Origin of the sequence: Streptomyces sp. NPDC053367, assembly GCF_044545925.1 — a bacterium.
Lineage (GTDB): Bacteria > Actinomycetota > Actinomycetes > Streptomycetales > Streptomycetaceae > Streptomyces.
Genome location: NZ_JBITYN010000016.1, coordinates 1 through 56314, shown reverse-complemented (window position 1 = coordinate 56314; position 56314 = coordinate 1). Strand labels below are relative to the sequence as shown.

The 56314-nt window shown below is 73.5% G+C and carries 49 protein-coding genes and 2 pseudogenes (1 of these 51 cut by a window edge); 27 read left to right on the top strand and 24 right to left on the bottom strand.

Annotated elements, in window-relative coordinates:
• The 3 genes in view from ACIGXJ_RS35310 to ACIGXJ_RS35300 are tightly spaced (at most 10 nt apart) and all read right to left on the bottom strand, a layout consistent with a single transcriptional unit that may run on beyond the window.
• Nucleotides 1–152, bottom strand: partial view of a response regulator gene (locus tag ACIGXJ_RS35310; RefSeq protein WP_399654420.1) — the 5' end (the start) only. It extends 514 nt beyond the left edge of the window; the window shows 152 of its 666 coding nt (coding positions 1–152); it begins with the start codon at nt 150–152; its stop codon lies off the left edge, out of view.
• Complete coding sequence (locus tag ACIGXJ_RS35305; RefSeq protein ID WP_399654417.1) at nt 149–1519, bottom strand: sensor histidine kinase; 1371 nt, start codon at nt 1517–1519, stop codon at nt 149–151. Before ACIGXJ_RS35305 ends, ACIGXJ_RS35310 begins: the two co-directional genes overlap by 4 nt.
• Nucleotides 1520–1529: 10 nt before the next feature.
• A complete protein-coding gene (locus tag ACIGXJ_RS35300) occupies nt 1530–2804 on the bottom strand; it encodes an iron-containing alcohol dehydrogenase (RefSeq protein WP_399654415.1) in 1275 nt (424 codons plus the stop codon).
• A gap of 224 nt (nt 2805–3028) precedes the next feature.
• On the opposite strand from ACIGXJ_RS35300, the gene ACIGXJ_RS35295 reads away from it, so the two are divergent.
• From ACIGXJ_RS35295 to ACIGXJ_RS35280, 4 genes are all read left to right on the top strand, one after another.
• Complete coding sequence (locus tag ACIGXJ_RS35295) at nt 3029–4276, top strand: transcriptional regulator (RefSeq protein ID WP_399654413.1); 1248 nt, start codon at nt 3029–3031, stop codon at nt 4274–4276.
• A gap of 117 nt (nt 4277–4393) precedes the next feature.
• Nucleotides 4394–5911 carry an aldehyde dehydrogenase gene (gene adh / locus ACIGXJ_RS35290; RefSeq protein WP_399654409.1) on the top strand — a complete coding sequence of 506 codons (1518 nt, stop codon included), beginning with the start codon at nt 4394–4396 and terminating at the stop codon, nt 5909–5911.
• A complete protein-coding gene (locus tag ACIGXJ_RS35285; protein WP_399654406.1) occupies nt 5911–6309 on the top strand; it encodes a DUF779 domain-containing protein in 399 nt (132 codons plus the stop codon). The genes adh and ACIGXJ_RS35285 overlap by 1 nt, the downstream gene beginning before the upstream one ends.
• Nucleotides 6310–6532: 223 nt before the next feature.
• Nucleotides 6533–7078 carry an ATP-binding protein gene (locus ACIGXJ_RS35280; protein ID WP_399654403.1) on the top strand — a complete coding sequence of 182 codons (546 nt, stop codon included), beginning with the start codon at nt 6533–6535 and terminating at the stop codon, nt 7076–7078.
• 10 nt (nt 7079–7088) lie between these two features.
• Here the strand turns inward: ACIGXJ_RS35280 and ACIGXJ_RS35275 are convergent, their stop codons facing one another.
• The gene (locus ACIGXJ_RS35275; protein ID WP_399654400.1) at nt 7089–7901 is read right to left on the bottom strand and encodes an SDR family NAD(P)-dependent oxidoreductase; all 813 of its coding nucleotides are present in this window, start codon (nt 7899–7901) and stop codon (nt 7089–7091) included.
• A 282-nt stretch (nt 7902–8183) separates the two neighbouring features.
• On the opposite strand from ACIGXJ_RS35275, the gene ACIGXJ_RS35270 reads away from it, so the two are divergent.
• The 6 genes from ACIGXJ_RS35270 (at nt 8184) to ACIGXJ_RS35245 (ending at nt 15033) form a co-directional block, all read left to right on the top strand.
• Entirely contained in the window at nt 8184–8972 is a 789-nt protein-coding gene (locus tag ACIGXJ_RS35270; RefSeq protein WP_399654398.1) for a GntR family transcriptional regulator, read from the top strand.
• Between the two features lie 68 nt (nt 8973–9040).
• A complete protein-coding gene (locus tag ACIGXJ_RS35265; RefSeq protein ID WP_399654396.1) occupies nt 9041–9268 on the top strand; it encodes a ferredoxin family protein in 228 nt (75 codons plus the stop codon).
• Nucleotides 9269–9283: 15 nt separating this feature from the next.
• Nucleotides 9284–10627 (top strand): ABC transporter substrate-binding protein, encoded by a 1344-nt coding sequence (locus ACIGXJ_RS35260; RefSeq protein WP_399654394.1) that lies wholly within the window; start codon nt 9284–9286, stop codon nt 10625–10627.
• A complete protein-coding gene (locus tag ACIGXJ_RS35255; protein WP_399654392.1) occupies nt 10624–11499 on the top strand; it encodes an ABC transporter permease in 876 nt (291 codons plus the stop codon). The genes ACIGXJ_RS35260 and ACIGXJ_RS35255 overlap by 4 nt, the downstream gene beginning before the upstream one ends.
• Entirely contained in the window at nt 11483–12271 is a 789-nt protein-coding gene (locus ACIGXJ_RS35250; RefSeq protein WP_399654390.1) for an ABC transporter ATP-binding protein, read from the top strand. Before ACIGXJ_RS35255 ends, ACIGXJ_RS35250 begins: the two co-directional genes overlap by 17 nt.
• 11 nt (nt 12272–12282) lie before the next feature.
• Entirely contained in the window at nt 12283–15033 is a 2751-nt protein-coding gene (locus ACIGXJ_RS35245) for a fumarate reductase/succinate dehydrogenase flavoprotein subunit (protein ID WP_399654388.1), read from the top strand.
• 42 nt (nt 15034–15075) lie between these two features.
• On the opposite strand, the gene ACIGXJ_RS35240 is transcribed toward ACIGXJ_RS35245, so the two are convergent.
• The 6 genes from ACIGXJ_RS35240 to ACIGXJ_RS35215 all read right to left on the bottom strand — a co-directional run bounded on the left by ACIGXJ_RS35240 (nt 15076) and on the right by ACIGXJ_RS35215 (nt 20833).
• Nucleotides 15076–15558, bottom strand: a complete 483-nt coding sequence (locus ACIGXJ_RS35240) for a hypothetical protein (RefSeq protein WP_399654385.1) — start codon at nt 15556–15558, stop codon at nt 15076–15078.
• Between the two features lie 34 nt (nt 15559–15592).
• Nucleotides 15593–16651: a hypothetical protein gene (locus tag ACIGXJ_RS35235; protein ID WP_399654382.1), complete on the bottom strand. Its 1059-nt coding sequence runs from the start codon at nt 16649–16651 to the stop codon at nt 15593–15595.
• Nucleotides 16648–16785, bottom strand: a complete 138-nt coding sequence (locus ACIGXJ_RS35230; RefSeq protein WP_399654379.1) for a hypothetical protein — start codon at nt 16783–16785, stop codon at nt 16648–16650. The genes ACIGXJ_RS35235 and ACIGXJ_RS35230 overlap by 4 nt, the downstream gene beginning before the upstream one ends.
• Before the next feature lie 21 nt (nt 16786–16806).
• Nucleotides 16807–18174, bottom strand: coding sequence for a pyridoxal phosphate-dependent decarboxylase family protein (locus tag ACIGXJ_RS35225; protein WP_399654376.1), 1368 nt, complete (start codon nt 18172–18174; stop codon nt 16807–16809).
• A gap of 408 nt (nt 18175–18582) precedes the next feature.
• Nucleotides 18583–19773: a hypothetical protein gene (locus tag ACIGXJ_RS35220; protein WP_399654374.1), complete on the bottom strand. Its 1191-nt coding sequence runs from the start codon at nt 19771–19773 to the stop codon at nt 18583–18585.
• 265 nt (nt 19774–20038) lie between these two features.
• Nucleotides 20039–20833: an MBL fold metallo-hydrolase gene (locus ACIGXJ_RS35215; RefSeq protein ID WP_399654370.1), complete on the bottom strand. Its 795-nt coding sequence runs from the start codon at nt 20831–20833 to the stop codon at nt 20039–20041.
• Nucleotides 20834–20909: 76 nt separating this feature from the next.
• Here ACIGXJ_RS35215 and ACIGXJ_RS35210 point away from each other — a divergent pair, with 76 nt between their 5' ends.
• Entirely contained in the window at nt 20910–21515 is a 606-nt protein-coding gene (locus ACIGXJ_RS35210; RefSeq protein ID WP_399654367.1) for a TetR/AcrR family transcriptional regulator, read from the top strand.
• A gap of 77 nt (nt 21516–21592) precedes the next feature.
• Here the strand turns inward: ACIGXJ_RS35210 and ACIGXJ_RS35205 are convergent.
• A pseudogene (locus ACIGXJ_RS35205) lies at nt 21593–22204 on the bottom strand (dihydrofolate reductase family protein); the annotation flags it as partial.
• Nucleotides 22205–22594: 390 nt separating this feature from the next.
• Between ACIGXJ_RS35205 and ACIGXJ_RS35200 the strand changes: the two are divergent.
• The 3 genes from ACIGXJ_RS35200 (at nt 22595) to ACIGXJ_RS35190 (ending at nt 24580) form a co-directional block, all read left to right on the top strand.
• Complete coding sequence (locus tag ACIGXJ_RS35200; protein WP_399654364.1) at nt 22595–23335, top strand: class I SAM-dependent DNA methyltransferase; 741 nt, start codon at nt 22595–22597, stop codon at nt 23333–23335.
• A gap of 135 nt (nt 23336–23470) precedes the next feature.
• The gene (locus ACIGXJ_RS35195) at nt 23471–24115 is read left to right on the top strand and encodes a hypothetical protein (protein ID WP_399654361.1); all 645 of its coding nucleotides are present in this window, start codon (nt 23471–23473) and stop codon (nt 24113–24115) included.
• Nucleotides 24116–24256: 141 nt separating this feature from the next.
• A complete protein-coding gene (locus tag ACIGXJ_RS35190; protein ID WP_399654359.1) occupies nt 24257–24580 on the top strand; it encodes an antibiotic biosynthesis monooxygenase in 324 nt (107 codons plus the stop codon).
• Between the two features lie 60 nt (nt 24581–24640).
• Here the strand turns inward: ACIGXJ_RS35190 and ACIGXJ_RS35185 are convergent, their stop codons facing one another.
• Both ACIGXJ_RS35185 and ACIGXJ_RS35180 read right to left on the bottom strand, forming a co-directional pair.
• Entirely contained in the window at nt 24641–24781 is a 141-nt protein-coding gene (locus ACIGXJ_RS35185) for a hypothetical protein (RefSeq protein WP_399654356.1), read from the bottom strand.
• 244 nt (nt 24782–25025) lie between these two features.
• Entirely contained in the window at nt 25026–25865 is an 840-nt protein-coding gene (locus ACIGXJ_RS35180) for a dienelactone hydrolase family protein (RefSeq protein ID WP_399654353.1), read from the bottom strand.
• Nucleotides 25866–25962: 97 nt separating this feature from the next.
• Here ACIGXJ_RS35180 and ACIGXJ_RS35175 point away from each other — a divergent pair, with 97 nt between their 5' ends.
• A complete protein-coding gene (locus tag ACIGXJ_RS35175; protein WP_399654351.1) occupies nt 25963–26946 on the top strand; it encodes a GlxA family transcriptional regulator in 984 nt (327 codons plus the stop codon).
• Between the two features lie 43 nt (nt 26947–26989).
• Here ACIGXJ_RS35175 and ACIGXJ_RS35170 read toward each other — a convergent pair whose 3' ends face one another.
• The gene (locus ACIGXJ_RS35170; protein WP_399654348.1) at nt 26990–27889 is read right to left on the bottom strand and encodes an ADP-ribosylglycohydrolase family protein; all 900 of its coding nucleotides are present in this window, start codon (nt 27887–27889) and stop codon (nt 26990–26992) included.
• Between the two features lie 190 nt (nt 27890–28079).
• On the opposite strand from ACIGXJ_RS35170, the gene ACIGXJ_RS35165 reads away from it, so the two are divergent.
• Nucleotides 28080–28730: a DUF4360 domain-containing protein gene (locus tag ACIGXJ_RS35165; RefSeq protein WP_399654346.1), complete on the top strand. Its 651-nt coding sequence runs from the start codon at nt 28080–28082 to the stop codon at nt 28728–28730.
• Between the two features lie 404 nt (nt 28731–29134).
• A complete protein-coding gene (locus tag ACIGXJ_RS35160) occupies nt 29135–30226 on the top strand; it encodes a hypothetical protein (protein ID WP_399654343.1) in 1092 nt (363 codons plus the stop codon).
• Nucleotides 30227–30515: 289 nt separating this feature from the next.
• On the opposite strand, the gene ACIGXJ_RS35155 is transcribed toward ACIGXJ_RS35160, so the two are convergent.
• Entirely contained in the window at nt 30516–30869 is a 354-nt protein-coding gene (locus ACIGXJ_RS35155) for a nitronate monooxygenase (RefSeq protein WP_399654341.1), read from the bottom strand.
• A 126-nt stretch (nt 30870–30995) separates the two neighbouring features.
• Here ACIGXJ_RS35155 and ACIGXJ_RS35150 point away from each other — a divergent pair, with 126 nt between their 5' ends.
• Nucleotides 30996–31700, top strand: coding sequence for a GNAT family N-acetyltransferase (locus ACIGXJ_RS35150; protein ID WP_399654337.1), 705 nt, complete (start codon nt 30996–30998; stop codon nt 31698–31700).
• Between the two features lie 14 nt (nt 31701–31714).
• Here the strand turns inward: ACIGXJ_RS35150 and ACIGXJ_RS35145 are convergent, their stop codons facing one another.
• Entirely contained in the window at nt 31715–33466 is a 1752-nt protein-coding gene (locus tag ACIGXJ_RS35145) for a SpoIIE family protein phosphatase (RefSeq protein ID WP_399654335.1), read from the bottom strand.
• A gap of 139 nt (nt 33467–33605) precedes the next feature.
• Between ACIGXJ_RS35145 and ACIGXJ_RS35140 the strand changes: the two genes are divergently transcribed.
• The 3 genes from ACIGXJ_RS35140 (at nt 33606) to ACIGXJ_RS35130 (ending at nt 38297) form a co-directional block, all read left to right on the top strand.
• A complete protein-coding gene (locus tag ACIGXJ_RS35140; RefSeq protein WP_399654333.1) occupies nt 33606–33836 on the top strand; it encodes a hypothetical protein in 231 nt (76 codons plus the stop codon).
• A gap of 453 nt (nt 33837–34289) precedes the next feature.
• Nucleotides 34290–35948 (top strand): SpoIIE family protein phosphatase, encoded by a 1659-nt coding sequence (locus ACIGXJ_RS35135; protein ID WP_399654569.1) that lies wholly within the window; start codon nt 34290–34292, stop codon nt 35946–35948.
• Between the two features lie 243 nt (nt 35949–36191).
• Entirely contained in the window at nt 36192–38297 is a 2106-nt protein-coding gene (locus ACIGXJ_RS35130; RefSeq protein ID WP_399654330.1) for a SpoIIE family protein phosphatase, read from the top strand.
• Between the two features lie 96 nt (nt 38298–38393).
• On the opposite strand, the gene ACIGXJ_RS35125 is transcribed toward ACIGXJ_RS35130, so the two are convergent.
• Nucleotides 38394–38984, bottom strand: coding sequence for a phosphatase PAP2 family protein (locus ACIGXJ_RS35125; RefSeq protein ID WP_399654327.1), 591 nt, complete (start codon nt 38982–38984; stop codon nt 38394–38396).
• A 54-nt stretch (nt 38985–39038) separates the two neighbouring features.
• On the bottom strand, nt 39039–40106 hold the full coding sequence (locus tag ACIGXJ_RS35120) for a YihY/virulence factor BrkB family protein (protein ID WP_399654324.1): 1068 nt from the start codon (nt 40104–40106) through the stop codon (nt 39039–39041).
• Nucleotides 40107–40393: 287 nt separating this feature from the next.
• Between ACIGXJ_RS35120 and ACIGXJ_RS35115 the strand changes: the two genes are divergently transcribed.
• From ACIGXJ_RS35115 to ACIGXJ_RS35095, 5 genes are all read left to right on the top strand, one after another.
• Nucleotides 40394–44674: a HAMP domain-containing protein gene (locus tag ACIGXJ_RS35115; protein ID WP_399654321.1), complete on the top strand. Its 4281-nt coding sequence runs from the start codon at nt 40394–40396 to the stop codon at nt 44672–44674.
• Between the two features lie 115 nt (nt 44675–44789).
• On the top strand, nt 44790–47216 hold the full coding sequence (locus tag ACIGXJ_RS35110; RefSeq protein ID WP_399654566.1) for a SpoIIE family protein phosphatase: 2427 nt from the start codon (nt 44790–44792) through the stop codon (nt 47214–47216).
• A gap of 129 nt (nt 47217–47345) precedes the next feature.
• Nucleotides 47346–47843: an SRPBCC family protein gene (locus ACIGXJ_RS35105; protein WP_399654318.1), complete on the top strand. Its 498-nt coding sequence runs from the start codon at nt 47346–47348 to the stop codon at nt 47841–47843.
• Nucleotides 47836–49464 carry a phytoene desaturase family protein gene (locus tag ACIGXJ_RS35100; RefSeq protein WP_399654315.1) on the top strand — a complete coding sequence of 543 codons (1629 nt, stop codon included), beginning with the start codon at nt 47836–47838 and terminating at the stop codon, nt 49462–49464. The genes ACIGXJ_RS35105 and ACIGXJ_RS35100 overlap by 8 nt, the downstream gene beginning before the upstream one ends.
• A 98-nt stretch (nt 49465–49562) precedes the next feature.
• On the top strand, nt 49563–50444 hold the full coding sequence (locus ACIGXJ_RS35095; protein ID WP_399654313.1) for an SDR family oxidoreductase: 882 nt from the start codon (nt 49563–49565) through the stop codon (nt 50442–50444).
• A gap of 7 nt (nt 50445–50451) precedes the next feature.
• Here the strand turns inward: ACIGXJ_RS35095 and ACIGXJ_RS35090 are convergent, their stop codons facing one another.
• The 6 genes from ACIGXJ_RS35090 to ACIGXJ_RS35065 form a co-directional block, all read right to left on the bottom strand.
• Nucleotides 50452–52155, bottom strand: a complete 1704-nt coding sequence (locus tag ACIGXJ_RS35090) for a PP2C family protein-serine/threonine phosphatase (protein ID WP_399654310.1) — start codon at nt 52153–52155, stop codon at nt 50452–50454.
• Nucleotides 52152–53213 (bottom strand): SpoIIE family protein phosphatase, encoded by a 1062-nt coding sequence (locus ACIGXJ_RS35085; protein ID WP_399654562.1) that lies wholly within the window; start codon nt 53211–53213, stop codon nt 52152–52154. The genes ACIGXJ_RS35090 and ACIGXJ_RS35085 overlap by 4 nt, the downstream gene beginning before the upstream one ends.
• Nucleotides 53213–53656, bottom strand: coding sequence for an anti-sigma regulatory factor (locus ACIGXJ_RS35080; protein WP_399654307.1), 444 nt, complete (start codon nt 53654–53656; stop codon nt 53213–53215). Before ACIGXJ_RS35080 ends, ACIGXJ_RS35085 begins: the two co-directional genes overlap by 1 nt.
• Nucleotides 53653–54075 (bottom strand): STAS domain-containing protein, encoded by a 423-nt coding sequence (locus ACIGXJ_RS35075; protein ID WP_399654304.1) that lies wholly within the window; start codon nt 54073–54075, stop codon nt 53653–53655. The genes ACIGXJ_RS35080 and ACIGXJ_RS35075 overlap by 4 nt, the downstream gene beginning before the upstream one ends.
• Nucleotides 54072–54971 carry an STAS domain-containing protein gene (locus ACIGXJ_RS35070; RefSeq protein ID WP_399654301.1) on the bottom strand — a complete coding sequence of 300 codons (900 nt, stop codon included), beginning with the start codon at nt 54969–54971 and terminating at the stop codon, nt 54072–54074. The genes ACIGXJ_RS35075 and ACIGXJ_RS35070 overlap by 4 nt, the downstream gene beginning before the upstream one ends.
• A gap of 150 nt (nt 54972–55121) precedes the next feature.
• Nucleotides 55122–55481 (bottom strand): STAS domain-containing protein, encoded by a 360-nt coding sequence (locus tag ACIGXJ_RS35065; protein ID WP_399654299.1) that lies wholly within the window; start codon nt 55479–55481, stop codon nt 55122–55124.
• A gap of 526 nt (nt 55482–56007) precedes the next feature.
• Between ACIGXJ_RS35065 and ACIGXJ_RS35060 the strand changes: the two are divergent.
• Nucleotides 56008–56314: pseudogene (locus ACIGXJ_RS35060) on the top strand (B/F/G family RNA polymerase sigma-70 factor); the annotation flags it as partial.

The window sequence follows — 56314 nt, the reverse complement described above, 5'->3', positions numbered from 1 at the left end:
GCCTCGGCAGCCGTGCTGGCCTCGCCGACCACCTCCAGGTCGCTCTCGCGTTCCAGGATGGACCGCAGCCCGTGCCGGACGATCGCGTGGTCGTCGACCAGCACGATCCGCAGCGCCTCGGTGGGCGCCTTCGCCCGCTGTTCGGTGGTCATTCCGCCGCCTCCTGAGCACGCTTCACCGGCAGCGGGACGTCGACCCGCAGCAGGACGCCTCCCATCCCCGACCGGCGGATGGACAGTCGGCCGCCGAGTTCCTCCGCCCGGGCGACCATGTTCGCCAGACCGCGGTGGCGGCCGGCCAGGTCGGTGGCCCTGGACAGGCGCAGGGCACGCCGCAGCTGGGCCGGATCGCCGCCGCCGTCGTCGGAGACGGTCAGCGCGATCGCGTCGGGCAGATAGCGCAGCCGGACCAGGGCCCGGCCTGCCTTGCCGTGGGTCGCGGAGTTGAACAGGGCCTCGCCGGTCAGCCGTAGGATGGACTGCTCGGCCTCGGGCCGCAGCGGCACCGGCCGGCCCGCCACCTGCACCCGTACGTCCAGGTCCGTCGGCAGGTGCACCGTGGACAGCCGCTCCAGCATCACCGGCAGCGGCCCGACGGGCTCCTGGGAGGTCCGGTTGAGGGCGTAGATCGCGGCGCGCAGCCGCTCCACGGCCTGCCGGTTGAGGTCCTTGGCGCCGGCCAGCCGGTCGGCGATCTCCGCGGCCTGCCCGCCCAGGGCCGCCAGCTCGGCCCGGCACACCTCGACGGTCATGCCGGCGCTGAGCACGTACTGCGAGACGCTGTCGTGCAGTTCGCGCGCGATGCGGCGCCGCTCGTCGTCGAGTGCCTGGCGCTGCATGGCGTCCAGCAGCCGTGCCTGGGTCGCGGCGAGTTCGGCGCTGCGCGCGGCGAGGTCGCGGGCCTGCTGCTCGGCGGCCTCGGACAGTTCGTCGGCCCGGCCGCGCAGGGTGGTCGCAGCGTGGAACAGGAAGGTGTGGTGCAGCGCGACGGCCGCCTGGTTGGCGAGCACCCGCAGGATGGCCAGGTCGGTGTCGGCGACCTCCACCCCGGCGCCCGGCTGGGCGGCGATCCCGCCGACCGGTTCGTCGTCGAGGGTCATCGGCGCGCGCACCCAGTCGCGGCCCTGGCCGGCCCCCTGCGCCTCCCAGGGACGGGTGCGCAGCAGCTGCAGATGCTGCCGGGCCTCGGCGGGTATCCGGGTCTCGTCGTCGATGAACACGTCGTCCGTGTACAGCAGGAACCGGGGCCTGGCGGCCCGCAGGGCCCCGTCCGCGACGGCCAGCAGGAGCCAGCGGGCGCGCAGATGCTCGGCGGCGGTCCGTACGACGGTCTCGACCAGGGCGCGCGGGCCCTCCGCGGTGCGCACCAGGGCGCGGGAGATGCCGTCGAGCGCCTCGACCGTGCGCTCCAGCCGCTCGGTGGAGCGGACGTAGGCGGGGTAGAACGAGCGCTTGCCGGACCGCAGTCCGGTGAGCACTCCCAGGTCGGCGGTCTGCGGGGACCGTTCGGGGTCGCTCACCGCGATCGCCTCACAGCGCTTCGCGGAACAGTGTCTCCACGTCCCGCAGTCCGACGATCCGGGGGTTGGTGGCCATGCAGGCGTCCTTCAGTGTCGTACGGGCCAGCACCGGCACATCGCGCTCGGCGACGCCGAGGCTCGCCAGGCCCTTCGGCACGCCGACGTCGTCCGCGAGCGCCCGCACCAGGTCCGCGAGCCGGGCCGCCACCTCGTGCGGCGGCACTCCCTCGGTCGGCAGACCGGCCGCCGCGCCCAGCGCGACGAAACGATCCGGCCAGGCCTCGGCGTTGAACCGGATGACATGGGGCAGGAGCACCCCGTTGACCACGCCGTGCGGCGCGTCCAGCAGGCCGCCCACCTGGTGGCTCATGGCGTGTGTCGCGCCCAGGATGGCGTTGGTGAAGGCCATCCCGGCCTCCAGCGCGGCCTGCGCCATGGCGAGGCGGGCACCGAAGTCCTTGGGGTCGATCTGGGTGCGCACCAGGTTTGCCGTGATCAGCTCGACCGCGTGCAGGGCGTGGATGTCGGTGAGCGGGTTGTGCGCTCGGGACACGAACGCCTCGATGGCGTGCGTCAGCGCGTCCAGGCCGGTGGCCGCGTTGAGCCAGTCCGGCATGGTGGTCAGCAGCCGCGGGTCGATCACCGAGATGTCGGGCACGAGCGTACGGCTCACGATGGTGATCTTGATGTGTGCGGTGGTGTCGGTGATCACCGCGAACTGAGAGACGTCCGCCCCGGTGCCGGAGGTGGAGGGCACCATCACGGTCGGCGGGATCGGCTGGATCACCTGGTCCACGCCCTCGTAGTCGAGGATGCGCCCGCCGTTGCCCGACAGGATCGCCACGCCCTTGGCCGCGTCGACGACCGAGCCGCCGCCGACGCCGACGATCACGTCGCAGCCGCTCTCCGTGTACCGCTCGAACCCGGCCTGTACCTCGTGGTCCTTCGGATTGGGGGTCACGTCGGACCACACCACGGGCCGCAGTCCGGCCCGCTTCAGATGGGCCACCGCCTCGTCCGCCCAGCCCGCCGCGATCAGCCCTGGGTCGGTGACCAGGAAGGGGCGGCGGCCGCCCAGGCGCAGCGCGCAGTGACCCAGCTCGGCGAGCGAGCCGGGCCCGAACACGATCTCGGGGACATGGAACTTGGCCAGCCGCGCCGACTGCCGGACGGCGTCCGTGCTCGTCTCCTGCGGTCCCAGGAGCTCGCACCGGCACTCGTCGCGGCTCCAGTCGGCGCTCGGGTCGTTCCCGCCCGTCACCATGGCTTCGGACGTGAGCGGCATGCGACCTCCCAAGGGCGTGAAGCCCGCAACGCAGACGCAATCTTGATTTTACCGCCGGGGTGGCTGATAACACTGGCGTCTGACTCAAGACCACGCTAGGCGCGCACTGCGGCCTGCGGCACCTGTCCGATCGGACAGGGTCGACGGACCGGCCGGACAGGTGCGCCGGCGCGGTCACAGCGGACAATAGTCGGTTGTTCCCGTACTACGGCAGGGAAAAGCACATGTCACAGCGCAGTGACCTGCGGCGGCGCAGGGTCAGGCTGGAGAGCGAGTGGTCCCGCTGGGTGCCGCGGATGAAAGCCGCCGGATCGAAGCCGGTCGGTGTCGAGGCGTTGCGCAACGACGTGACCGAGTCCTGGATGCGCTCGCTCAGCAGTGTGGACCCGGCCCGCGACAGCGCGCCGGTCAGCGACGGTGGAGCGGTGCACCACCGCTGGGACGGCTCGCCGCTGCGCCGGCCGGTCGACGGCCTCGCCGGCGAGCTGCGCGGCATCGCGGAGGACGCCGGGTTCGTCACCGCCGTCACCGACGCGTCCGGCACCATCCTGTGGACCTGCGGCGGGCCGACCATGCGCCGCCGGGCCGAGCGCGTCAACTTCGCGCCCGGCGGTCGCTGGGACGAGCAGGCCATGGGCACCAACGCCCTGTCCCTCGCCCTGCGCACCGGCCGCCCCGCCTCCGTGTTCTCCGCCGAGCACCTGGTCACCGCCCTGCACGGCTGGGTCTGTTACTGCGCGCCCGTGCACGGCCCGGACGGGCGGATCCTCGGCGTGCTGGACATGTCGACCACCTGGGACCGCTCCAACCCCCTGGCCATGGCCACCGTGCGCACGCTCGTCGCCACCATCGAGTCCCGGCTGCGCACCGAGCTGCCGCGCCAGGCCCGGCCCCACCCCGAGCACACCGGCCCCGTGAGCCTCACCTGCCTCGGCAGCGAACAGGCGCGGCGTGACGGCGTCCCGCTAGCCCTGCGGCCTCGCCAGGTGGAGATCCTCACCCTGCTCGCTCTGGAGCCGGACGGCTTCTCGCCCGAACGGCTCCGTGAGGCCCTCTACGGCGACCGGGCCGTCACCGCGTCCACGTTCAAGGCGGAGATCTCCCATCTTCGCCGGGCCCTGGACGGCGGCATCGCCACCCGCCGCTACGCGCTCACCGTCCCCGTCTCCTGCGACGCGGCCGAAGTGCTGCGCGCCCTGGCACAGGGCGACACCGAGACCGCGCTGCGCCTGTACCGCGGCCCGCTGCTGCCCCGCTCCGAGGCGCCGGGCATCGAGGAGTGGCGCACCCACCTCGAAGTGTCCGTGCGTGAGGCCGTCATGGCGAGCGACAGCCCCGAACACGCGCTGCGCTACGGCGAGCGGGCCCCGTACGACACCGAGGTCCACGAGCACGCGCTGCGCCTGCTCGACGCCCGGGACCCGCGCCGCGCCCTGGCGGCCGGCCGGCTCGCCACGGCCCTGCGGGACTGACCTCCGGACCCGCGGGCGGCACCAACCTCGCGCCAACCTGGTGGTCGCACAGTGCGGTGCAGCACGACGGCACCGGCCGTCGGAGCACCGCACTCGTAGCCACCGAGGAGAGCCGCCATGGTGTACGCGCAGCCGGGAACGGACGGCAGCATCGTCAGCTTCGCCCCGCGATACGACAACTTCATCGGTGGTGACTGGGTCGCCCCGGTCGAGGGCCGGTACTTCGCCAACACGACGCCGGTGACAGGCAAGACGTTCTGCGAGGTCGCCCGCTCCTCCGCCGCCGACGTCGAACTCGCCCTGGACGCCGCCCACGCGGCCGCGCCGCGCTGGGGCCGCACCTCCACGACGGAGCGGGCGAACATCCTGAACAAGATCGCCGACCGCCTGGAGGAGAACCTCCAGAAGATCGCGGTCGCGGAGACCTGGGAGAACGGCAAGCCGGTGCGCGAGACGCTGGCCGCCGACATCCCGCTGGCGATCGACCACTTCCGCTATTTCGCCGGGGTGGTCCGCGCCCAGGAGGGCAGCATCGCCGAGATCGACGACGACACCGTCGCCTACCACTTCCACGAGCCGCTGGGCGTCGTCGGCCAGATCATCCCGTGGAACTTCCCCATCCTGATGGCCGCCTGGAAGCTGGCGCCCGCGCTGGCCGCCGGCAACTGCGTGGTCATCAAGCCGGCCGAGCAGACCCCGGTCAGCCTGCTGTACGTCATCGAGCTGATCGCCGACCTGCTCCCGCCGGGCGTCCTGAACGTCGTCAACGGCTTCGGTGTAGAGGCGGGCAAGCCGCTCGCGTCCAGCCCGCGCGTCGCCAAGGTCGCCTTCACCGGCGAGACCACGACCGGCCGCCTGATCATGCAGTACGCCAGCGAGAACATCATCCCCGTCACGCTGGAGCTGGGCGGCAAGAGCCCCAACATCTTCCTGCCCGACGTGCTGGCCGCCGACGACGACTTCCTGGACAAGGCCGTCGAGGGCTTCGTGATGTTCGCGCTGAACCAGGGCGAGGTGTGCACCTGCCCGTCCCGTGCGCTCGTGCACTCCTCGATCTACGACGAGTTCATGTCCCGCTGCGTCGAGCGTACGAAGGCGATCGTCAGCGGCGACCCGCTGGACCCGGCGACCATGATCGGCGCCCAGGCCAGCAACGACCAGTACGAGAAGATCCTTTCCTACATCGACATCGGCCGGCAGGAGGGCGCCGAACTCCTCACCGGTGGCAACCCGAGGTCCGTTCCCGGTCTGGAGGGCGGCTACTACATCGAGCCGACGATCTTCCGCGGCACCAACGACATGCGGATCTTCCAGGAGGAGATCTTCGGCCCGGTCGTCTCGGTCACCACGTACGACTCCGTCGACGAGGCCCTGAAGATCGCCAACGACACGCTGTACGGCCTCGGCGCCGGCGTGTGGACCCGCGACGGCAACACCGCCTACCGCCTGGGCCGCGGCATCAAGGCCGGCCGCGTGTGGACGAACTGCTACCACGCCTACCCGGCGCACGCGGCGTTCGGCGGCTACAAGAAGTCCGGCATCGGCCGCGAGACCCACAAGATGATGCTGCACCACTACCAGCAGACGAAGAACCTGCTGGTCAGCTACTCCGGCCAGAAGCTCGGGTTCTTCTGATGGCCGCCCGCACCAGGCGCGTCGAGCTGACACCGGCCGCCGAGGACCTGGTGCGGCGGCTCGCCGCGGCGCACGGGCCCGTGATGTTCCATCAGTCGGGCGGCTGCTGCGACGGCAGCGCACCCATGTGCTACCCGCGCGGCGAGTTTCAGGTCGGCGCCGCGGACGTACTGCTCGGCCACATCGCCGGCGACACCCCGTTCTGGATGAGTGCCGACCAGTACGCGTACTGGCGGCACACCCACCTGACCGTCGACGTGGTCCCGGGGCGCGGGAGCGGCTTCTCCCTCGAAGCACCCGAGGGCGTGCGCTTCCTGATCCGCTCCCGGGTCCTCACCGACGAGGAGTGGGCACGCCTCGCCGCGGAACCCCCGCTCCCGACCGGGGCGGACACCTGACGACCACCGCGCCGGCGCAGGCGGTGGCACGGGGGGCCGGACACCTGGGTGTCCGGCCCCGCGCCGTTCCGTTCCCCCTTCATCCGGACAGGGTGGATGCGCCCCGTAGTCCAGCTACGGAGCACCGGACATCTGCGTAGCGTCAGAAGTGGCCCGGTGGGCCCGGAGGTCCCCCACCGACAGGCCCGCTCCGACCCCCTTCCTGCCAGCTTTGGGGCCGACCATGTACACCACGCTCCTCGACGAGACGGGAAGGCCGCCGGCCACCGCTCGTACGCTCCGGCGACCCACCGCTCCGCCGCCCCCGCGCTCCGACCACCCGGCATCGGCACCGGCCGCTGCCCCCGCCGACGACCGTACGAACGCGGGCCGCGAGGCCGTGCTGGCCCTGCCCGCGGAGGTCCGGTGGGTTCCGGTGGTCCGACGCTGTGTCGTGGCCGTCCTGGCCCAGTGGCGTTTTCCGTCCGCCGCCCGCGAGTCCGCCGAGCTCATCGTCGGCGAACTCGCCGCGAACGCCGCCGAGCACGGCCGCCACGACATGACCGTCCGCCTCTCCCTGCACGCCGGAGTCCTGTGGATCTCGGTGACGGACTCGGGAGCCCCCGCCACCTCCGAGGTGCCCCGCGAGGCCGACCTGGAGGAACACGGACGAGGACTTTTCATCGTGGAGTACCTCGCCGCCACGCTCCGGGTCCACCAGGGCCCGTGGGGCCGCACGGTCGACGCGGCGCTCCCCGTGGCGGCCGTGCCGACCCGCGACGTGGCCTGAACCGCACGCCCTACTCGCCGCGCGGCACCACCCGGAAATCGAAGGGAACCGTCCCGGGATCCAGCGCCGTCGCGCCTCCGTCCACGGTCAGCACGGCGCCGTTGACGAAGGACGCGGCCGGCGAGAGCAGCCAGGCGATGGCCTCGGCCACCTCACGGGGGTCGCCGGGGCGGCGGGCCGGCAGCAGCCTGGTGGCCTCCTCGTACGCCTCGTCCACCCCGCCGGGTCCCAGTCCGGCGTCCTCGGCGAACCGTGTCATCCGGCGATCGGCCATCTCGGTGCGCACCCAGCTGGGACACACGGTGTTGGCGCGCAGACCGCGCGGCCCGTAGTCCACCGAGAGGGACCGGCACAACTGCAGCAGTGCCGCCTTGGACGTGGCGTACGCGGCATTGCCCACCCCGTTGCGCAGCGCGGACACGGAGGCGACGGCCACGACGGAGCCCCGGGCTCGCAGCAGGTGCGGCAGCGCCGCGCGCATCAGGAGGAACGGGCCGGTGAGGTTGGTGCGGAGCACCAACTCCCAGTCCTCGTCGGTCAGTTCCCCGACGCCGCCGCTTCTCCCCACGCCCGCGTTGACGACCAGCCCGTCGAGTCGGCCGAAGCGCGCGACGGCGGTGTCGACCAGCCGGCGCACATCGTCCGGGTCGGTGGTGTCGGCCGGGCAGGCCAGCGCCCCGGTCTCCTCCGCGACGAGGCGCAGCGGCTCCGGCCGCCGGCCCGAGACGACGACCTCGTGTCCGGCCGCGCGGAGCAGACGCGCGGTCGCCGCACCGATCCCCGTTCCCCCGCCGGTCACCACCACAACACGCCGCTCGTCCATGCGCGTCGGCCTCCTGTCACTCGGGCGATCCGGGACATGATCCTATGCGCATGCATGGTTCCGGTACGACAGCTCCGGCCGACGCGGCGGCCGAGGCCCGGGTCTCCGCCCCGCGCGGCGCTCCCTGAGGCAGCCCGAGCCCCGGCCGCCCCGCCTCCGGCCCTGGCAGATCTCCCCGCCCGCCGACCGAAAGTGCAGGTGAATGGCGTATCCGGCGGCGTGTCAGGTGGCGCAACACTTCCGCAACACCACTATCCCTACCGGATAGCTATGGTTCGGACCATGCCTCCCACCGACCGCATCCGAGACCACGCCGGCCAGGGCGCGCCCACCGTGGCCGCCCAGCGCACCCGGCGTCGGCTGCGCGCGGACCAGGCACGCCAGCTGGCCGACCTGCTGCGGCGCGAGCTCCTCGGCGGGGCCTTCCCGGCCGGCGCCCTGCCGCACGAGTCGACCCTCGCCGCGGACTACCGGGCGTCCCGCAACACCGTCCGTCAGGCTCTCGACCTGCTGCGCGCCGAGGGCCTCGTGGAGCGCCTTCCCGGCGTGGGCACGGTCGTCGTGGGCCAGAAGTACCCGCACGGGCTCGACCGGCTCATGGGCCTCGCGGAGACCCTGCGCGAGCACGGCCGCGTCACCAACGAGGTCCGCACCATGGGCCCTGCGCCCGCACCCGTCCCCGTGGCCGAACGCCTCCGGGTCCCTCCCGGCAGCGACGTCCTCTGCATCGAACGGCTGCGCCGCCTCAACGGCCTTCCCCTGTCCCTCGACCTCACCTACATCCCGCTCGACATCGGCACCGCCCTGCTCGGCGCCGACCTGGAGAACACCGACGTCTTCCGCCTGCTGGAGGCCGTCACCGGCCACCGGCTCGGCCACGCCGAGATCACCCTGGAGGCGGTGAACGCGGACGCCCACTCCGCCGCCGTCCTCGAAGCACCGCGCGGCGCGGCGGTCCTGATGCTGGAGCGGCTCACGCACCTCGCGGACGGCCGCCCGGTCGACCTGGAGTTCATCCGCTTCCGCGGCGACCGCATCACGATGAGCGGTCTGCTGCACCGCTCCCGGTGACAGCCCCGCTCACCGACAGCCCCGCTCACCGTAGAAACCCCCGCTCACGCACCTTCCCGGAGACCGCCATGCCCCTCGTGCCCCAGCGTGCCGACGTGCCCGTGACCATCGACGAGTCGAAGTGCATCGACGGCTGCACGCTCTGTGTGGACATGTGCCCGCTGGACTCCCTCGCCATCGACGAGACCGACGGCAAGGCGTACATGCACGTCGACGAGTGCTGGTACTGCGGCCCGTGCGCGGCCCGGTGTCCCACCGGAGCCGTCACGGTCAACATGCCCTATCTGCTCCGCTGAAAGGCCCGAACTCCCATGAAACGCACGGCAGTCGCCTTCGCCGCGTCCGTTCTGCTGCTCCCCCTGTCCGCGTGCGGCGGCAGCGCCGAGGCCGGCGACGGCTCCACGGTCACCGTCACCGTCGGATACCAGTCGAAGACCATCAACACCGTCACGGCCGGCACCCTCCTGCGCTCCCTCGGCTACTTCGAGAAGCAGCTGAACGCCCTGGGCGACGGGAAGACCTACAAGGTCGACTGGCAGGACTACGCCACCGGCGCGCCCATCACCGCGCAGATGACCGCGGGGAAGATCGACATCGGGTCGATGGGCGACTTCCCGCTGCTCATCAACGCGGCACGCGGCAAGCAGCTGAACCAGCCCACCCACCTGGTCTCGGTGACCGGCTACAACCTCAGGGGCGGCCTCAACACGGTCGTCGTCGCACCGGACTCCGAGCTCGCCTCGCTGAAGGACCTGAAGGGCAAGAAGGTCTCCACGAGCGTCGGCTCGGCGGCCGACGGCACCCTCGTACGGGCCCTGCAGCGGGCCGGCATCGACCCGGTCGAGGGCGTCGAGAAGCTGAACCAGCAGCCCGCGGTGGGTGCCTCGGCGCTGTCGGCGGGCAGCGCGGACGCCCTGTCGCAGTTCGTCGCCTGGCCGGGCCTGCTCGCCTACCAGGGCAAGGCCAAGGCCCTGTACGACGGCGCCCGGCTGAACCTGCCGACGTTCCACGGCGTCACCGCCCGCGAGGACTTCGCCGAGCGGCGCCCCGCCGTACTGGAGGCGTTCCTGAAGGCCCAGGCGGAGGCGACCGAGTACCTCAGGGCGCATCCCGTCCAGGCCGCCGAGAAGGTCGCGCAGGCCACCGGTCTGCCCGCCGAGGTCGTCTACCTCTACAACGGCGCCCACGGCATCTCCACCTTCGACCCGGCCGTCAAGCCGCAGCTCGTCGCCGCGCTGAAGGAGGACGTGGCCGTCCTGAAGGCGGCCGAGCTGACCGGCGACATCGACGTGGACTCCTTCGTCGACGACCGGTACGTCAGGAAGGCCCTCGGCGCCGGCTACGCCCGGCAGCTCGCCGCGGTCCCGCCCGCCGCCGCGAGCGAGGTCTGGCCCGAGGGCGCCGCCGAGACCAGGACCTTCCCCTCCCCCGCGAAGCTCCTCGCCCACGTCGCCGGGCATCAGGACGGCATCCGCGCGGCGTACGTCCCCGACGCGACCACCGGCACGCTGTGGTTCGCCGACAAGGCCGTCTGGGTCGCGGACGGCAAGGAGCTGCTGCCCTTCGTCGCCCCGGAGACCGCGCAGGACTATCTCGCCGGTCACCGCGGCGCCCGGGTGATCACGTACGCGGACGCCCTGGGACGGGCCTCGTGAGCCGGTACCCCCGGCGGTCGGGCCGGCTCGCGCTGCGGGCCGGTTCGCTGGCCGCAGCGCTCGGCCTGTGGCAGCTGCTGACCGCCTACGACGTGGACCTGTGGGTGCGGTTCTCGCAGTTCCCGACGGTGACCGACGTGGCCCGCACCTTCAGCGACCGGCTGTCCGGACCCGACTACTGGACCGACCTCACCGACAGCCTCACCCGGATCCTGACCGGCTTCCTGCTCGCCGCACTCCTGGGCGTGGCCACCGGCGTGCTCGTGGCCCGCTCGCGGCTCGCCGAGGATCTGCTCGGCCCGGTCCTGGAGGTGGTGCGGCCCGTCCCCGCGATCGCCATGGTCCCGGTGGCGATCCTGCTGTTCCCCTCCAACGAACAGGGCATCGTCTTCATCACCTTCACCGCCGCCTTCTTCCCGGTCCTGGTCTCCACCCGGCACGCGGTGCGTGCGCTCACCCCCGTGTGGGAGGAGGCGGTGCGCACCATGGGTGGCGGCCGGTGGCGGATCCTCGGCTCGGTCGTCCTGCCGGGCGCGCTGCCCGGCATCTTCGGCGGCCTCTCGGTCGGCATCGGCGTGTCCTGGATCTGTGTGATCTCCGCCGAGATGATCTCCGGCCAGTACGGCGTCGGCTACCGCACCTGGCAGGACTACACGATCGTCGACTACCCGGGCGTCTTCGTCGGCATGGTCACCATCGGCCTGCTGGGCTGGCTGACCTCCACCGCCGTCGAGCTGGCCGGCCGCCGGCTGACCCACTGGCTGCCGCGCACGTCCTACGTCCCCGGCGCCCGGCCCCGGCCCGCACGGAACCCGGCGTCCACGACCGTACCGGCCAAGGCCGAGGAGGCACGCGATGAGCACCTCGTCTGAGACCCGGCCGACCGGGGCCCGCACCGCCCCGGCGGCCCCGCGCGGCACCCGCCTCACCCTGCGCGGCGCCATGCTCGGCCGGCCGGACGCCCCGGCCGTGGCGGGCGTCGACCTCGACGTCGCGCCGGGCGAGATCCTCACCGTCGTCGGCCCCTCCGGCTGCGGCAAGTCGACGCTGCTGCGCACCTTCGCCGGTCTGCTGCCCCCGCTGGACGGGGCGGTGGAGCAGGACGGCCGGACGGTGACCGGCCCCGGCGCGGACCGGGCGCTGGTCTTCCAGGAGGACGCCCTGCTGCCCTGGCGCACCCTGCGCGCCAACGTCGAACTGCCCCTCGCCGTCCAGGGCCTGCCGCGCGCCCGCCGCAGGGAGCAGGCCGATGCCTGGCTGGCCCGGGTCGGACTGGCGGACCATGCACGGCAGTTGCCGCACCGCGTCTCCGGCGGGCAGCGACAGCGCGCCCAGCTGGCCCGCGCCCTGGCCGGCCGGCCGCGCGCCGTCCTCATGGACGAGCCCTTCGGCGCGCTCGACGCCCAGACCCGCGCCGGTATGCAGGACCTGCTGGTGGAGGTGCTGCACGGCACCGGTGCGACCGTCGTCTTCGTCACCCACGACGTCGACGAGGCCCTGTTCCTCGGCGACCGGGTGGCCCTGCTCGGCGCCGGCCGGCTGACCGCCGTACGCGAGGTGCCGCGTCCGCGCGAGCGCGCCGCACACGACGATCCGGCCCGTGTGGCCCTGCGCCGCGAAGTCCTCACCTCGCTCAGTTCCTGAAAGGCACCCTGGTGGACACCCCCCTGCAGATTCCCGCCTTCGGCGACGCGGAGGAGCTGACCTGCGACGTCCTCGTCATCGGCGGCGGCACCGCCGGCACGATGGCGGCCCTGACGGCCGCCGAGCGCGGCGCGGACGTGCTGCTGCTGGAGAAGGCCCACGTCCGTCACTCCGGCGCGCTCGCGATGGGCATGGACGGCGTCAACAACGCGGTCGTGCCCGGCCGTGCCGAGCCCGACGACTACGTCGCCGAGATCACCCGCGCCAACGACGGCATCGTCGACCAGAGCACCGTCCGGCAGACCGCGACCCGCGGTTTCGCGATGGTGCAGCGCCTGGAGTCGTACGGTGTGAAGTTCGAGAAGGACGAGCACGGCGAGTACGCCGTCCGCCAGGTGCACCGCTCGGGCTCGTACGTGCTGCCGATGCCGGAGGGCAAGGACGTCAAGAAGGTCCTGTACCGGCAGCTGCGGCGGCGCGAGATGCGCGAGCGGATCCGCATCGAGAACCGGGTGATGCCGGTACGGGTGCTGACCGCCGAGGGGCGTGCCGTGGGGGCGGCCGGCTTCAACACCCGCACGGGGCGGTTCGTCACCGTCCGCGCGGGCGCGGTGATCCTGGCGACCGGCGCCTGCGGCCGGCTCGGCCTGCCCGCCTCCGGGTACCTGTACGGCACGTACGAGAACCCGACCAACGCCGGCGACGGCTACGCCATGGCGTACCACGCGGGCGCCGAACTCACCGGCATCGAGTGCTTCCAGATCAACCCGCTGATCAAGGACTACAACGGTCCGGCCTGCGCCTATGTCGCCAACCCCTTCGGCGGCTACCAGGTCAACCGGCACGGCCAACGCTTCGTCGACTCCGACTACTGGTCGGGCCAGATGATGGCCGAGTTCGCGGCGGAGGTCGCGGGCGACCGGGGCCCGGTGTACCTGAAGCTGAGCCATCTGCCGGAGGAGTCGGTCTCCGCCCTGGAGACGATCCTGCACTCGACCGAGCGCCCGACGCGCGGCACCTTCCACGCCGGCCGCGGGCACGACTACCGCACCCACGACGTGGAGATGCACATCTCCGAGATCGGCCTGTGCGGCGGCCATTCGGCCTCCGGGGTACGCGTGGACGACCACGCCCGTACGACGGTGCCCCGGCTGTACGCCGCCGGGGACCTGGCCTGCGTCCCCCACAACTACATGATCGGCGCGTTCGTCTTCGGGGACCTCGCGGGCGCGGACGCGGCCCGGTACACGCCGTACGAGGGCGAGTTGCCGGCCGACCAGCTCCAGGAGGCGCACGAACTGGTCTACCGCCCGCTGCGCAACCCCGACGGCCCGCCGCAGCCCCAGGTCGAGTACAAGCTGCGCCGCTTCGTGAACGACTACGTGGCCCCGCCGAAGTCCGGGGCCCGGCTGTCGCTGGCCCTGGAGGCGTTCGAGCGGATGCGCGCGGACATCGCCGCGATGGGCGCACGCACCCCGCACGAGCTGATGCGCTGCGCGGAGGTGAGCTTCATCCGCGACTGCGCCGAGATGGCCGCGCGGGCCTCCCTGGCCCGTACGGAGTCCCGCTGGGGCCTCTACCACGACCGGCTGGACCACCCGCGGCGCGACGACGCCTCCTGGTTCCACCACCTCGACCTGTACAAGTCGCCCTCCGGGGCGATGGAGTTCACGGCCCGTCCCGTGGCTCCCTACCTGGTGCCGGTGGACGGTTTCCCCGCGGTCGGCGGACCCTCCCGCCACCTCGGCGAGGTCCAGCCGGAGCAGGTGGCGACGGCCGGGCCCCGGGAGGCGGCGCCGGTGGCCCTGCGCCAGGAGCCCGCCGTACCCGGCACCACCGCACCGGACGGTGCCGCCGCGGACGCGGACACCCCGGCCACCCCGCGCCTGCTCGGACTGCTCTCCCTCGCGGAGGACGAGCCCGGGCTGTCCGACCTCGCCCCCTACCTCACCGACCCCGACCCGGGCGTACGCCGGACGGCCGTCACCGTCCTGACGGAGACCGTGCCCGCGGGTACCGGACCGGCCCTGGCCGCAGCTCTCGCCGACGCCGACGCCGGTGTCCGATCCGCCGCGGCCGCCTCGCTGCGCGAACTGGTCGAGACGCTCACCCCCGAGCCGGCCCTGCGCGAGGGCCTCGTCGCGGCTCTGTCCGTGGCCGACCCGGTCGCCCGTGCCACCGCGCTGGACGCCCTGCGTGTCCTGCGCCTCGGTGACACCGCGCTGTTCGCGCGGTCCTTGTCGGACTCCGACATCGCCGTCCGCATCGCGGCCGTACGGGCTCTCGTGTCGGTCGACGCCGTCGGGGAACTGTCCCGCGCGGCGGCCGGCGACCCGTCCCGCGAGGTCCGCGTCACCATCGCCAAGGGCCTGGCCAACGTGACCGCGCCCCGGGCCGGCGACACCGCGCCCGCCCTCGCCGGCCTCATCGACGATCCCGACGCCCTGGTCCGTGCGGCGGCCTACGAGGCACTGGGCACCCTCGGCTGCCCGGCCTCGCACGCCGCACGTGCCGAGGCGGCCCTGTCCGAGCCGGCCTGGCAGGTCCGGGCCGGCGCCGCCACCGCCCTGTCGGCCGCCGCCCCCGACCTCGCCGTGCCCGCCCTCGCCAAGGCTCTCGCCGACGCCAACGCCGACGTCCGCAAGGCCGCGGTGAAGGCACTGACCCGCCATCGAGCCGCCGCACAGGCCCGCGAGGCCCTGGCCGACGCGACGACGGACCCGGACGCGGACGTCAGGGCGTACGCGGCACGGGCACTGTGACCCCGACGCCGACGCCGCACCGCACGGCGGCGTCGGCGCCCGTCACCGAGGTACGGAGGCGTCCCCGTCAGCGCGCCGCAGGCCGGGCCACATGTCGCCATACGCGGCGTCCATGAACCGCGCCTGCGGCTCGCGCAGCTCCGACACGTCCGCCGTGTCCCCTCGTGCCGCCGCGGCGAGGCTGAAGGCATAGCGGTAGGCGGCGCCCCGCAAGGACTCGCTCCGGGCCGCGAGGTCGATCTCCGCCTGGGCCAGCCACAGTTCGTCGACGAGTTGGCCGAGGTCGGCGTCGGCCCCGCCGCCCTCGGAGCGGGTGAGCGCCGACTTCTCCAACCGCAGGGCGACGCCCACCAGTCTCAGGACCGCGTCCTTCACCTCCGCGCGGTGAGCGGCCGCCTCCTGCACCTCGACCTGGCGGGCGCTCACCCGCGAGACGAGGTACTGACCGAACAGCGAGCCGCCTGCGCCGAGCACGACTCCCGCGAGGGACAGCAGCGCCGGCCCCAAGGTTCCCCAGGATCCCATGGCCGGATTCTCTCAACTCCGCCTGGAAGGACGGTCATCCGGTCGGCAGGCCCAGCCCGTAGTAGGTGACGTCGTAGCCGTCCACGTACGAGGCCTCGCCGCCGACGATCAGGTCGGTGGGCTCGCTGACGCCCGCCGCCCGGGCCGTCGCCACGAGCATCTCGGCGAGCCGGCGGCCCTCGGGCTCGCCGGGTCCGCCGGCGTCGACGCGCCACACCGGATCGTCATCGCTCCAGACCGACGCCGTGGCCGGGTGCTGGGCGACCGTGCCCCAGCCGAGTGCCGCCGGATCGAGGTCGTCCGGGGCGAAGCAGCCGATCGACAGCCGGTCGCCGCAGGTCACGTCGTAGAGCAGCGGAGCGCCGCGGTCGTTGCGGCCGTAGAACGGCATCCCGATCGTGATGCCGAGGGCCGTGGTCTCGGCAGGCAGCGCGCCGAGGAACGCGTCCAGCGACCGTGTGACGGTCTCCCAGCTGCGGGCCGTCCAGCGGCCCGGGTAGCCGAGGCCGGCGTTGGCGCGGTCACGGGTGCTGCCGAAGAAGCCGCTGATCGAGTACTCCTCTCCGACGCCCTGACGCCAGAACCAGTTCTCCGCGGGGTCGGTGGGCTGCAGCACCAGTTCCGGCCCCGTCCGCCCGGCGCGGAGTTCCAGGGTGTCCGGCCTGCCGCGCCAGCGCACGAACGGCGCTCCCCACAGCGGGCCGCTGCCGTAGAAGGGGCCCATGTCGCCGTGCGAGCCCATGACGGACGGTTTGCCCAGCGCCCCGGTGAGTTCCCGCAGGGCGTCACGGAAGGCGGCGGCCTGCGCGGCGGCGTCCGGTGCGGCCTCGGCCACCGGGACGGCGAGTTCGACGTACGACTCGCCGTCCACGTAACGCTCCTCGAACCGGCCGACCGGACGCAGGCGGGCGTCGCCCGCGGAGCGCCCGGTGACCAGGACGGGATGCGCCGGTGTGTCCGACCAGGCCCAACCGAGCCCGGCCGCCAGGGCCTTGACCCCGTCCGGCGTCCAGCCCCCGCTGTCCGCGGCGACGAGCCGACGCGCGAGTTCCGCCACAGTCTCGGTTTCGGTGCTTCCCCGTTGTGCGTTCACGTGATCATCGTGCCGCACGGCGGCGAGGGCCCTGCGGGCGGGTGCCGGGTGGACGTCCGGCAGTCGTCGCCGTCGCCCATGTCGGCCCGTACGCCGGGTTTCAGGTCGAGGTCGACGGCCCGCACGACGTCCACAAGGGCCGGCCGCTCCCCGGGCTACGCGGCGTGCGCCGCGCGGCGGACGGCGTCGAGGGTGCGCGCGACGTCGTCGTCACCGGTGGACCAGTTGCTGACGGAGATGCGCAGGACGCGGCGGCCCCGCCAGGTGGAGCCGCTGATCCAGGTGGTGCCGTCGTCGAGGAGGCGATGGATGACGCGGTCGGTGCGCGCGTCGTCGTCGAAGGCGGCGCAGACCTGCGTGAACACCACGTCGTTGAGCACGGTCGCGCCGTCGACGGCGGCGATGCCGTCGGCGAAGGCGGCGGCGTGCCGGCACAGCCGTTCGACGAGGTCCGAGACCCCCGACCTGCCCAGCGCCCGCAGGGCGGCCCAGACGGGGAACGCCCTTCCGCGGCGGGAGAGTTCGGGGACCGTGTCGATGGGGTCGCCGCGGGTGTCGTGGATCAGATAGGCGCCCTGGTGGCCCATCGCGGCGCGCAGTGCCGACGCGTCGCGGACCATCGCCAGCCCGCAGTCGTAGGGGACGTTGAGCGTCTTGTGGGCGTCGGTCGCCCAGGAGTCCGCGTCCGGGCACCCCGCGGTCAAGGGGGCGTACCGGGGACTGGCGGCGGCCCAGAGTCCGAAGGCTCCGTCGACGTGCACCCAGGCGTCCGCCTCCCGGGCGGCGTCGATCGCCTCGGGGAAGGGGTCGAAGGCGCCGCTGTGGATGTTGCCCGCCTGCAGGACCACGATCGTGGGTGCCGGCGCGCCCGCGGTCAGCGCCTGCCGCAGTGCCTCGGGCCGGATCCGCCCCTGCTCGTCGGCCGGCACGGGCTCCGGCTCGCCCAGACCGGCGTAGCGCAGGGCCAGGTCGACGGAGATATGACGGTCCTCCCCCACGACGACCCGCACTCGCGGTCCGCCGGCGAGCCCGTCACGCACGGCGCTCCAGCCGGCCCGGTTCAGTACGGCGTCCCGTGCGGCGGCCAGGCAGGTGAAGTTGGCCATCGTGGCACCGGTCGTGAAGCCGGCCCCGCTCTGCGCGGGCAGCCGCAGCAGGTCCAGCAACCAGGCGGCGGCGATGTCCTCCGCGGCCGCGTAGGCGGGGGACGCGGCACGCATCACGCAGTTCTGGTCCCACGCGCTGACCAGCCAGTCCGCGGCGAGCGCGGCGGGGAGGGTGCCGCCGACGACGAAGCCGTGGAAGCGGCCGCTGGGGAAACCCGTGAGCCCCGGCTCACAGGCGGTGGCGAGCAGATCGACGACTTCGTGCGGCGGTGTCGGGCCACCCGGCAGTTCCGTGCCGAGCGCGCGCACGATCTCCTCGGCCGTGGCCCGCGCGGGCACGGGCCGGTCCGGCAGGTCGGCCAGCCAGCGCAGGGCGTGGTGGTAGGCCTGGAAGAGCGCCCTCTCGCGCGCGTCCATACCTCGCACTATGGGACGGGGCCCGTCGGCGGGCAAGCGGAGCGGGCGGCCTCCGCGCGGGCGGGCCGGCCCACCGGGGGACGCCGGACAGCGGCTGGCCGCGGACCCGACGGCGTACGGTCAGGGCTTGGTGCGGCGGGCGTCACGACCCCCGAAGCCGGCCCCGGAGGCCGGCCCCCGAAGCTGGCCCCCGAAGCCGGCCCCGAAGCCGATGAGGACGACGCCCGTGGTCCGGCCGAGCACGCGGGGGCCCGGGGTCTTCGGGGAAGTGCCGGGCCCTGGCGTCTTGGCTTGTCGCACAGTTCCCCGCGCCGCTGGGTGCTGCGGTCAGCCCGCGTGCAAGCGGGGGAGCGACCCGCTCGGGCTGGAAAGGCGCCGGCCGGCCTTCCCCCTATTCGACCGCGATCCTCAGCCGGACTCCCCCAGGTGGCCCAGAGCCTCGCGGAAGTCGTCGAGGGCGGGCCCGAACGCACCGACGGCGGCGTGGAAGGCCGACCGTTCCAGCAGGACCTCGGCCAGCACGGGCGCTCCCTGTGCCGGGTCGTGCCGGTGGAGTCGGCGGGCGAGGTCCACTCCTTCGTCGAACAGCGAACGCGCTCGCTCCCAGAAGAGACGGGTGCGGTGCTCGCAGGAGACGACGGAGCGGACGGTGAGCACCCGCTGGAGCCGGACCAGTTCGGCCAGATGCCGCGGATCCACGGCGGCCCGCGCGGTGAGGGCGTCCACCTCCGCCCGCAGCGCGACGCGGCTGTCGTAGTAGCGCCGCCTGACATCGGGCGACCAGTCCAGGGGCTGGGCCCCTCGGGGCGGACGCGGTTCCCCGGTCGCCGGTCGCTCCCTGTCGGCACCGAAGCAGGAGAGCAGCACCGCCCAGTAGGACTCCCGGTAGCCGCTCCAGGACCTGCCCTCCCCTGTCGCGCCCAGCTTCTTCAGCAGGGCGAGCGCCTCTTGCCGGGCGGCGGCCGCCTGCCGGCCCCTGCCGCGGGTGTCGAGCATCCGCGCGTACCCGATCAGCGAGTGGAACGGGCAGTCCACGGGGCCGCGGTCGTGCGCGGCCTCGTCCCGCTGCATGCCGATGAGCGACTCGAACGCGGCCAGGGCCTCGTCGGTCCGGCCGGCGTCATCGAGGGCGGCGATCCACTCCACGAGCGACCAGGTGAGGCTCCCCCCTTCGAGCCCGCGGGGCAGGAGCGCGGCGACCCACTCCCCCAGCGCGTCGGCGGCCTCGTCGTACCGGCCCTCCTCGGAGCAACCCGCCGCCCACTTGCGCAGCCCCCAGACCACATCACTCCCGGCCGGCTCGGCCCGCGCCCGCCCGACGGAGAGCATCTCCGCCCGCATGGCGAGCCCTTCGGCGCGTCGGCCCACGTCGTACAGCTCTCTCTGACACGCGTCGAGGGCCTCGTACAGAAGGTCGTCACGGGCGGGTTCGGCCGCGTCCACGGTCCGCGCCACGGCGACCGCCTCCTCGCACAGCGCCAGGCTGTCCGGCCGTCTTCGGCCGACGCGGGTGTCGTAGCTCAGGTCCAGCAGCGCCAGGACCAGGCGCGGCAGATAGGAGAGCGGACTGACCTGTGCGAGCACCCGGTAGGCGTCCACCTCCTCCCGCGCAGTGCGGCGTCCCGAAGCGAGCAGTACGTTCCGCGCCCGCAACACGGCATCTTCATCGGCTTTTCCCCCAAGCGTCACAGCGGCGATTCTGAGCCTCGCGGACTACGCCGAACAAGCCTGCGCAGCTGTGCCGTTCGTCCTACGCAAACGGCCTCTGACCTGTCATGATGGGTGTGTCGTGACTACCGTCGGCCTCGATGCCGCGCCTGTCCGCATCCTGTGACCGCCGGCCGGAGTCCCCGGGCGGCCCCCTTCAGATCGTCACCTCCTCACCCAGCCGCGGGGTGAGGACCTCGTACGTCTCACCGGCGGCCGCGTCGAGGAACCGGGACAGCTCGTCCGGCCGGGTGTCGTAGAAGCCGTCGACGTGGAAGCCGTCGTAGTGCATGGGGATGGCGGCCTTCGCGCCCAGCAGCCGGGCGGCGAGCGCCGCGTGCCGGGCGTCGAGAGAGGCGGGGAGGGGGCTCGGGGGTTGGCAGTGGGGGAAGCAGACGGCGGGGCCGTTGATCGGGGTGAGCACCGCGTCGAAGGGGCCGTACCGGTGGGCGGCGCGCCACCAGTAGCCGTGGAACATGCTGTCGCCGAGGTGGATCACACGCTTCCCGCCGGCCTCGACCGCCCAGTGCACCTGGGGGTCTCCGACGGCGTCGACGGCGGGTACGGCGGCGATGGTGAAGGGGCCGATCGTGGTGGTCTCCCAGAGGGCCATCGCCCGCCTGGGCAGCTTGTAGGCGTCGAGTTCCGCGTCGGCCTTGAGCGTCCACAGATTCTCGTGGTCGTCGCCCCCGAACGACTGCGGGTGCAGGACCTCCGCGCCGGGACGCAGGGCCGCGGCCAGCGCACCGGCGTCGGTGTGGTCCCGGTGCAGATGCGTGCAGAGGCCGGCGATGACGTCCCCCTCCGCGCGGGGGCGGGTGACCTTCGGCAGGGGGGCCGAGAGCGGTGTGCCCTCCAGGACTCCCTCGGGGCGGCCGAGGAGGTCGATGACCACGCTCTCGCCCTCGGCCTCGATCTCCATTCCCGCCCAGCCCAGCCAACGGACACGCATCGGCCCACCCACCCTCGATTTAGCGTACGTTCGTTCGCCAAAACTTAGCACACGAGCGTTCGGTAAACTGGTGGGCATGAGGAGATCGGCCGACGAGGCCCAGCGCACCCGAGACCGCATCGTCAGCACCGCCGTCATCCAGGCGTCCGCCGCGGGACTGTCCGGCCTGACCATCGGCTCCCTCGCCGAGGCACTGGGCATGAGCAAGGCCGGAGTGGTGGGTCCCTTCGGTTCCCGGGCGGAGCTGCAGCTCGCCGCACTGGCCAAGGCGGTGGACATGTTCACCGAGGCCGTCGTGACCCCCAGCCTCGCCGCCGAGCCCGGCCTGCCACGCCTGTGCGCGCTGATCGACACATGGTGCGACTACCTCGCCGACAGCCCCTTCCCCAACGGCTGTTTCGTCACGGCCGCCTCCTGCGAACTCGACGGCCGGCCGGGAGAGCTGCGCACCTACCTCCAGGACGTCGTCGTCCGCTGGCGCCGCTTCCTGTACGAGCAGGTCCTGGCCGCGCGGACCGCCGGGCACATCGGCACCGACCTCGACCCGGACGACCTCGTCTCCGGACTCGCCGGCCTCGCCATGTCGGTCAACCAGGAGATCCAGCTGCTCGGCGACGACCGCGCGGCGGCACGCGGGCGACGCCTGATGTACGCCCTCGTCGGCGTGGAGCCACGGCCTTAGGCGACAGGGCCGGCCCGGCCGGAGGCTCCGCCGTGACGGTGCCGCGGCCCGCCCTTCTCCCGGGGCGCAGCCGGTCGGACGACGTCGTACGTCAGGTGGGTGGCGGTCGAGGTCGCGGTCACGCTCCGCTGGACCAGCGTGCGCGGAGCCCGGCCGGTGAACAGCGGGGTCCCCGAGCCCAGCACCACGGGCGCGAGATGCAGGGACAGCGTGTCCACCAGCCCGGCGTCGAGGGCCGAGCCGACCGTGGCGCCGCCGCCCATGAGGACGACGTCGAGATCCCGGCCGGTGGCCGACGCCGCCGCCTCGGCGCGTTCGTACGCGGCGGCGACGGCGTCGGACAGGCCGGTGGTGACGAACGTCCAGTCGAGGTCGGTGAGGCGCACCGACTCCGGGATCGAGCTCGTCACGACGACGAACGCGGGCTTTCCCACCTCGCCGGCGCCGTAGCCGGTGGTGTCGTCCCAGCCGCCCGGCCCGTCGACCACGTCGAAGAGCCGGCGGCCGAGGACGACGGCGCCCGAGCGGGCGGTCGCCTCACGCAGCACCCGCCGGTCGTCGGGGTCGTCGGAGAACGCCCAGGTGTGCAGGGCCTCGCCACCGCGCCCCAGCCCGTTGTCCGGGCCGGCGCCGGGGCCGGTGACGAAGCCGTCGAGGGAGACCGAGATGTCGGCGATGATACGGGTCATACCCGTACAGACTCCGCCCGCCGTACGAACTCATCGCTCGGTCACCAGCCGGTTCGGCGGCCGTGTCGGACCGGGTCACGCGCCGGGTGCCCCCGGCGGCCCGGTAGGTCAGGGCGACCTCGACGTAGCAGCCCTGGGCGTCGAGTTGACGAGCCTGTCGGCGAGGTAGGGGCGGGAGACGTCCTGATGCGCAGCCACCCCCGCACCTCGCACGCCGTCACGCCCCGCGGTCCGGGACCGGCCCGGCCGTCGGCCGCCGTGACCGCCCTGACTCCGGGGTGCGGGCCTCGCCCGTGCCCGGGTCACGGCCCGTCGGCCGCCGGGCGATGTGCCCCGCCCACGAGAAATCGCCTCGACAGCCCCCTACCCGCCTCGGCAGAGTGGGCGCCCGTGACAAGCAGTGAGCTGTGGAACCGCGCGACCGCCGACCGCTACGACGCCGAGGAAACCACGATGTTCTCGGCCGCCGTCCTCGAACCGGCGCTGGCCTTCCTCGCCGAGCTGGCGGGAGAGGGCCGGGCACTGGAGTTCGCCATCGGCACCGGACGCGTGGGCGTCCCGTTGCGCGAGCGCGGCGTGCCGGTGGTGGGCGTCGAACTGTCCGAGCACATGGCGGCGGTCCTGCGGCGCAAGGTCGACGCGGACACCCTGCCGGTCGTCATCGGGGACATGGCGACGACCGTCGTCCCCGGCGAATTCACCCTGGTCTACCTCGTCTACAACACCATCTCCAACCTGCTCACCCAGGACGAGCAGGTCGAGTGCTTCCGCAACGCCGCACGCCATCTCGCGCCCGGCGGCCGCTTCGTCGTCGAACTCGGCGTGCCCCCGCTGCGCTCGCTGCCGCCCGGCCAGGTCGCGGTGCCCTTCGACGTCTCCGAGCGGCACCTCGGTTTCGACACCTTCGACCTGGTCGAGCAGATCCTCGTCTCGCACCACTTCACCCGCGACGGCGACGACGGCCACTACCGCCGCGACAACTCCCGGCACCGGTACGCCTGGCCCGCGGAGCTCGACCTGATGGCACGGATCGCCGGCCTGGAGCTGGAACGGCGCGTCGCGGACTGGGACGGGTCGCCGTTCGAGCAGGACTCCCCCAAGCACATCTCCGTGTGGCGCAAGCCGATTTGAGGCGGGAGTCCCGGAGCTTCCCGCCGGACGGGGCGAGGTACTCGCGGTGCCGTCGCCCTGCCGGTTTCACATCCCGTGCGCTCTTGAAATCCCTCTGAAGCCGCCCTGAATCGGCAGTCCCCCAGGCTCTGCGGCATGACGTCGACGCCGGCTCCGGGAGGGGCCGCGGCCTGGGAGGGGAACACCATGCGGGGTCCGCGTCCGATCCGCCGGCACACGGCGGCCTTCCTGCGCTTCGCCGCCCTGGGCAGCGGGGTCACCCTGGCGGCTTCGGCGGCACTGGTCCAACTCGCCCAGTGGATGCCCTGGATGGCGGCGAACGCCCTGACCACCGTCGCCTCCAGCGTCCTCGCCACCGAGCTGCACGCCCGCGTCTCGTTCGGCCACGGACGGCCGGGACCGGCCGGACACCTGAAGAGCGGGGCCACCGTCGCCGCGGGCTGGCTGGTGACCTCGGCGGCGGTCGGCGCACTGGCCGAACTCCGCCCGGACGCGGGGCTCGTGCCGCAGCAGACGGTGTACCTGACGGCCACCGCGCTCGTCGGAGTCGGCCGCTATCTCGTACTGCGGCTGGCGGTGTTCGCCCAGCGCCCCCCGCGCAACCAGCGCAACCAGCGCAACCAGCGCACCCAGCGGCCCCGGACCGGCACGGACACCGACACCTACACCGACACCGGCACCGGCACCGGCACCGCCACGCCCACGCCCACGCCCACGCCCACCGCCACCGGCCTCCGCGTCGACGTGCGCCGACCGACCAAGTACCAGGCGTCGGCCTGAAGCCGGGCGCAACGCGCGGAACCGGTGACGGGACGGCCACCCGGGCGCCGATGCGAGACGGCTCGCCGGGCGCCGATGCGGGACGGCCCGCCGGGCACCGGAATCGCCGCGTCCAGCACCCCGCACGCCTACACTCGGCGCATGATCTGTCGTCTGTGGCGGGGCTGGACCACCAAGGAGAACGCCGACGCGTACGAGCGCATCGTGCGCGGCCAGGTGATCCCCGGGATCGAGGCGCGGCGCATTCCCGGGTTCCTCTCGATCGACCTGGCCCGGCGCGAGCGCGAGAACGACGTCGAGTTCATGACCCTGATGTGGTTCGACGCGCTCGACTCCGTACGGGCGTTCATGGGCGAGGACTACGAGACCGCGCACGTACCGGCCGCGGCTCAGGCCGTGCTGCTGGACTTCGACAGGACGTCGGCTCATTTCGAGGTGCTGGACCGCCGCGAACAGCCCAGGTGACACCCCCCTGAAGTGCCGCCCACGGACCCGCTCGCGGCGGGAGTCCGGGCCGTGCGGTGACTACGAGTCCGCCGACGGCTCCCGGATCTCCTGGAGCGCCTCCTCGAACAGCGCCCGCGCACGGGTGAAGCAGTCCGTCAGCACCGCGATCTCCTCGTCCTCGTAGTCGGCGAAGAGAGCACCCAGGCGCTGGCTCGTCACCTGGGCGCTCCACCTGGCGGCCGGGGCAAGCCGAGCGGGCCCCGTCCGGCCGAGCAGTGGGACTGGCGCGTCCGGGACACCGGGGCGCGGGCGGGGCACCCCGGCTGCGTGGGATGCCGTCCGGCGGGGCGGAGCGGGGCCCGCCGTACGCGACCCGTGGCCGTGCGGACGCCTGCCCGCGCCGAGTACCCGGTCACCACGTCCACGTCCGGGTGACCGCCGACCGGGGACGGCCGGGATGCCGTCAGCGCCGGACGCCGTCCGCGACAGGGCCGAGCCGTTGCGACAGGAACGCCAGGATCTCGTCCCGGGCGCGGATCGTGGGATGCCCCTCCCGGTCGACGAGATGGGCCGTGACGACGCTGTGGGCGCAGCCGACGACGTCACGGAAGAACGGCGGCGGATCCGGGTTGGCCGCCCCGGCGGGAAGGACCCGGCCGTCGAAGGCGTCGCCGAGGAGCGCCCGGTAGGCCGCGAAGCGCCGGCCCGTGCACCAGGTGTCGTTCTCGAAGCGGTAGGCGAGCACCGTCAGCCCGTCGCGCCGGACCCGTTCGGCCACCGCGGCGGCGTCCTCCTCGTCCATCTCCAGTCCACCGGGGTCGTCCAGGGGAAGGGACGGGTGGTTCACCACCGGCGCGACGACGGCCGGTTCCAGGGCCATCGTCAGGGCGAAGTTGCCGGTGAAGCACAGCCCCACGGCGCCGACCCCGGGCCCGCCGCACTCCGCGTGCGCCCGTCGCGCCAGGCCCCGCAGCCATGCGACCACCGGGCTGGTGCCACCCCCCGCGAACGCGCGGAACTCGGCACTGACACAGGCACGCCGCACCACGGTCTCGACCGCCTCGGCGCGCGGATAGGCCCCGTCGACGCCGAACAGCGACGGCAGATACACACGAAAGCCCGCCTCCCGCGTCCAGCGGGCGAAGCGGGCGACGTCGGGGCTGATCCCCGGCATCTCCGGCATGAGGACGACAGCCGGGCCCGTTCCGGTGACGTACACGCGTCTGCTGACGCCGTCCACCTCGATGTCCCGGCGCTCGAAGTCGTCCAGAGGGTCGTCGCGGCGCGCTTGCTCGGTTGTCATGACCGGAATCCTGGCGGCAGGCTGTGCGCGTCCAGAAGCGGCGATACCGCCAGGTGTCCCGGGTATCCCGCCATCCGTCGTCCGGCAGGGGTGCGGCATGAGTGCGTTGCGGGTGAGTGTGCTGGCCTATCCCGGCTGCTTCGCGTCGGAGGTGTACGGCGTCCTCGACCTGCTCACCATGGCCGGACATGTCGCCGCCGCCCAGGGGGCGACCGCCCCCTCCTACGTCTGTTCGGTGGTCTCGCCGCGCCGGCGGGTCGTCGCCTCCGGCGGGTCCCCGCTCTCCTGCTCGGCGCTCCGCCCGGCGGACGTGCTGATCGTCCCCGGGTTCGAGGCACCGCCGGGGCCCGGCCTCGACGCCGCCCTCGCACGGCTGGCGCCGGAGACCGCCGCCATCCGGGAGCAGGCCGCGTCGGGCGCCGCGGTCGTCTCGATCTGCGTCGGCGCCTTCCTGGTCGCCGACGCCGGACTGCTCGCGGGCCGCGACGCGACGACATCGTGGCTCTACGCGGACCGGTTCGCACGCCGCCACCCCGATGTGCGCCTGCGCCCCGAAGAGTTGGTCGTGACCGACCGCGGGGTGACGACCACGGCGGCCTTCAGCGCCATGTACGACTTCGCGCTGCGCCTCGTCCGGGAGCACGACGGCCCGCGCGTCGCCCGCGGCACCGCGCGTGTCGCGCTCCTCGACGACGCCCGCTCCACCCAGGCGCCGTACGTCGACACCGACCTCCTGCCGACGGTCGGGCACGGCTTCGCCCCGGACGTGATGCGGCACCTGGACCAGGAGCCGGCCGCCCCCTACGACCTGGCCGCCCTGGCACGGCAGTTCGGTGTCAGCACCAGGACCATGCTGCGCCGCTTCAAGGACGAGACCGGCCGGACCCCCCTCGCCCATCTGCAGGCCGCGCGGGTGCGGCGGGCCCGGCACCTGCTGGAGACGACCGACCGGACCGTCGCCGCCGTCGCCGCGGACGTCGGCTACCGCGACCCGGGCACGTTCACCCGCATCTTCGTCCGCCACACGGGCCGGCGGCCGAGCGCGTACCGCGCGGCGTTCCGGCGCGGCGACGGGCGGTGAGTGCGCCCGACGTGCCTGCGTGGCAGGCCGGTTGCCGGAGGTGTCAGCAGGGCAGGGGCTCGCGCGCCGCGTGCCAGGCGGCGGGGAGGGCGGCGACGCCCGTGCGGGCGGCGATCACCCCGCCCGCGACGGCGCAGGTGGTGTCGATGTCCCCGCGCCCCGCGACCGTGAGCCACAGGCCCTCGTGCAGGTCGTCGAGGTGACTCGCCGCGCACCACAGGGCGTAGGGGACGGTGTCGGGTCCCGACATGCGGTAACCGGAGCCCAGCACCTCGGCGGCGTGCCGGACCGAGGTGCGCTCCGGCATCCTGGCCGCGATGCGCACTCCCGACCGGACGTCGCTGCTGGGGAGCCGCTCCGCCACGGCCTCCAGGAAGTCCGGCCGCGCCGGGGCGGGACCGCCCCGGCTGCGGGTGGCGAGCGCCGCGGCCAGGGCGACCGCCACCGCCCCCGCGACGGCCTCCGGGTGGTGGTGCGAGACCACGGCCTGGCGGGCGGCCTGCCCGGCGGCCGCGTCGAGGTCGCCGGCGTGCCAGGCGCCGAGCGGGGCGACCCGCATGGCGGCGCCGTTGCCCCAGGAGCCCTGGCCGCCGAACTGCCCGGCGACCACCTCCCGCCATGGCTCGCCGGCGCCGATCCGGCGGAGCACGTCGTGCATCGAGGCGCCGTAGCCGCGGTGCGTGTCGTCTTCGTAGGCGGCCGCCAGCCTCAGCGCGAGGCGGTCCTGGTCGACGATGCCGCCGCCCTCGGCGAGTTCCCGTACGAGCACGAGCGCCTGGGCGGTGTCGTCGCTCCACCGCCACAGCGGCTCGGCGGGCGGCGTCCGTGCCTCCAGGGACGCCGAGCCGTCCCGGCGCAGGATGCCGAACCAGCGGTCGCCGAAGGCGTCACCGAAGGCGAGCCCTTCCAGGGAATCCAGCGCGGCGGCAGGCGTGTCGATCATCGCTGCAGTATGCCTCGCGGTGTGAACGGGCCGGGGTGAATGGCCTGAGTTCGCCCTGGGCGGGCCTCCGGCCGCTTCCTACGATGCGACCGCTCCGGTCCTTCACGGCAAGTTCATTGATTCTTCACAGTTCCGCCGGGGAGCGGCCGGCGCATCCACCCCCCACCGATCCGAGCAAAGGGGAGAGACCATGACAGGTGGGCTGCTCCTGAGCGGCGCTGTCGCCGCTCTCGTCACCAGTGTCCTGCCCGCGCACAACCCGTCGACCGGGTTCGTCGACCCGCCCCCGGACAAGATCGTCATCAACGTCGCCACCGTGAACGGCTCGGGCTGCCCCACGGGCACCGCCGCCGTCGCCGTCTCCGAGGACAACACCGCCTTCACGGTGACCTACAGCGACTACCTCGCCCAGGCCGGCGGCAACTCCGACCCCACGGCGTTCCGCAAGAACTGCCAGCTGAACCTGGTCGTGCACGTCCCCCAGGGCTTCACCTACGCCATCGCCAGCGCCGACTACCGGGGCTTCGCCTCCCTGCAGCCCGGCGCCTCCGCCGTCCAGCGGGCCTCGTACTACTTCCAGGGCTCGTCGCAGACGGCGTACATCAGCCACCCCTTCACCGGCGCCTACAACGACAACTGGCACGCGACGGACGTCACCGACTGGGCGCAGCTCGTCTGGGCGCCCTGCGGGGTCCAGCGCAACTTCAACATCAACACGGAGATCCGGGTCAACGCCGGCACGGCCTCTCCCGGCCGGGTCAGCTTCATGACGATGGACTCGACCGACGGCGACATCAGCACCGTGTACCACATGGCGTGGAAGGAGTGCCCCGGCAGGTGAGAGGAGGGCCGCCCGCCGAGCGGGCGGCCCCGCACGGCCCTGCCGCATCACCCGGGCCGGCTCCCGGGGCACTTCACCTCCGCTTGACCCCTCACGCCCGGCCGCCGACCGCCGCCACGACCGGGCGCTCGGCCACACGGGCGAGCGCCCCCGTCGCGCTGCTTCACCTCGCACCGGCTGCTTCGAGTCAGTGGCCGGCCGACCGCCGCTGTGCAATTCTCTCAACGCCTTGGGGGGGAATAGCGGAATTTTTCCGGGGGGACTCATATCCGGGCCGTGCGGCTTTCCGCCGCCGTGCCGCCACAACGCGCGCCCATCGTGCCGATCACACCTGTGCCCGGCGCGAGTGCCTCTGCCGTTCTCACCCTCCATCGCCCCGTGCCCGGCAGGAAAAAGGGGAAGAGATGAACACCACCGCATCAGGCAGCGCCGCGCGATGGCCGGCCCGCGTACTGCACCTGCTGATGACGCTCGCGCTCACCGCCGGAGTCGTCGCCCTCACACCCTCCACCGCTCACGCCGCGGCGACCCGCGGTTCCGCCTACGTCTGGGCGAACCAGCCGTCCGCGGCGCTCAACACGCCCTACACGCCGTCCGGTTACTACAGCCGCAACTCCACAGGCGCGGTGAACTCCGTGGTCCGCACGGGCGTCGGCCAGTACACCGTGCGCATGCCCCGGCTGGGCCTGCTCGGGGGCACGGTGCACGTCACCGCGTACGGAGCGACGAACCACTCGTGCAACGTGGCCTATTGGTCACCCGTCGGGGACCGGCTCGACGTGCACGTACGGTGCTACACGGCCACCGGTCACCGCGCCGACGGCTACTTCACGGCGAGCTACGTCAACACCGCCTACCTCGGCGGCAGTTTCGGCTACGTGTGGGCCGACCAGCCGTCGACGGGCGCGTACACGCCCTCGACGACCTACCAGTTCAACTCCGCCGGGGTCCGCAACACCGTCACCCGCGGCGGCCCGGGCCAGTACACGGTCCGCCTGCCCTCCATCGGCTCCGCCGCCGGACATGTGCAGGTGACGGCGTACGGCGATGTCCTGGCGCGCTGCAAGGTGGTCAACTGGTACCCCTCCGGCACCGCCCAGATGGTCAACGTCCGCTGCTTCACCCTCGGCGGCGCCCTGCGCGACACCCGCTTCACACTGACCTACACCCGCGGCACCGGCCTGCTGCGCACCACCCCGGCCGCGTACGCCTGGGCGAACCAGCCGACCACGGCCTCGTACCTGCCCTCGGCGGCGTACCGCTACAACTCCGCCGGGTACACCAACCGGATCACCCGCCAGAGCGTCGGCGTCTACCGTGTCTCGACCCCCGGCATGCCGCTCGGCTACGGCGACGTCCAGGTGACCGCCTACGGCTCCGACTCACGGCACTGCAAGGTCGACCACTGGACCCCGAGCACCGGCATCCAGGTCCGCTGCCTGACCGCCTCCGGGGCGCCGGCCGACACCTACTTCGACGTGTCGTACGTCCGCTGAGGGCGGGACCGACGGGCGCCGGGCCACCGCCCCGGCGCCCGTCGGCCGTGTCTGACCGCGCAACGCCTCCGCCGAGGCCGGGACCGCCTCGGGGCGGCTGTTCCCCTCCTCGACGAAGCGGGTGCGCAGCGAGCGGCACGCGGTCTCGTAGCCGCCCTCGGTCGGCCCGGGCAGGACATGGCCGGCGAACCGGACCTTGACGGCGTCCTGGCCGGCGGGGAGACGATGTCCGCCTTCCACTCGCCGGGAATCCCGCACTCGGCCGAGGCGAGGAACCGGGTGCCGATGTTCACCCCTGCGCGCCCGGCGCCGGCGCCGCGGCGATGCCCCGGCCGTCGGCGACACCGCCGGACGCGAGCACCGGCAGCGGTCTCACCGCGTCGACGACCTGCGGCACCGGCGCCATCGTGCTGACGCTCCCGCTGAACCCGCCGGACTCGGTCCCCCGCGCGCTGATGACGTCGACGCCCGCCCCGGCCGCGCGCCGGGCCTGCTCGACCGTGGGACGTCCTCCCCCCGGGGACCGGGGCGACCCGTCGTACACGTCCGGGCACACGTCGTTGACCTGCTGTGTTCCGGCCCGGCGCGGGCCGGGGAAGCCGTGGTCGATGCGGTGGGCCAGAGTCTTGCGCGAGGGCGTCATCGAGCCTTCTACTGTCCTTCACGTCCTCGTCCCTCGTGCAGCAGGGCCCGTGACGCATCCTTTCGCCTTCGCACCGGGAAACCGGTGGCAGGCAGCACCTCCTCACCCAGAAAGACCGAAGGCCCCGTGCCCGTACCCGTCGTGCTCACCGGCCGCCTGACGCGGCTGGAGCCCCTCGCTCCGCACCATGCCGAAGGCCTGGCCCTGGCCGGAGCCGAGGACCGTACCTCGTACGCGTTCACCCCCGTGCCGCACGGCCTGGACGCGGCCCGCGGCTATGTGAAACGCGCGCTCGCCGAACAGGCGGCCGGCCGCGCCCTGGCCTTCGCCGTGGTCCGCGCGCAGGACGGACGGGTGGTCGGCTCGACGCGCTTCCTGGAACTCGACTACTGGCAGGGGCCGCTGGTGTGGCCGCCCATGTCCGGTGTCCCGGTCGGCGACCCGGTCACGGCCGTCCCCGACGCCGCGGAGATCGGCAACACCTGGCTCGCCCCGCACGCCCAGGGCACCGGCATCAACACCGAGGCCAAGCTGCTCATGCTGCGCCACGCCTTCGACACCTGGCGGCTGCGGCGGGTGTCCTTCCGCGCCGACGCCCGCAACGTGCGCTCGCGCGCCGCGATCGAGCGCCTCGGCGCCACCTGCGAAGGCGTCCGCCGGGCCCACTCGCGGGGTCTGGACGGCGTCGTACGCAGTACGGCGTTCTACTCGATCCTGGACGAGGAGTGGCCGGCCGTCCGCTCCCTCGTCGAGCTCAGGCTGAGCGCGGGCCGCTCCCCCGCGGTCTGCCCTCAGCCGCGTGGCGTCGACGACCGGCTCGTCCCCGCCTGACCCCCGTCCGGCCGTCAGAGCGGGCCCTCCATCGCCGCGTCGGCCTCGTCGCGGCCGTACGGGCGCAGGGCCAGCAGGGCGACGTCGTCGTCGTTGCGGGCCGGGCGGACGCGGTCCAGCAACTGGTCGGTGAAGGAGGACAGGGGCCGGTGCGCGAGGGCGGCGGCGTGCCGGCTGAGCCGGTTCAGGCCCTCGTCGATCGAGCGGCCGGGTTCTTCGATGAGGCCGTCGGTGTAGAGCAGCAGCGTGGATCCGGGGGCCAGGAGCGCCACGGCGTCGGGGCGCGAGCTGCGTTCCGAGACGCCGAGGAGGATGCCCTGGCCGCTGGTGAGGTAGGTGGCCCGGCCGTCGCGGCTGATCAGCAGCGGGGGCGGATGGCCGGCGTTGCTCCAGGACAGCTCCCAGTGGCCGTCGGCGGACTCCTCGATCCGGCCGAAGATCATGGTGGCCATGGAGATGTCGGTGAGGTGGGTCACCGCCGCGTCGAGCCGCTGGACGATCCGGCTGGGGGGATCCTGCTGGGCCCAGGCGTAGGCGCGGAGCATGTTGCGCACCTGGGCCATGCCGGCCGCCGCCTCCAGGTCGTGGCCGACGACGTCGCCGATGGCGAGTGCGGTGGCCCCGCCGGGCAGGGGAAAGCTGTCGTACCAGTCGCCGCCGACCTGAGAGGCGTGCGGGGCGGGCAGATAGCGGGCGATCATCCGCAGCCCCGCCACGGTCGGCAGCTGGGGCAGCAGGTGGTTCTGCATGGTCTCGGCGACCTTGCGCTGACGCTGGTAGAGGCGTGCGTTGTCCAGCGCGAGGCCGGCGCGGCTGGCGATGTCCTCCAGCAGCGGAAGGTCCGCGGTGGTGAAGTCCGCGGCGCTGTCGGAGCGGCCGAGGGTGAGGGCGCCCAGGACGGCGCGGGCGCTGCGGATGGGGACGATGGCCGCGGAGCGGATGCCGGTCGTCTCGAAGAGGCGGCGCTGCTCGACCGCGATACCGGAGTCCGGGGCGCGGCGGTAGGTCTGTGGGCCGGCCACCGTCGAGGCCACCCCGCGCAGGGCCCGCGACAGCGGCATCGGTGACTCGTCCAGGACCGGCGGCATCGGCCCCTGGAGATCCTCGTGGTGGACCAGGCCGCCGCTCTCGGCGTGCACCACGGCGGTGCGCCACACCTCGTCGCGTTCCGCGATCAGGTCGACGACCACCCAGTCGGCCAGCCGGGGCACGACCAGCCGGACCAGGCGGCCCACCGCCTCCTCGGTGTCGAGGGTCGAGGCGAGCTGTGTGGTGGTCTGTGCCAGCAGGGCCAGGCGTTCGAGTTCCGTCAGCGCGTTGGCGGCCGGTTCCGACGGCTCGTGCACCTGCCGTTCGGGGTCGTGGGCGTGGAACATCACCAGCGTGTCGGCGGCGGTGCCGCCGCCGTTGTCGTACGGGGTGACCAGCCAGGACACGGTCAGCAGGGCGCCGTCCCCCCGGGCGAAGTAGTCGCGGTGCTCCTGGGCGGTGCGGCCGGCGTGGAACGCCTGGCGCATCCGGCAGCGGCTCGCCGGCACGGGCTGGCCGTGCCGGTCGCGGTGCAGCAGGTCGTGGGCGTCGTGGCCGACGAGTTCCTCGGCGGGGCGGGCCAGCAGCTCCTCGGCGCGGGTGTTGGCGGCGAGGATGCAGCCGCGGTCGTCCACCACGTACGCCGCGGTGCCGATGGCGGCCAGTACCCGCGACAGGGCGGCGGTCCCTGGGACCAGCACCTCGTCGAGCCCGTTCGTGCTCTCCGGTCTCGCCATGCCCGCACCTCCGCCGTGCCCGCCGTGCGGGTCTTCCGCTCGTCGCCTGTCGTGCCTGTCCGGCTGTCCCTCTAGGGTGTGCCCCGCGACTGGCGCACCACATCATGCGTCTCGCGCGGATCGGCGGCAGGCTGACGGCATGGCCACCGATCAGCCCGTCGTCGTCTATCCGCCCGCATCCGACGGGGGGCGGCGTGTCCGTATCGACGGCCGGTTCGTGGGGATCGCCTACGGCCTCCTCGACCTCGTCGCCTTCGTACAGGAGGCGGGGCTTCAGGACTGGGACGAGATGGACGTCGCCCGCGCCTCGCTGATCGAGTGGCGCGGGGGCGGCCCGGATGTGTGGTCGCTCGAAGAGCTGGACGAGTGAGCGGAGCTCTACGGGCGAGCCGGCCCGGGCCGCCCCGGCCGTGCGGAGCCCCTGCCGTCGGGGGCACGGCAGGGGCTGTCCTCATCCCTTCCGCCGGGGAGTCGGAAGGGCACACGGCACCGCCCCCGGGGAGGTGTCGGACCACCACAGGGAGCACCGACGGGGCGGTGGCGATCACAATGCGCCACCGTGGCCGAAACGCACAAGAGTCTGGACGCCCCCGCTTGTTCTGCTTCACGCTTGCGCTCGGTCATCACCCACGTCCACCCTCCGGCCGGCGGCCGGGCACCGGGGAGACAGGCGCCGTGGCGGTGGTCCGGGCAGAATCGAGGGGAAAGACGTGAGGGAGGTGCTGTGGGCGGAGCACAGTGGGCCGGTGGTGTGGCGGGGCCGGTCCAGCGGTTCCTCAAGGGGCACCGGGCGCTGCGCGACGTCCTGTCGCCGGTGTCCGAGATGCTGGCGGCGCGGCACCGGCTGACCTGGCTGAACGCGGCCGGCCTGCGGATCGGCACCACGCTGGATCTGAGCCGTACCGCCGAGGAACTGGCCGACTTCACGGTGCCGGAGCTGGCGGACGGCTGCGCGGTGGACCTGCTGGAGTCGGTGCTGCGGTTCGAGCAGGGCGAGCGCCACGAGGGGGACGGGGTGCCCCTGCTGCGGGCCATGGCGGTGTCCCAGATCGGCGGTCTTGATCTGGCGCCCGATCCGGTGGGACAGCTGACCGTGCACACCCCGCAGCGTCTCGGCGCCCAGTGCCTGAGGTCCCGCAGGCCCGTCCTGCTCGGCCGGATGCGCCCGGCCGACTACGACACCGTGGGCCCGAGCCCGGAGGCGGCGGAGCTGATGCGCCGCGCGGGCGTGCACTCGTACATGGCCGTCCCGTTGATCGCGAGGGGGATGCTTCTCGGGCTGGCCGACTTCATCCGGGCGGGCAGGCGTCCCGGGTTCACCCGTGCCGACCTGGCGCTGGCCACCGAGCTGGCGTCGAAGGCGGCCGTCTACATCGACAACGCGCGCCTGTACGGACGCGAGCGCATCCAGGTCGTCACCCTGCAGCGGACCCTGCTGCCCAGGGCCACCCCCAGCACCCCGGGCCTCGAGGTCTCCTCCTGCTACACCCCCTCACCCGACCCGGCCGGCGTCGGCGGCGACTGGTTCGACGTGGTGGCGCTGCCCAGCGGGCGCACCGCGGTGATGGTCGGGGACGTGATGGGCCGCGGTCTGGCCGCGGCGGCGACCATGGGCCGGGTGCGCACGGCGGCGCGGACCCTGATGGCGCTGGACATCGCGCCCGAGCGGGTGCTGGCCCGGCTCGACCTCGCCGTCCGTGACCTGGAGGAGGATCAGGTCGCCACCTGTCTGTGCGCGGTGTACGACCCGTGCGGCAGCACCTTCCGCATCGCCAGCGCCGGACACATGCCGCCCCTGCTGACCTCCCCGGACGGCATCGCGTCCTTCGTGGACCTGCCGGTCGGGGCCCCGCTGGGCACCGGGATGATCCCGTACGACCCCATCGAGTACGCGGTGCCGGCGGGCGGGCGGCTGATGCTGTACACCGACGGGCTCATCAGGTCGCGTACGGCGGACGTCGACGAACAGCTCGCGGGTCTGCTGCGGACCGCCCGCTCGGCCCCCGCGCAGGCGGCGGCCGTGTGCGACGCGGTCCGCGCGGACGCGGGCGGCGACCCAGCGGACGACGCCATCGTGCTCCTCGCCGACACGGTTCCGCTGGGCCCGGACGGCGATGTGTACGTGTGCGCGCTGCCCCCCGACGGGTCGGCCGCCTCCCAGGCCCGCCGCACCGTGCGTGACCTGCTGGTGAAGTGGGGGCTGCACGACCTGGTCGACAGCACCGAGCTGGTGGTGAGCGAGCTGGTGGGCAACGCCCTGCGCTACGGCCACGCGCCCGGCGAGCTGCGGCTGGTGCGGCACGAGCGGCTGTCCGTCGAGGTGTCCGACACCGGCCCGGACCTGCCGCAGATCCAGCACGCCGGCCTCAGCGACGAGGGCGGCCGCGGACTGCAGCTGATCAACATGATGTGCCGGCGCTGGGGCGCCTGCCGCACCCCGACCGGGAAGGTGGTCTGGGCGGAGCAGGACCTGCCGTCCTGAGGTGACGAGGCCGGGAAGCGGGCGTGCGGCAGGCAGGCCGGGGGGCGGGGTCGCGCAAGGCGCGCTCCCGTGCCGGCGGGGTGACCATGGTGATGTGAGAGCCGGGCCGCAAGCCGCTCCCGCCGGGCGGCCGGTGGAGCGGACGGACGCCTCCGGCGGGACGGGCGCCTGCCGCGCGACCCGGTTCCCGCCGTCCGGGCGCCCGCGCGGTCCCGCCGCCCGGCGACGGCAAGGAGGCGGCCCGTGACCGAGCCCGTGGAGGAACTGATCAGCGGCGCCGCCCGGGATGCCGGAGGGTGGATGGGCGCGCTGGCGATGGCGCAGGTGGCCACCAGCGCCGACGGCACGGTCGTACGGTGGAACCGTGCCGCCCAGGAGCTGCTGGGGCACACCCCGCACGAGGTGGTGGGACGCCACATCGCCGAGCTCCTCCACCCGGGCGTGGACCGCAGTCTGGGCCGTTCCCTGTGGGAGGCGGCGGCCGACGGGCGCAGCGTGATGGGGACCGTCACCGCCTGGCACGCCGACGGGCACCCGGTCGAGCTGGAGATCTGGGCCAGCCCCGTCGTCGACCGGCGCAACGACACGGCCGCGGTGATGGTGTTCGCCGCCGACGCGCACGCCACCCGCCGGATCCGGGGCTCCTCGGCCGTGTGGGACGGCCTGTTCGCCCGTTCACCGGTCGGCATCGCGGTGCTGGACACAGAGCTCCGGTTCCTGCGCGTCAACCCGGCCCTGGAGCGGATGAACGGCCTGCCGGAGTCCGCCCACGTCGGGCAGCGGCTGTCCCAGCTGCTGCCGGAGGTCAACGCGCACGACATGGAAGCGGCGATGCGCAGCGTCATCGACAGCGGGCAGCCGGTGCTCGACCGCCGCCGGGTCGGGCGTACCCCGGCGGACCCCGAGCGCGACCGGGTGTGGTCCTGCTCCTACGTCCGGGTCGAGGATCCGGCGGGCCGGCCGATCGGCGTCATCGCCTCGCTGCTCGACATCACCGACCAGCAGCGCGCCAGCCTGGAGGCGGAGGCGGGACGCCGACGTCTCGCGCTGCTCAGCGAGGCGTCGATCCGCGTCGGCTCCAGCCTGGAGCTGGAGCGCACCGCGCAGGAGCTGGCCGACCTCGCCGTCCCGCGGCTCGCCGACGCCACGACCGTCGACGTGCTGGACACCCTCGCCCGCGGCGACGATCCCGGCCCGGGCCTCGCCGCCGGCGTCGGGCTGCGCCGGCTGGGCAAGGCCCCGCTGAGCGGCTCACCCGTCACCGACGTCCTCGCCCCGCTCGGCCGCACCCTGGTCTACCCCGCCACGGCCCCGTACACCCACGTCCTCGCCGGGCGGCAGCCGTACCAGCTGGCCCGCCTGGACGCCGCGGCCGTCGCCGGCGCCTCCCGCCACACCAGACGGCCCGCCCAGCTGGTGGAGCTGGGCGTGCACTCGCTCATGATGATCCCGCTCGTCGCCCGCGACCTCGTGCTGGGCGTGGCCACCTTCTACCGCACCCGTCCCCTCGGCCCCTTCGACGGCAACGACGTGGCCCTGGCAGCCCAGCTCGCCGCGCGCGCCGCGATCAGCATCGACAACGCCCGGCTGTACCACCGCGAGCACGAGACCGCCGTGACCCTGCAGCGCAGCATGCTGCCCCAGCACATCACCCCGCCCGCGGGCATCGAGGTGGCCCACCGCTATCTGCCCGCCAGCGACGCCAACGAGGTCGGCGGCGACTGGTACGACGTGCTGCATCTGCCCGGCGGCAAGGCCGCGCTGCTCATCGGGGACGTCATGGGCCACGGCATCACCGCCGCGGCCGTCATGGGCCGGCTCTCCTCCAGCGTCCGCGCGCTGGCCCGCCTGGACCTCGAACCGGGCGACATCGTGGAACAGCTGGAGGCCGCGCTGGACGACCTGACCGAGCCGATGATCGCGACCCTGCTGTACGCCGTCGTCGACCCGGCGACCGGCCTGTGCCGCCTGACCCGCGCCGGCCATCCCCCGCCCGCCCTGGTCTCCCCGGACGGCCGCGTACGCCTCCTCGACCTGCCGCCCGGCACACCCCTGGGGGTCGGCGGCTCCCGCTGCGTCACCGTCGACATGGCGCTGGAGCCCGGCAGTCTCCTGGTGCTGTACACCGACGGACTCATCGAGTCCCGGGGCAGCGACATCGACGAACGCCTCGCCGAGCTCACGGACGCGCTCGCCGAGCCCAGCCCTTCCCTCGACGCCCTGTGCGACGGGCTGCTGGCCCGCCTGGTGCCGGCGTCCGCCGACGACGACATCGCCCTGCTGGTCGCCCGTACGCGGCGGGTCGTACCGCGGGGGCGGGGCGCCGGGTCCGCGGTAGGCGGCGGATGAGCGCCGTGCGGGAGTCGGCGCCGGGCTTGGTGGGAGGCGGGCGAGGTCCGACTTGGCGCTGCTTGGGAGGCGCTGTCGGGCGGCCGGCGTGACGCCTCACCCCGGCGTGATGCAACCGGCGGCTTTCCGGGCGACCACTCGCCGGGGCGCCTGGCGCGCCAGCGCTGCCGCCGCGAGTCCGATCGCGCCTCCGGCGGCCACGTCCAGGGGGTAGTGGGCGCCGCTGAGGACACGCTCCGCGGCCACGACCGCCGCCGAGGCGCCGCACACCGCGCCCATCGCGGGCCAGGTGGGCGCGACGGCACCGGCGAACGCGAACGCGGCAGCGGTGTGTCCGGAGGGGAAGGAGGAGCTGTCCGGGCGGTCGTCGAGCGCCTCCGGCGGAACCCACTCGCGCGGTGGCCGCCGGCGCTCGACGAGCTGCTTGCAGACCGCGTTGGACAGCACCTCGGCGGCCGCCATGGCCGTCACCCCGGCGAGGGCCGCCCTGCGGCCCCGCCACCCGCCGAAGGCGGCCATCGCCGTGGCCGCGACCCACCACACCTTGGTGTGCTCGGCCGCCTCCTCGACCACGGGCGCGCACCGGCGCACCCACGGAGGCCCCCAGCCGACGACTCTCCTCGCCAGCCGCCGGTCCTCAGCGGGTACGTCCGCCGTCACTTCCATGAGCCAGCCGATCACTCTCACGACCAGCCGGATTCCCGCACCGGGCGGCTTCACACCCGCCCGGTGCGGGCCGGTTCAGCTCCCGAGGCGGCGGTGGTCCTCCTCGTCCCACTTGCGGGTGTCGCGCGGCTGGACGTACGGCTCCTCGTCGGCGGGGTGCCCGCCCGCGACGGCGCGCCGTCGGGCCAGCTCCGCGTCGAACTCCAGGCCCAGCAGGATCGCCAGGTTGGTGATCCACAGCCACACCAGGAAGATGATCACTCCGGCGAAGGTGCCGTAGGTCTTGTTGTAGGAGGCGAAGTTCGCCACGTACAGCGCGAAGCCCGCCGAGGCGGCCATCCAGATCAGCAGGGCCAGGAAGCTGCCCGGCGTGATCCAGCGGAAACCCTTGACCTTGGCGTTCGGCGTCGCCCAGTACAGCAGCGCGATCATGACCGTGACGAGGATCACCAGCACCGGCCACTTCGCGATCGACCACACGGTCAGCGCCGTGTCGCCGACGCCCAGGGTGGAGCCCACCTGCTTGGCGAGGCTGCCGGTGAACACGACGATCACCGCGCTGATCACGGCCAGCACCATCAGCACCAGGGTCACCCCGACGCGGACCGGCAGCACCTTCCACACCGGGCGCCCCTCGGGGATGTCGTACACCGCGTTGGCGCTCCTGATGAAGGCGGCGACGTAGCCGGAGGCGGCCCACACCGCGAGCAGGAAGCCCACGATCGCCATCACCGAGCCGATGCCCGCCTTGCCCTGCATCTGCTGCACCGCATTGCGCAGGACGTCCTGCGCGGCGCCGGGCGCCAGCTTCTGGATGTTGTCCAGCACCTCCTGCGTCGCCGATTTGCCGGCCACCCCGAGGAGGGAGATCAGCGCCAGCAGGGCCGGGAACAGCGCGAGGATCCCGTAGTACGTCAGCGCCGCCGCCCGGTCGGTCAGCTCGTCCTTCTTGAACTCCTTCAGGGTGCCTTTGAGCACCGCGGTCAAGGAGCCCTTGGGCAGGGACCCCGGACTGTCCGGCGCCCTGCGTTCCACGTGCTCGTCCGGCCCGGCTTCGGGGCGCCTCTCCTGCTCGGCCGCGGGGCCGGGCTCGGGCGCGTTGGATCCGCCGTGCCTGCCATGCTGTTTCACCGTCCGTGCCATGCCGCCCGGGTAACCGGTCTTGGCCCGGCCATAACGACAATTCCGGCATGTGATCCGTTCACCCCACCCCGGTGGGGTGACCCGCTCGGATGACAGCGGTATCGAGCCACGTACGGTCGTCGGTGAGCGGGGCAGGTTCGCCCGCGGCTTTGTTCCCGGCCGCGCGCGTGGGTTAGCCTGCCGCGTATTTCTCATCGCGTAGAGCCGCGAACTGCGGCGATACGCGCGGCGCGCCGGAACCAGTCGGTGCGCGTGGGGACTCCTGGACGGCTGAGCGAGGGGTGCGCGTGACGAGGAACAGCGCCGGGACGGTCGAACCGGCACCGGGCGACCAGGAGCTCAGACGGCTTCTGGCGGGACTGACTGCGGTCCGGGACGGCGACTTCGGGACCCGTCTGCCGGACGACGGCGACGGGCTCATGGGCGACATCGCCAAGGTGTTCAACGGCATGGTGGACCAGTTGTCGGTGTTCACCTCCGAGGTCACCCGGGTCGCCAGGGAGGTCGGCACCGAGGGCACGCTGGGCGGTCAGGCCCAGGTGCCGGGGGTCTCGGGCACCTGGGCCGACCTGACGGACTCCGTGAACGCGATGGCGGGGAACCTGACCACGCAGGTGCGTGACATCGCCCAGGTCGCCACGGCGGTGGCCAAGGGCGACCTGTCGCAGAAGATCGACGTGCCCGCGCGCGGCGAGATCCTGCAGCTGAAGGAGACCGTCAACACGATGGTCGACCAGCTGTCCGCCTTCGCCGACGAGGTCACCCGCGTCGCCCGCGAGGTCGGCAGCGAGGGCCGCCTCGGCGGGCAGGCGCAGGTGCCGGGGGTCGCCGGCGTGTGGCGGGACCTGACCGACTCGGTCAACCACATGGCCGGAAATCTCACCAGCCAGGTGCGTTCCATCGCCCAGGTGACCACCGCGGTCGCCCAGGGTGACCTCTCGCAGAAGATCACGGTCGACGCGCGTGGCGAGATCCTGGAGCTGAAGAGCACCATCAACACGATGGTCGACCAGTTGTCCGCCTTCGCCGACGAGGTCACCCGCGTCGCCCGCGAGGTCGGCACCGAAGGACGCCTCGGCGGGCAGGCCGACGTCAAGGGTGTCAAGGGCACCTGGCGCGATCTGACCGACTCGGTGAACTTCATGGCCGGCAATCTGACCGGCCAGGTCCGCAACATCGCCCTGGTGGCCACGGCGGTCGCCCAGGGCGATCTCTCCCAGAAGATCACCGTCGACGCGCGCGGCGAGATCCTGGAGCTGAAGAACACCATCAACACGATGGTCGACCAGCTGTCCGCCTTCGCCGACGAGGTCACCCGCGTCGCCCGCGAGGTCGGCACCGAAGGACGCCTCGGCGGGCAGGCCCAGGTGCGGGGGGTGTCGGGCACCTGGAAGGACCTGACCGACAACGTCAACGTGATGGCGTCGAACCTCACCCACCAGGTGCGTTCGATCGCCCAGGTCGCCACCACCGTCGCCCGCGGCGACCTCTCGCAGCGGATCACCGTCGAGGCCAAGGGCGAGGTCGCGGCCCTGGCCGACGTCATCAACACGATGGTCGACACGCTGTCGGCCTTCGCCGACGAGGTCACCCGCGTCGCCCGCGAGGTCGGCACCGAGGGCCGCCTCGGCGGCCAGGCGCACGTGCCGAACGTGGCGGGCACGTGGAAGGACCTCACCGACAACGTCAACTCGATGGCGAACAACCTCACCGGCCAGGTCCGCAACATCGCGCTGGTGACGACCGCCGTGGCCCGGGGCGACCTGTCGAAGAAGATCGACGTCGACGCGCGTGGCGAGATCCTGGAGCTGAAGACGACCATCAACACGATGGTCGACCAGCTGTCCGCCTTCGCCGACGAGGTCACCCGCGTCGCCCGCGAGGTCGGCACCGAAGGACGCCTCGGCGGCCAGGCCGAGGTGGAGGGCGTCTCCGGCACCTGGAAGCGGCTCACGGAGAACGTCAACGAGCTGGCCGGGAACCTGACCCGGCAGGTCCGGGCGATCGCCGAGGTCACCAGCGCGGTCGCCGAGGGCGATCTGACACGCTCGATCAACGTCGAGGCCTCCGGCGAGGTCGCCGAGCTCAAGGACAACATCAACTCGATGGTGGAGTCCCTGCGCGAGACCACCCGGGCCAACCAGGAGCAGGACTGGCTCAAGACGAACCTCGCCCGGATCTCCAGCCTGATGCAGGGGCACCGCGACCTGCCCGTGGTCGCGGAGCTGATCATGGACGAGCTGGTTCCCCTGGTGTCGGGCCAGTACGGCGCCTTCTACCTGGCCGAGGACGGCGAGGAGGGTCCCGAGCTGCGGCTCGTCGGCTCCTACGGCTACCCCTCGGACGCCGATCTGCCCGCCCGGGTCGCCTTCGGCCGCACCCTGGTCGGCCAGGCCGCCCGCAGCAAGCGCGCCATCGCGATCGACACGCTGCCGCCGGACTACGTGACCATCTCCTCCGGGCTCGGCCAGGTGGTGCCCACCAGCCTGGTGCTGCTGCCCGTCGTGGTGGAGGGACAGGTCCTCGGGGTGATCGAGCTGGCGTCGGTGACGCCGTTCACGCAGATCCACCGGGACTTCCTGGACCAGGTGATGGAGACCATCGGCGTCAACCTCAACACGATCGTCGCCAACGCCCGCACCGACGAGCTGCTGGCCGAGTCGCAGCGGCTGACCGCCGAACTGCAGGCACGCTCGGCCGAGTTGCAGGTGCAGCAGGAGGAACTCCAGCGCTCCAACGCCGAACTGGAGGACAAGGCCACGCTGCTGGCCGCGCAGAACCGCGACATCGAGGCGAAGAACCTCCAGATCGAGCAGGCGCGGCAGGAGCTGGAGACCCGCGCGCAGCAGCTGTCCCTGGCGTCGAAGTACAAGTCGGAGTTCCTGGCCAACATGAGCCACGAGCTGCGGACGCCGCTCAACAGCCTGCTGATCCTCGCCCAGTTGCTCGCGCAGAACCCCTCGCGCAACCTCACGCCGAAGCAGGTGGAGTACGCGCAGATCATCCACTCGGCGGGCTCGGACCTGCTGCAGCTGATCAACGACATCCTCGATCTGTCCAAGGTCGAGGCGGGCAAGATGGACGTCACACCGGAGCGGGTCGAGCTGCGGCAGCTCATCGAGTACGTCGAGGCCACCTTCCGCCCCATGACGACGCAGAAGAGCCTTGAGTTCACCGTGACCACCGCCGCGGGCGCTCCCGCGGACCTGCTCACCGACGACTCCCGGCTGCGGCAGGTGCTGCGCAACCTGCTGTCCAACGCGGTGAAGTTCACCGAGTCGGGCAGTGTGGAGCTGTGCATCGAGCCCGTCGACGACTCGGAGGCGCCCTCGGACGTCGTACGGGGCGGCAGTGTCGTGGCGTTCCGGGTGACGGACACCGGAGTCGGCATCCCGCCCCAGCACCTGGAGACCATCTTCGGCGCGTTCCAGCAGGCGGACGGCACCACCAGCCGCAAGTACGGCGGCACCGGTCTGGGACTGTCCATCACCCGGGAGATCGCCACGCTGCTCGGCGGTGTCGTCACCGTGGACAGCACGCCCGGGCAGGGCAGCACCTTCACGCTGTTCCTGCCGGTGGCCCGCCCCGACTTCGCGGAGCTGGTGCGCCACGGACGGCCGGCCGCGAGCGGCTCGGACGGGATCGCGCTGGAGGCGCCCGCCGAGCCGGGTGCGGTGCCCGAGCCGACCAGCGGTGCCGGGCAGCGCCCGCGGCGCCTGCTCGTCGTCGAGGAGCGCCCGCGCGGTCTGCTCACGCTGGTGGCGGAGAGCGTCGTGTCGGACCTCACGCAGGGCCGCGCCGACGCCGGCGGCCCGCGCATGTCGGTCGACGTCATCGCGGCGGCCGGCGCCCAGGAGGCGGCCGGTGCGCTGGCGGCGCAGCCGTGCCACTGCGTGGTGCTGGACCTGAGCATGCCGGACGGTGAGGCCGCCCGGTTCCTGGACGCGCTGCAGGGCGACTCGGCGCTGTCGAGCGTGCCTGTCCTGGTGCACACCGGGCACCCGACCGACATGACGCTGCAGGAGAGTCTGCGCCCGCGCGCGGAGGCCGGTGCCCTGGAGTTCCTGACCAGCCTGGACGAGCTGCGCGAGCGCATCGCGCTGCATCTGTCGGCCGAGGAGCCGGGGGACGTGCTGTCGCTGGTGCGGCCGGACGAGCAGCGGCCGCGCGCTCCGCACCAGGTGGACGATTCGCTGTCCGGCCGTACCGTGCTCGTCGTCGACGACGACGCGCGCAACCTCTTCGCGCTCAGCGGCATCCTGGAGCTGCACGGCTTCCGGGTGCTGCACGCGGAGAACGGCCGCAAGGCGATCGAGACGCTCGTCGGCCATCCGGACATCTCGCTGGTGCTGATGGACGTGATGATGCCGGAGATGGACGGCTACACCGCGACCGCCGAGATCCGCGCGATGCCGCAGTACGCGGAGCTGCCCATCATCGCCGTCACCGCGAAGGCGATGCCCGGCGACCGGGACAAGGCCCTCGCGTCGGGTGCCAGCGACTACGTCACCAAGCCGGTCGACACCCACGACCTGATCGCCTGCGTACGGAGCTGGCTGCCCGCATGAGGACCCCGATCCGCGGAGCGCGGCGTCCCGCGCCGCGCTCCGCACCACCCCGCAGCCGAGGAGCCTTCACATCGTGAGCATCTTCGAGTCGTCCAGGGAGGCCGGCGACGGCGCGGTGCCGCCCGGCGCGACGCTGCCGCCCGGCCCGCGGCCGTCCGCCGAGCCGGCGGACGCCGCGGCGAGCGGGTCCACCACGTCCCAGGTGGGCAGGCTGGCCGCCACCGTCGACCGGCTCAGCCGCGCGGTGCGGGCCGCGCAGGCGGAGGCGGAGGGGCGTGCCCTGATCGAACTCGCCAAGGGCATCCTCGTCGAGCGCCTGGGCTGCGGCCCGGCGCACGCCGCGCGCCAGCTGACCGAGCTGGCCGAACAGGCGGGGACGACGCCGCTGCAGTTCGCGGTCGACGTCATCAACCAGGCCACCCGTGACCGGCTGTCCGAGGCGACGGACGCGTTCCTGGCCGCCACCGCGGACAGCCGGGCCGCGGACGCCGCGTCCCTGGACCCGGAGTCCGGGCATGCCTCGCTGCGGCTGCGGGCCGCCGAGAGCGGGGCGCTGGCCGCGCACGACACCCAGGCCGCCGCCCACGCCCTGCTGGAGCACGCGCTGCAGCCGCTCGGCGCGGTGGCCGTCGCGATCTGGGCGGCGGGCACCGACGGGTCGCTGAGCCTCGCGGGTCACGCCGGCTTCTCCCCCGCCGAGGCGGCCCGTTGGCGTTACGTTCCGCCGGACGTGGCGACCGTCGCCCGGCGGGGCCTGACCGAGCGCACGGGCCAGTGGATGACCTCCCTGGCGAAGACCGGACTGCCCAGTGTGGGCAGGCAGCAGTACCCGGACGGCGGCCGGGTGGCGCTGCCCGCCGGAACCGGTGGCCGCATCCACGGGGTGCTGGAGATCGTCTGGCCGGTCCCGCTGACGCCGCAGCCGCCGCAGGTGGTCCGGCAGGTGGAGGCCCTGGCCGAGCTGTGCGCGCACACCCTGGAGACGTACGAGCCGCCGGGCGACCCGGCGCAGGAGCGGCGGGTGCTGCCCGACGCCGCCGAGCTGATGGACCTGGCGGACGCGCTGCACGACCCCGCGCTGGTGCTCGTGCCGAACGTCGACGCCGACGGGGAGCTGACCGACTTCCGCATCCAGCACGTCAACGACCACTTCCAGGACCCGGCCGGGCGACCCAGGGCCGTCGTCAACGGGGCGCTGCTGCTGGAGGCGTATCCGATGGCGGCCGGCGAGAGCGGGCTGCTGGAGAACGTGGAGCGGGTGTATGCCACCGGCGAGCCGTTCCGGGCCCAGCGCGCGCAGCTCACCGCGCTCGTCGACGAGGTGCCGCTGCGGTCCGTGGCGGACATAAGCATCAGCCGGCACGGCAACGCGGTGCTGCTCATCTGGCGCATCGAGGACGACGCGGCCCGGCTGGCGAGCCTGTTGCAGCACGCCCAGCGGCTCGGGCGTATCGGAGGGTTCGAGGAGAACCTGCTCACCGGTGAGATCACCTGGAACGACCAGCTGTTCGACCTGTACGGCCGTGCCCCCTCCAGCGCTCCGGTACCGCTGGAGGAGCTCGGCTCCTACGCCCACCCGGACGACTTCGTCGCGATCGGCCGGTTCCTGCGCACGGTGTTGCACCACCGCAGGCCCGCGTCGGCGGCCTTCCGGCTGCAGCGGCCGGACGGGGTGACGCGGCACATGCGGATCGTCGCCGAGCCGGTGCTGGACACGGCGGGCCGCCTGCTCAGCGTGCGCGGCGCCTACCAGGACATCTCCTCCCAGCACTGGACGGAGGTGGCGCTCGCCGCGACCCGGGACCAGCTCGCCCACACCGAGCAGCAGGCCAGCGAACGCAGCAGGCTGGCCCTCCAGCTGCAGCAGGCGATCATGCCGCCCACGCAGGATCCGCTGCGGATCGACGACCTCCAGGTCGCCGTCCGCTACCGTCCCGCCGAGGAGGAGCAGCTGGTCGGCGGCGACTGGTACGACGCCGTCGTCCTGCCGTCCGGGCTGGTGCTGGTGTGCGTCGGGGACGTGGCCGGGCACGGCATGGACGCCGCGACCAGCATGGTCGTCCTGCGCAACGCGCTGCGCGGCCTGTCCGTCACCGGGGCCGGGCCGGGCCAGCTGCTGTCCTGGCTCAACATGGTCGCGCACAACCTCACGGGCGCGGTCACGGCGACGGCGGTGTGCGGCCTGTACGACCGTGAGCGGCGCACGCTGCGCTGGGCCCGGGCCGGCCATCTCCCGCCCGTCCTGGTCCGCGAGGGCAGCTCGAGCGCCCTGCCGCTGACCAAGGGCCTGCTCCTCGGCGCCGTCCCGGAGGCCGTCTACGAGGAGGCCGAGATGCAGCTCTCCCCGGGGGACACGCTGCTGATGTACACCGACGGCCTGATCGAGCGCCGTGACCGCTCGGTGGAGGAGTCCATGACGTATCTGCTGACCACCGCTCGTGCTCCGCTGACCACCCTGGACCAGCAGCTGGACCGGCTGCTGACCTACAGCAAGTCGGACACCGACGACGACACGTGCATCGTGGGGATCCGTCTGGGCTGACGGCGGCGGCACAGGGCGGCGGGCCCGCGGCGGACGATGCGATGTGGCGGCCGCCGCGGTTGCGCTGCGGGGCGCGGGGCACTCGGCGGTGGCCGATCGATCGAGGCCAGACGACGTCCGGAGGCACCCATGGCTGTTCGCCACCGTCTGATCAAGGCCAGTCCCGCCGTCGTGTGGGGCGTCCTCGCCGACAGCGGGGCGTACCCGCGGTGGGTGGTGGGGCCCTCGGCTGCCGAGCCCGTGCGAGGGCAGTGGCCGCAGACCGGGGCGGCGATCCGCTACGAGATCCCGCTGGGCCCGCTGCGGCTGTCCAACGAGACGGTCGTCCGCCGCTGCGAGGAGGGCGCCGCCCTGGAGCTGGAGGCCCACGCGGGCCCGCTGGGCACCGCGCGCATCGCGATCGAGCTGCGGCCGTGGGGCGAGCACTGCCTGGTGGTGGTGGACGAGCATCCGCTGCAGGGGGCCGGCGGCGCGCTGCACAACGTCGGCTTCGAGCTGCTCATCCAGCTGCGCCACCGCACCATGCTGCACCGCCTCGCCCGGCTCTGCGAGCAGGTGGCGGACGCCCCCGGGGCCGCTGTCGCGGCGACCGCCTCCGCCGATCCGGGCGGGGCCGGCCATGCCTGACGCCGTGGTGATCGGTGCCGGCCCGAACGGGCTGGTGGCCGCCAATCTGCTCGCGGACGCCGGCTGGAGCGTGCGGGTCCTGGAGGAGCAGCAGGAGCCCGGCGGCGCGGTGCGCCACGACCGGGGCGTCGACCCCGCGTTCGTCAACGACGTCTTCAGCTCGTTCTATCCGCTGGCCGTGGCCTCCCCCGTGCTGTCCGCTCTGCGTCTGGAGGAGCACGGACTGCGGTGGAGGCACGCGCCCAGCGTGCTCGCCCACCCGCTCACCGACGGCTCCTGCGCGCTGCTCGACCGGGATCTCGACACCACGGCCGGCTCGCTGGACGCCTTCGCGGCCGGGGACGGGGACGCCTGGCGCCGGCTGCACGAGCTGTGGCGGCGCCTGCAGCCCGACCTGCTGGGGGCGCTGTTCACGCCCTTCCCGCCGGTGCGCTCCACGGCACGCCTCGCGCTGCGGCTGCGCGCGGCGGGCGGGCTGCGCACGGCCCGGTCCCTGGTGCTGCCGGTGCGCAGGCTCGGCGAGGAGGAGTTCCGCGGGGAGGGCGGCAGGCTCCTGCTGGCCGGCAACGCGCTGCACGCCGACCTGGCCCCCGAGTCGGCCGGGAGCGGCGGCTTCGGCCTGCTGATGGCGATGCTCGGGCAGACGTACGGCTTCCCCGTGCCGGCCGGCGGCGCCGGCGCGCTCACCCAGGCACTCGCCCACCGGCTGCGCTCACGCGGGGGCCGGATCGACTGCGGGACACGCGTGGAGCGGATCGTCGTACGCGAGGGGCGGGCGGTGGCCGTGCGCACGGCCGGGCAGGAGACGGTGCGTGCGCGCCGGGCCGTCCTGGCGGACGTGTCGGTGCCCGCCCTGTACGGCGAGCTGGTGCCGGCCGAGCATCTGCCCGCACAGCTGATGGACGACCTGCGGCGCTTCCAGTGGGACTTCGCCACCTTCAAGGTGGACTGGGCGCTGGACGGCCCGGTGCCCTGGCAGGCCGAGCAGGCGTCCCGGGCCGGGACCGTGCACCTGGCGGACGGCATGGACGAGCTGACCCGGTTCGCCGCGCAGATCGCCATGCGGCAGGTTCCGGACCGGCCGTTCCTGCTGTTCGGCCAGATGACCACCACCGACCCGTCCCGGTCCCCGCGCGGGACCGAGTCCGCGTGGGCGTACACCCATGTGCCCCACGACATCCGGTCCGACGCGGGGGCGGAGGGCATCACCGGGCGGTGGGACACCGCGGACCGGGAGCGCATGGCGGACCGGGTCGAGCACCAGGTGGAGCGTTTCGCGCCCGGGTTCCGCCGGCTGGTCCGGGCCCGCAGGATCCTGGCGCCGCCGACCCTGGAGGCGCTCGACGCCAATCTGGTCGGCGGTGCCCTCAACGGCGGCACCACCGCCCTGCACCAGCAGCTCGTCTTCCGGCCCGTGCCGGGCACCGGACGCCCGGAGACCCCGGTGGCCGGCCTGTTCCTGGCCTCCGCGGGCGCGCACCCGGGCGGGGGCGTGCACGGGGCCCCCGGCGCCAACGCCGCCCGCGCGGCCCTGCGCCCGAACCGCGCGCTCACGGGCGTCCAGCGGCTGCTGACCCGGCGCGACCGCACCGGCGCGCCGCGACGCTCCCCCACCGGGTGACGAACCGCGGCCCGGCGATCTCCACCCACGAGCAGACGCCGGGCCGGGACCGCCTCCCCGGCCGGTGACGACCCGGCCCGGAACGACCAGGAGAGCCCATGACCGGCAGTCCGCTGACCCACCGGACGGTGGTGGTGACCGGTGCCGCCCGCGGCATCGGTGCGGCGCTAGCGCGGGAGATCGCCGCGCGCGGCGCCCGGGTGGCGCTGCTCGGCCACGAGCAGGCGGCTCTGGACGCCGTGGCGGCCTCGCTGCCCGGCCGCGTGCCGGCCCTGGAGGCGGACGTCACCGATCCGGAGGCCCTGCTGGCCTCGGCGAACGAGATCCGCGCGGTCCTGGGCCCGGTCTCGGCGGTGGTCGCGAACGCCGGGATCGCCGAGGGCGGTCCGTTCCTGTCCTCCGAACCGGACACCTGGCACCGGGTGATCGACGTGAACCTGGTCGGCAGCGCGCACACCGCACGCGCCTTCCTGCCGGACCTGATCACCACGTCCGGCTACTTCCTGCAGGTGGCGTCCCTGGCCTCGATGGGGGCCGCGCCCCTGATGAGCGCCTACTGCGCGTCCAAGGCCGGCGCGGAGGCGTTCGCGCACAGCCTGCGGGCCGAGGTGGCGCACCTGGGTGTCGGCGTGGGCATCGCCTACCTCAACTGGATCGACACCGACATGGTGCGCGACGCCGACCTGCACGCCGCCCTGCGCGAGCTGCGTGCCGGTATGCCGGGGCCGGCCCGCCGGGTGTCCGGCGTCGAGCAGGCCGCGTCGCGCCTGGCGTACGCCGTCGAGCGCCGGCGGACCGCCGTGTACGTGCCGGCGTGGCTTCGGCTGGTACAGCCGGTGCGGGCCGCGCTGCCGCCCGTGGTGACACGTGCCGCGCGCCGCCGGCTCCCCCGGCTGGAGGCGGTCGCCGCCCTTGGGCACACCGGCCCGCTCGGCGCGGGCGGCAGAGCCGACGAGGCGGCTCGCCACCGGCACGGCTGACCCTGTGTCAGCGCTGGTCGTGGACGTGGCACAGCAGCAGGCACACGTCGTCGTCGTGCTCGGAGTCGTCGAGCAGCGGGTGCAGCAGCCGGTCGGCGGAGGCGTCGAGGTCGCCGGCCAGGTCGGCCGGGGGCACGGCCGACAGGGCGTGCGCCAGGCGCTCGATGCCCAGGTCGATGTTCTGGGCCCGGCGCTCGACGAGCCCGTCGGTGTACAGGGCGAGCGTGGAGCCGGGGGGCAGTGGCGCGGTGTGGTCGGCGATCTCCTGGTCGAGGGGGATGCCGAGCATCGCGCCGGGTCTGGCGTCCAGGGTGTGCACCTGCCCGTCGGACGTGCGCAGCACCGGGGGCGGATGCCCGGCGGCCGCCCAGGTGAGCTCGGGCACGCCGGGCTGGAAGCGGGCGATGACGGCCGTGGCGTACAGGTCGAGCCGCAGGTGGTGCAGGAACTGGTGCAGCCGGGTCAGCAGCGCGCCGGGGCTCGCGCCCTCGACGGCGTAGGCGCGCAGGGCGGTGCGCAGCTGGCTCATCATCACGGCCGCGTGCAGACCGTGGCCGGTGACGTCGCCGACGACGGTGATCAGGCTGCCGTCGGGCTGGCGGAAGGCGTCGTACCAGTCGCCGCCGATGTTCATGCCGCTGGTGGCGGGAAGGTAGCGGGCGGCCAGGTCCATGCCGGGGATGACGGGCAGCTCGGTGAGCAGGGCGCGCTGCAGGGTCTCGGCGATGTCGCGGTTGTGCTCGTAGCGCCGGGCGTTCTCCAGGGCGATCCCGGCGCGTCTGGTCAGCTCGATGAGCATGACGGCGTCGTCGGGGTCCCACCGCTCGTCCGGCGGGGTCAGGGTGAGGACGCCCTGCGTCGCCCGGTGGGTGAGCAGGGGGATGCACAGCAGGGGCCGGTCGGGGGCGAGGGCCGACGGCGGCCGGTCGTCGACCCCGGGGAGCCCGCCGGGGTGGTCCGCGGCGTACTGGGGCCGGCCGCGCCGCGCGGCGACGACGGCGGCGGCCGGACGCGGCGGCGTGCGCCGCATGACGTCGGGTGTGTCGAACAGCCAGACGTCGACGGTGCGGGCGTAGCGCGGCACGAGCAGGTCGGGCAGCAGCCGGACGATGGCGTCGGGGTCGAGGGAGGCCGTCAGGGCGGCGCTGGCGTCGGCGAGGAAGGTCAGTCTTCCCCGGGCGCTCTCGGCCTCCTGCCTGGCTTTCTGTTCGGCGGCGAACAGCTCGCGCTGCCGTTCTCCGGCGGCGTCCAGTTCGGCGTGCAGGGCGACGACGCCCTGGTTCGTCTGGTGCAGCTCCTCCCGGTGGAAGGTGACCAGAGCGTGCTGCTCGTCGAGCTTGTCCAGCAGGATCCCGGCGTCCTCGTCGGCGGAGAACAGTGCCTCGGCGAGGGTGGCGGTGTCGTCCGGCACGTGTCCGGTGGGGGCGGTGCCGGTGCCCGGGACGCGGGCGGCCGACGCATGCCAGACGGTACGTCCGTCCGCCGGCCGCAGCTCGACGGTGAGCCGGTCGGCCCGGGAGGGCTCGCCCGGCCGTGCGGTCACGATCCACGTGCCGCCTTTGGTGAGGCTCTGTCTGAGCTGGGCGGTGAGCGCGACCACGAGACGGGTCCGCTCGACGGGACTCACTCCGCATTCAGCGGCCAGCCGGGCGGTGGCGATGCGGGCCCGGGCGGCGTCGGTGACGGTGCGGACGTACCAGGTGTGGTTCATGACGGGCGATCCGGCGGGGTGGGGTTCAGCACGACGACGGCGGTGTCGTCGCGGACCGGGCGGGCGGGGCTGCTGGCGTCCCGCACGATCGCGGCGGCGACGACGGCGGGGTCGGGGGTGTTGTCGTGGTCGAAGGGGCCGGCACTCCAGCGGCTGGGCAGGCCGTCGCTGTGCAGGACGAGCAGGCAGTCGTCGGTCCACTCCTCCGTGTGCACCGGCAGCTGGGCGGGAAGGTGGGCGCCGACTATGCCGGGGTGCGACAGCAGCGGCCGCCACCGGTCGCCGCGGCGCAGTCTGGCTCCTATGTTGCCGACGCCGGTGAAGGACAGCCGTCCGGTGGCGGTGTCGAGCTGGGCCACCGCCGCGGCCGCGCCCCGCGTGTCGCGCAGGGCCGTGTGCAGGGCCCGCAGCAGCCGGTCCGCGGACAGGTGGGCGCAGCGGTGCACCTCGGCCACCGCCGCGGAGGAGGCCCGTGCGGCGTGCTCCCCGTGGCCCAGGCCGTCGGCGAGCATCAGGGTCAGCCGGTCGCCCGAGTGCGCCCAGGCCCAGGCGTCGCCGGAGAACTCGGCTCCCGCGAAGGGGAAGTTCACGCCGCCGGCCCGGGCCGGGCCGGGCACCACCGGGGTGCGGCCGGGGCCGCGGGGGCCGATTCTGGCCAGGGCGATCGTGCCCCGGCCGGGTTGGCTGTGCAGGGCGAAGTCGTCGGCGGTGCGCCGGCAGGTGCCGAGGCCCGCGCCGAGGGAGCCGGTGGTCGAGTGGCCGTCGCGCAGTGCGGCGGCCACGTCGGGGATGCCGGGGCCGTGGTCGACGGCCAGTATCTGCACGGCGACGGCCCGTTCGCCGCCCGGGGCGGGCGTGGGCGGGCTCGTGGGCTCCAGCAGCACCCGGCCGCCGCCGCCGTGCTTGAGGAGGTTGGTGGCGAGTTCGGTGGCCACCAGGGCGGCCCCGGCGGTGCGGCCGTCGTCGAGCCCGGCCCACCGCGCGGCGGCCTCGGCGGCCACCCGTACGTCGCGGACCCGGGTCGAGTCCTGCACCGGCACCTCCCACACCCGCGGCATCAGCGGGCCTCGCGGGGCCGGGGCGGACGGGTCACCCACGAGGTGACCGTGACGGTGGTGCCGGAGCCGGGGCGGCTGTCGATCTCGAACTCGTGGACGAGGCGGCGCGCCCCGCCCAGCCCCATGCCCAGCCCGCCACCGGAGGTGTAGCCGTCGGACAGGGCCTGTTCCACGTCGGCGATCCCCGGCCCCTCGTCGCTGAAGGTCAGCCGCAGCCCGGGCACCCCGCGACTGTCGACGCGGACGCACTCCACCTGGCCGCCGCCGCCGTAGACGAGGGCGTTGCGCGCCAGTTCGCTGGCGGCGGTGACCAGTTTGGTCTGATCCACCAGGCCGAACCCCACGTTCACGGCCATCTGCCGTACCTGCTGGCGCACCCACACCAGATCGAGGTCCGACTGGATCGGCAGGCGGACGGAAGTTTCGCCCGCGGTGTGGGTCACGGACGCTCCCGGCGTTCGCGACCGCCCCGGGCGACGGACGCGGCCTCGGCGCCGAGCACCCGCATCGCCTCCTCCGTGCTGAGCGCCGTACGCAGTCCCGGCAGCGTCAGTCCCAGTTCCACCAGGGTGATGGCCACCGCGGGCCGCATCCCGGCCACCACGGTCTGCGCGGCCAGCAGCCGCGACTGCGCCGCGATGTCGCTGATCACGCGGCCCATGAACGAGTCGATGATCTCCACACCCGACAGGTCGATGACAAGGCCCGAGACGCCGCTGTCGGCGACGGTCTCGCCGATGTCCTGCTGGAGTTGCTCGGCCGTGCCGTCGTGCAGGTCGCCCTGCAGCGTCACCAGCAGCACGCCCCCGAGCCTGAGCACCGGCACCCGCCCCTCGGGGGGCGGGGTGTACGCGGCCCTCACCGCGGAGCCGTGCCGTGGTCCGCATGCGGCACGATGTCGGTGCCGAGCTGCCGCAGGGCGTAGGCCAGCGCGTCCGCGAGGCTGGCCCGGGTGAGGACGGAACTCAGGTCGATGCCCAGGTGGACGATGGTCTGCGCGATGGCCGGACGGATGCCGGAGACGATGCACTCCGCGCCCATGAGACGAGCCGCGGCCACGGTCTTCATCAGGTGCTGGGCCACCAGGGAGTCGACCGTCGGGACCCCGGTGATGTCGAGGATCGCGAAGCGCGCCTGCTGGTCGACGACGGCGTTCAGCAGCGTCTCCATCACGACCTGGCTGCGGGCGCTGTCGAGCGTGCCGATCAGCGGCACGGCGACGACGCCGTCCCACAGACGGATCACGGGCGTGGCCACTTCCAGGAGCTGCATGCGCTGCCGGTTGATGAGTTCCTCCCCCGCGCTGATCATCGTGTCCTGGACGACCAGGCGCAGCGTGCCCATCAGGACCGTCAGCGTGGTCGTGCACTCCAGGACGTGTCCGGCGGGCGCCGCCGAGAGGTCGGCGGCGAGGAGTTCGGTGACCGGCAGCCGCAACGCGTCCACCTCGGAAGAGATCTGACCCGCGGCGGCGCCGGCCCGGGACCGGGCGTCGGCGGTACGGCCCAGCTCCTCACGCACGACGGCGAACGCGCCGGCGTCCGGGTCGTCGACCCGCCCCTCCGCGGCTACCGCGGCCAGGGCCTCCACCACCGACCGGCCGACCTCCACCGCCTCCTCCCGGGAGACCGTGAAGACCGTGCGGAAGAACGTCGCGTCGGCCCAGCGTTGGGCGATCTGCTCCCGCCGTCGCCGCAGGAATTCGGCGACCTCCTCCGTCGGCGGCGTCGGGTGCGCTGACGTCTGTTCCTCCGGCACGTACTTCTCTCCTCACCTGTCGGGCCGGCCCCGTGTCCCCGCGGAGCACACCGTTCCCTGCCGGCCGCAACCCACTGTAGGAAAACGATGATCCAAGGCAACCCTCGGCCGCACCAAACCGCTCCGTCGGGTAATGGTCCCCGTCGCGCGTCAACCGACCGCCGAGAGCGCCTCGTCGACGCTGTCGAGCATCGGGACGGTCAGGCTCACTCCGGTCAGGTCCAGGATCCGCCGGACCGCAGGGGTCGGCCGGATGACGTAGACGCCGCCCGCGCAGTCGCGGACCTCCTGGTAGACCCGCAGGATGATGTTCATCCCGGACGAGTCCATGAAGGGCACGCCGCCGATGTCCAGCAGGAAGTGCCGCCGCCCCTGGCCGAGTTGCTCGGCGAGGTGGCGCTGCAGCGCGGTCGCGGTGGCCGAGTCCAGGTCTCCTTCGACCGTGAGGAGCACGGCGTCCTCGCGCGGCAGTTCCACCTTGACGGACAGTGAGTTCTGAGCGTCGGACACGAGACCTCCCAAGGCGCTGGCGATCGGGACGTGTGCCCCGTCGGACGGATTCCATGCATGCGAGGGTGCCGGAGCACCCTGTGCCGGTGATGCTTCGTCGACCCGCGCGCGTCTTCGTGCGTCCTGTGCGGGTATCTGTCTGCCTTGCTCATCTTTTAGTGCATTATGCACGTTTTTTCGTGCGCCCTGTACGTCGTTCAGCGGAAACACTTCCGTAGCTCGGGGGCTCCGGGTCGGAACCGGCGGTGTCGTCCCCCGCCTTCCCGGCTTCGCGCGGATCACTCCCCCGCACTTCCGCAAACGCCGAGGTGGGCCGCCGCTTCGGCTTGATCTCGCCCGTTCCTCGCGCCGGGCCGGACGCACAGCGACTTGCCCAGTTTGCGGCCGGAACGGTGGGGCAAGCGGGAGTACGTGCTTCGGACCAGAGGCACCGCCGGCGGAGGCACCGCGCCTGTTTGCGGGCCGCCATGAGCCCCGCCGCCTTCCACTGCCAGTCCCTGACACCTGCGTTCAGGAGCTCTTTCGCATGCTGGTCGAGACATCCGCACACGCCACCTCCGACACCACCACCGCCCCCGGCGCGCCTGCCGCCTCTGCCGCGGCCACCGCGCCTGCCGCGGCCGCACCCCGCAGGCACCCCCACGACGACGCACCCGACACCGCAGCCGCCTTCACCCGCCTCGCCGCACTCCCCGACGGCCCCGAACGCGACACCCTGCGCGAAACCCTCACCGAAGGCTGGCTCCCCATGGCCCACCGCATCGCCGGCCGCTTCCGCAACCGCGGCGAATCCCTCGAAGACCTCCGCCAGGTCGCCGCCCTCGGCCTCGTCA

What these genes read in the sequence shown, in the direction of transcription:
- ACIGXJ_RS35300 (WP_399654415.1), bottom strand. Translation starts at nt 2,804, where the DNA reads ATGCCGCTCACGTCCGAAGCCATGGTGACGGGCGGGAACGACCCGAGC.
- ACIGXJ_RS35295 (WP_399654413.1), top strand. Translation starts at nt 3,029, where the DNA reads ATGTCACAGCGCAGTGACCTGCGGCGGCGCAGGGTCAGGCTGGAGAGC.
- adh (WP_399654409.1), top strand. Translation starts at nt 4,394, where the DNA reads ATGGTGTACGCGCAGCCGGGAACGGACGGCAGCATCGTCAGCTTCGCC.
- ACIGXJ_RS35285 (WP_399654406.1), top strand. Translation starts at nt 5,911, where the DNA reads ATGGCCGCCCGCACCAGGCGCGTCGAGCTGACACCGGCCGCCGAGGAC.
- ACIGXJ_RS35280 (WP_399654403.1), top strand. Translation starts at nt 6,533, where the DNA reads ATGTACACCACGCTCCTCGACGAGACGGGAAGGCCGCCGGCCACCGCT.
- ACIGXJ_RS35275 (WP_399654400.1), bottom strand. Translation starts at nt 7,901, where the DNA reads ATGGACGAGCGGCGTGTTGTGGTGGTGACCGGCGGGGGAACGGGGATC.
- ACIGXJ_RS35270 (WP_399654398.1), top strand. Translation starts at nt 8,184, where the DNA reads ATGCCTCCCACCGACCGCATCCGAGACCACGCCGGCCAGGGCGCGCCC.
- ACIGXJ_RS35265 (WP_399654396.1), top strand. Translation starts at nt 9,041, where the DNA reads ATGCCCCTCGTGCCCCAGCGTGCCGACGTGCCCGTGACCATCGACGAG.
- ACIGXJ_RS35260 (WP_399654394.1), top strand. Translation starts at nt 9,284, where the DNA reads ATGAAACGCACGGCAGTCGCCTTCGCCGCGTCCGTTCTGCTGCTCCCC.
- ACIGXJ_RS35250 (WP_399654390.1), top strand. Translation starts at nt 11,483, where the DNA reads ATGAGCACCTCGTCTGAGACCCGGCCGACCGGGGCCCGCACCGCCCCG.
- ACIGXJ_RS35240 (WP_399654385.1), bottom strand. Translation starts at nt 15,558, where the DNA reads ATGGGATCCTGGGGAACCTTGGGGCCGGCGCTGCTGTCCCTCGCGGGA.
- ACIGXJ_RS35225 (WP_399654376.1), bottom strand. Translation starts at nt 18,174, where the DNA reads ATGGACGCGCGCGAGAGGGCGCTCTTCCAGGCCTACCACCACGCCCTG.
- ACIGXJ_RS35215 (WP_399654370.1), bottom strand. Translation starts at nt 20,833, where the DNA reads ATGCGTGTCCGTTGGCTGGGCTGGGCGGGAATGGAGATCGAGGCCGAG.
- ACIGXJ_RS35210 (WP_399654367.1), top strand. Translation starts at nt 20,910, where the DNA reads ATGAGGAGATCGGCCGACGAGGCCCAGCGCACCCGAGACCGCATCGTC.
- ACIGXJ_RS35195 (WP_399654361.1), top strand. Translation starts at nt 23,471, where the DNA reads ATGACGTCGACGCCGGCTCCGGGAGGGGCCGCGGCCTGGGAGGGGAAC.
- ACIGXJ_RS35190 (WP_399654359.1), top strand. Translation starts at nt 24,257, where the DNA reads ATGATCTGTCGTCTGTGGCGGGGCTGGACCACCAAGGAGAACGCCGAC.
- ACIGXJ_RS35180 (WP_399654353.1), bottom strand. Translation starts at nt 25,865, where the DNA reads ATGACAACCGAGCAAGCGCGCCGCGACGACCCTCTGGACGACTTCGAG.
- ACIGXJ_RS35175 (WP_399654351.1), top strand. Translation starts at nt 25,963, where the DNA reads ATGAGTGCGTTGCGGGTGAGTGTGCTGGCCTATCCCGGCTGCTTCGCG.
- ACIGXJ_RS35170 (WP_399654348.1), bottom strand. Translation starts at nt 27,889, where the DNA reads ATGATCGACACGCCTGCCGCCGCGCTGGATTCCCTGGAAGGGCTCGCC.
- ACIGXJ_RS35165 (WP_399654346.1), top strand. Translation starts at nt 28,080, where the DNA reads ATGACAGGTGGGCTGCTCCTGAGCGGCGCTGTCGCCGCTCTCGTCACC.
- ACIGXJ_RS35160 (WP_399654343.1), top strand. Translation starts at nt 29,135, where the DNA reads ATGAACACCACCGCATCAGGCAGCGCCGCGCGATGGCCGGCCCGCGTA.
- ACIGXJ_RS35155 (WP_399654341.1), bottom strand. Translation starts at nt 30,869, where the DNA reads ATGACGCCCTCGCGCAAGACTCTGGCCCACCGCATCGACCACGGCTTC.
- ACIGXJ_RS35145 (WP_399654335.1), bottom strand. Translation starts at nt 33,466, where the DNA reads ATGGCGAGACCGGAGAGCACGAACGGGCTCGACGAGGTGCTGGTCCCA.
- ACIGXJ_RS35140 (WP_399654333.1), top strand. Translation starts at nt 33,606, where the DNA reads ATGGCCACCGATCAGCCCGTCGTCGTCTATCCGCCCGCATCCGACGGG.
- ACIGXJ_RS35135 (WP_399654569.1), top strand. Translation starts at nt 34,290, where the DNA reads ATGCTGGCGGCGCGGCACCGGCTGACCTGGCTGAACGCGGCCGGCCTG.
- ACIGXJ_RS35120 (WP_399654324.1), bottom strand. Translation starts at nt 40,106, where the DNA reads ATGGCACGGACGGTGAAACAGCATGGCAGGCACGGCGGATCCAACGCG.
- ACIGXJ_RS35105 (WP_399654318.1), top strand. Translation starts at nt 47,346, where the DNA reads ATGGCTGTTCGCCACCGTCTGATCAAGGCCAGTCCCGCCGTCGTGTGG.
- ACIGXJ_RS35100 (WP_399654315.1), top strand. Translation starts at nt 47,836, where the DNA reads ATGCCTGACGCCGTGGTGATCGGTGCCGGCCCGAACGGGCTGGTGGCC.
- ACIGXJ_RS35095 (WP_399654313.1), top strand. Translation starts at nt 49,563, where the DNA reads ATGACCGGCAGTCCGCTGACCCACCGGACGGTGGTGGTGACCGGTGCC.
- ACIGXJ_RS35090 (WP_399654310.1), bottom strand. Translation starts at nt 52,155, where the DNA reads ATGAACCACACCTGGTACGTCCGCACCGTCACCGACGCCGCCCGGGCC.
- ACIGXJ_RS35085 (WP_399654562.1), bottom strand. Translation starts at nt 53,213, where the DNA reads ATGCCGCGGGTGTGGGAGGTGCCGGTGCAGGACTCGACCCGGGTCCGC.